Genomic DNA, 51127 nt, shown 5'->3' with positions numbered 1-51127 from the left:
TTATCACCAACATTATCTGCAATAGTAGCAGGATTACGTGGATCATCTTCTGGTATACCAGCTTCTACTTTACCTACTAAATCAGCTCCAACATCTGCAGCTTTAGTGTAAATCCCTCCACCAACTCTTGCGAATAGCGCGATAGACTCTGCTCCTAATGAAAAACCAGCCAAAGTCTCTAATACAATAGTCATATCCATAGTATTAGTCCAAGCTCCATCCATAAATATTTGAAAGAATGCTATAAAAAATATCGTTAAACCTAACACTGCTAATCCTGCAACACCTAATCCCATGACAGTTCCTCCTCCAAATGAAATTTTAAGCGCATTTGGTAAACTTGTTCTTGCAGCTTGTGTAGTCCTAACATTTGTTTTAGTTGCTATTTTCATACCTATATTTCCTGCAGCTGCAGAAAAAACAGCTCCACACACAAAGGCTATTACAATTAAATAACTTGTAGTTGGTACAAAATATGCGACAACAGCAAGTAGCACACTTACTATAACCACAAAAACTGACAACAATCTATATTCTGCGTTTAGAAAAGCTAGAGCACCTTCGTAGATATGGTCAGAAATCTCTTTCATTTTACCATCACCTGCATCTTGTTTCATTACCCAAGATTGTTTAATAACCATGTAAATTAAGCCCAAAATTGCCATAGCAATAGGCATATAAATCATCATTGATTCCATATAAGTTTGTTTGATTAGTTTTTAATTACTGCTAAAGTAACAAAATCAAACAGAAGTTAAAATATTAACATCGCAATTTTTTAACATTAAATTTACATTTATAGTAATATTTAAAAACAAAACAGAAATTATTATTTACTATTACGACAAAACCACAAGTACTTACAAAACAGATAAATCAAATAGTATTGCAAACAAAAAACCCTCTCATTATACAATGAGAGGGTTTTAATTAAAATTTAGATGTACTAATTAGATAGTAAAATCTCCATTTGTTTTATGCTCGCTATTTTCATAACGCTCTACACATTTGTTTAAGATTTCATATGCCTCTTTAGCATCTCCCCATCCACCAACATCAACTTTCTTTTTCTCTAAGTCTTTATACACTTGAAAAAAGTGAGTAATTTCTTTTATTCTATGTGGATTTAAATCCTCGATATCATTACAGCTATTCCAAATAGGATCTGTAACTGGTACACAAATTATTTTTTCATCAGGACCTTTTTCATCTGCCATATGGAAAACACCAATTGGTTTTACTTCCATTACACACATTGGAAAAGTAGGCTCTGTTCCCATTACTAAAACGTCTAACGGATCTCCATCTAAAGCTAAAGTTTCTGGTATAAAACCATAATCTCCTGGATACATCATTGAAGAAAACAACATACGGTCAAAACGAATTTTGTTTAATTCAAAATCGTACTCATACTTGTTTCTACTTCCTTTAGGTATTTCAATTAATACGTCAAATGTCTTTTTTCCAGATGGACTCATATAATATTATTTTAGTTTTCCGTCAAGCGGAATTTAAATTTTGCTTTACTTTTTCGGCTTGCAAAAGTACAAGATTATTTAGGTTTTGACAAATATAAAAAACGAAAAATACCGATTAAGGTTTTAATTGTTAAGTTAATATAAAATCAACCGCTAAACTTTTATAATAATTAAAAATTATCCTAATTATTTGTTTTAGTAATTACTGTACAATTAATATTTATCCTTGCACAATTTACAGTAAACGTGTTGTGTATTTATTTAAAAATAAAAGCCAAAGCTTCCAGTAACTCCAAATTTTCTAGCATCTGGGTTGGTTACTGCGTTTAAGTAATTACCTCTAAAATTAAAATCTATTCTTAGTACTTTAAAGATGTTACCAACTCCAACACTATACTCGTAATACGCTTCTTTAGTTGGCGCTCTATATATTAATCCCGAAGCATTTATATCGCGATTTTCTTGACTAACATCTCCAATAACACCTCTTGCACCAACTATGGCTCTTAAATTATATTTTTTTAAGAATGGTATACGAGAAAACAGACGTCCATTAAAATTATGCTCAACATGTAACGTTGCATATTCATCTGTAACAAACTCGTAAAAATCTAAATTAGAGAAGGTGTTATAAATTGAAAAATAACTTTGATTTCCAGGTACAACACTTAATAAACCTAATGGTACTTCACCATAAGTTTTACCTGCTTCTACGGTTGTGTATAATCGTCCAAAACCACCTAAAGACCATGGTTGTGTATATGAAAATTGTAATTTAGTATAATCAAAATCACTGTCTAAAACCCCTTGATTACCGACTGATACTTGTGCAAATAATCTAGCAAAGTCATCATTTTTAGTTCGTCTTTCTACACCATAACCTGTCATTTCTCTGTTAGGAAAAAAGGACATAGAAAATGCTGTTTCGTATTGTTTAAGATCCGACTTTGTAGTGGTTTGTGTTGCATCTGTAAAGTAATCTAAACTAAAGGTTGGTGATGCTGACTCTAAAGTCCTATAGCTTCCGCTAACACGTGTTACCAAATTTCTAAAAGGCTCTGCTTCGATTGATAATGTACTTAAATTGATGTTTGTTAATTTATCGTTTGTACCTGTTCCAACTACTGAGCTACTGGCTAAACTTCGACCTAAAACATCTGTACTTGTTGTTAGACTTGCTCCAATTTGCTCTACATCACGTCGGTTTCCTCCTGATATAATTAATCGACTACGTTTATCTAGTAACCATTTACCTGATAATCCATATTTAAATTTATTATCCTTAAATCCGTAAGCTGTATATCCTTCGATACGCCACATATCGTTTTGACCAAAGTATGTACGTCCACCTGCTCTTAGTCTTACGCCTTCCACTTCATTATAACCAAAGGTTGAGAAGATTGGTCCATAATCCAAATTAAGCTCTGGAAACTCGACATAACCTGAGGCTAATATGCTTCCAAGATTATAAAGGCGTTTAAACTTTTGGGTGTTTTTTAATGAGTCTAACATGACATAAACACCTTTTTCGTCTTTACTTAAAGATTCCATTCTGTTTTTATCCCAAAAACTATCATCTTGATTATAGATGTCTTGGTCAAAGGTGTAAACTTTTTCTTTATAAAATTTAGGATCTTTTACTTGATCAAACGTATAGTTATCATATAATGTGGTACGCTTACCGTAAATTCCCTTTGATTTTTCTTTTTTATTAAATGCAAAATCACTCATGAAGTAATCTCGTTTTATAAGAAAGACAGAATCGTTAAGGACTTCAAATTCTTGTTCTATATAAATCTCTTTAACCCAGTTTATATTTGCGCTTTTAGAGGCTTGCATGTTAATTTCTTTGATAGCAAATGTGGTGTCTGCTACCCAAAAATCTCCTTTAAAGGTTAACTCGTTTTTACGTCTTGGATAGTAAATAATATTATAACACCATTTATTGTCTATAAAACTACTGTCTGCTAGCACATAATTATAGGTCTGAATTCCGGTTCTAGAAATTGGACTTGTAAAACTTTTATCGAAAAACTTTAAGTAGTTATCATATACATCGTAATCCGAGTATAGGTCATCAACAAAATCTATTATAATTTGATTATTACTAAATCCTGAGTTTTTATTACCTTTTAATACTTCGCGTTTTTCATTAATAATATTATCACCATACACTTGGCTAGAGGACTCATTAATAAACATTGGTAAATACGTTTTACCTGTTACGTTAGAGGTATCTACTTGCTCAAAAACAAACTCCATACCTTTAAATAGCTTACTTTTCATTAATGAGCTATCGATTGTATTTAGGTCAAATTCTACTTTTTCGTATTTATCGTATTGGTATTGTTTGTACTTTTTTAATCCATTGCTACGTTTATTTGCCCATATTTTTCGAAGGATATCAATCGCTGGATTATTTTTTTTGGATTGCTTACCAGATACTATGACTACTTCATCTAAAGCTGCAACTTCTTCTTTTAAAATAACTTTTAAGTCGTAATTTACTTTTTTAGTTAGTTTAATTTCTTGGGTTTCAAAACTTATAAATGATATAGATAGTGTTTCCCAAGTATTACTATCTTCCATATAAAAACGTCCTTCTTCATTAGTAATAACACCAATTGAAGACCCTTTAAAAATAACATTTGCAAATGACACTGGTTGATCATACTCATCAAACACAACACCACTTACTTTTGTTTGTGCAATTGCAAAAAGACTTCCTAATAAAAAAAAGAGGCAAAAAAGTTTACTATTCATATATGGTTATTTAATACAAAAAGCTTCATCAACAATCATGCTAATGAAGCTTTTGATAAATCTAAAATACTATTTTTTATTTATACATTACCTTTTTAACAGCTGTGATAACATCTTTATGGTCTGGTAACCACTCTGCTAACAATACTGGAGAGTAAGGTGCAGGTGTATCTGCTGTATTAATTTTTATAACTGGTGCATCTAAATAGTCAAATGCTTCGCTTTGTACTAAATATGTAATTTCTGTCGCTACGTTACCAAAAGGCCAAGCTTCTTCTAAAACAATTAAACGATTAGTCTTTTTAACAGACTTTAAAATGGCTGCTCTATCCATTGGACGCACTGTACGTAAATCGATAATCTCACAAGATATACCTTCTTCAGCTAATTTATCTGCTGCGATATAAGCTTCTTTAATAATCTTACCAAAAGATACGATTGTTACATCTGTACCTTCTCTTTTTATTTCGGCAACACCTAATGGTATTGTGTATTCTCCTTCTGGCACTTCACCTTTATCACCATACATTTGCTCGCTTTCCATAAAGATCACAGGATCGTTATCACGAATAGCAGATTTTAATAACCCTTTAGCATCATATGGATTTGATGGCACTACAACTTTTAAACCTGGTGTGTTTGCAAACCAGTTTTCAAAAGCTTGAGAGTGTGTTGCTGCTAATTGTCCTGCACTTGCTGTTGGACCTCTAAATACTATTGGACAATTAAATTGACCTCCAGACATTTGTCTAATTTTAGCTGCATTATTAATTATTTGGTCAATACCAACTAACGAAAAGTTAAACGTCATGTATTCTACGATTGGTCTGTTACCTGTCATGGTAGACCCAATAGCGATACCTGCAAAACCAAGTTCTGCAATTGGTGTATCAATAACACGTTTTGCACCAAACTCATCTAACATCCCTTTTGACGCTTTATAAGCACCATTATATTCTGCTACTTCTTCTCCCATTAAAAAAATGCTCTCATCTCTACGCATTTCTTCGCTCATGGCTTCGCAAATAGCTTCTCTAAATTGAATTGTCTTCATCTAATTAATAATTTGAAAAGCAAAAATAACAATAAATGAAAAACTTTAGACTAAAGAATTATTTAAAATTTACTATGCATGCATAGTATTTTTTCAAAATAAAATAATTATCTTCGTAACCGTAAGATTTAAGCGCATTTTTTATGCCTAAATTTGTTCAAAAATAAAATTAAGGTTAGACGTACTATATCGTTATAGTTGATTACATCTAACGTAACAGAACTCATAAAAAACAAAAAAATATGAAAATTTTAGTGTGTATTAGTCATGTACCAGATACGACATCAAAAATTAATTTTACAGATGGAGATTCAAAATTTGACACAACTGGAGTACAATTTGTAATTAATCCAAATGACGAATTTGGTTTAACACGTGCCATGTGGTTTAAAGAAAAACAAGGTGCATCTGTAGATGTTATTAATGTTGGAGGTCCTGAAACAGAACCTACATTACGTAAAGCATTAGCTATTGGTGCAGACTCAGCAATTAGAGTGAATACTGAAGCTAAAGATGGTTACCAAGTCGCTAAAGAAATTGCTAAAGTTGTAAAAGATGGTGGTTATGATTTAGTAATTGCTGGTCGTGAGTCTATTGATTATAATGGAGGTATGGTACCTGGTATGATTGCAGAAATGGTTGATGCTAATTTTGTAACTAATTGTATTAGTTTGGAATTAGATGGTACTAACGCTAAAGCTGTTAGAGAAATTGATGGTGGTAAAGAAAGCGTATCTACTGCACTACCTTTAGTAATTGGTGGTCAAAAAGGATTAGTTGAAGAGAGTGATTTACGTATACCAAATATGAGAGGTATTATGCAAGCACGTCAAAAACCATTAAATGTTTTAGAACCAATAGGTGCATCAGTAGAAACAGCGTCTGTTAAGTTTGAAAAACCAGCTCCAAAAGGTGCTGTAACGTTAGTGTCGCCAGATAATTTAGATGAATTAATTAACTTACTTCATAACGAAGCTAAAGTCATTTAATTAGTAATTAATCTTAAAACAAAAAAAACATGTCAGTTTTAGTATATACAGAATCAGAAAACGGAACCTTTAAAAAAACAGCTTTTGAAGTTGCTTCTTACGCCAAAGCAGTCGCTGACCAATTAGGTACGACAGTTACAGCAGTTGCAGTTAACGCCAATGATGTTTCAGAATTAGGAAAATACGGAGTAGATAAAGTATTAAAAGTATCTGATGATGCTTTAAAAAACTTTAATGCAAAATCATACGCTTCGGCAATTGCACAAGCAGCAAAAAACGAAGGGACTAAGGTCGTAATATTAAGTCAAAGTGCAGATAGCAAATATTTAGCACCAATATTATCTGTAGGTTTAGAAGCAGGTTACGCATCCAATGTAATGGAAGTACCAACCTCAACAGCTCCTTTTACAGTTAAACGTACTGCTTTTACAAATAAAGCATTCAACTTAACAACAATAGATACAGATGTTAAAATTGTTGGAGTCTCTAACAATTCTTACGGATTAGTAGAAAATAATGGTGCAGCTGCTGCTGAAGATTTTTCGCCTAGCTTACCAAATTCAGGTGTAAATGTAGAGTCTGTAGACAAAGCAACAGATAAAGTTACAATTGCTGATGCAGAAATAGTAGTATCTGCAGGTCGTGGAATGAAAGGACCAGAAAACTGGGGAATGATTGAAGAGTTAGCAGATGTTTTAGGTGCAGCAACAGCATGCTCTAAACCAGTATCTGACTTAGGTTGGAGACCTCATAGTGAGCACGTTGGACAAACAGGAAAACCTGTAGCTTCTAACTTATACATTGCTATCGGAATATCTGGAGCTATACAGCATTTAGCAGGTATTAATGCCTCTAAAGTAAAAGTAGTTGTTAACACAGATCCAGAAGCGCCTTTCTTTAAAGCAGCAGATTATGGTGTTGTTGGAGATGCTTTTGAAGTTATACCACAACTTATTGAAAAATTAAAAGCGTTTAAAGCAGCAAACGCATAATTTTTTATAAATTTAAGTTCTATTAACAAAGGACTGTTTAAATTATGTACAAAAACTGCCTAGTGCAGTTTGGTAAAGTCCTAATTTAAGCAGTTCTTTGCTTTTTAAATACTATGAGTTTAGTCCGATTAAATATAAAAGGCATATCGTATAGCCAAACACAAAATGGCGCTTACGCACTAATTTTAAACGAATTAGATGGCGACCGAAAACTACCAATTGTCATTGGTGCTTTTGAGGCGCAATCCATTGCTATAGCTTTAGAAAAAGAAATAAGACCTCCAAGACCATTAACTCACGATTTATTTAAAAACTTTGCTGACCGCTTTGATATTGTAGTCAAACAAGTCATTATACATAAATTGGTAGATGGTGTTTTCTATTCTTCTTTAATTTGCGAACGCGATAATATTGAAGAAATTATAGATGCTAGAACTAGTGACGCTATAGCCTTAGCTTTACGTTTTGATGCTCCTATTTTTACTTATAAAAACATATTAGATAAGGCAGGAATCTATTTAAAAGTAGATCCAACAAAAGAAGAGGATCCAGATAATATCTTAATTGAAGATATTATTAACGAGGAATTAGAGATGGAACCTTCTCAAGACGATTATATTTCCAAAACAGTAGAAGAATTACACAACCTTCTAGACGAAGCTGTAACTAACGAAGATTACGAAAAAGCAGCTAAAATAAGAGACGAAATCTCTAAACGATAATCACTTTACAATGAAACATTTTGCACTTGCTATTGTAGCGACCCTAATAAGTATTACGTCTATTTTTGCCCAAGACATTGAAAAAGATTGGCAACTCGAGGCAAGCAAAACAAAACTAGACTCCACAAGTATTAACCTTTTAGCTAATGACATACTTACTTTAAAAGAAGGCGCATTTACACACAATAATCAAACGGGAGATTATCTATTTCAAAATAATGTATTAGTTTTTTATTACGATACACCAGCAGATGTAACTAAACGACTTAAAGTACAAACATTAACAGACTCTACATTAGTATTCAAAGAAAAACAAAACGTTTATTCTTTTAAAATAAAAGAAAAAACAGCTGCTCAGCTAGCAGTATCAGAAGCCAATAAAATTATACCAAGCGAAGGATTTTCGTTTAATAGTTTATGGCGTGGTGCCTTAGGTATGGTAGCCCTAATTTTTATCTCGTTTTTATTTAGTAGTAACCGTAAAGCAATCGATTGGAAGATTGTTGGAATAGGTTTAGCCTTCCAACTATTAATTGCTATTGGTGTTTTAAAAGTTGAATTTATTAAAACTGCTTTCGAGTTTGTTGGTGGTTTATTTATAAGTGTATTAGATTTTACTAGAGCAGGAAGTAAATTTCTATTTGAAGGCTTAGTGGTAGATATGGATACCTTTGGATTTATTTTTGCTTTTCAAGTTTTACCAACTATTATATTCTTCTCTGCATTAACGTCTTTATTATTTTATTTAGGAATTATCCAACGTGTAGTAAAAGCTATGGCTTGGCTATTATCTAAAGCACTTAAAATATCTGGTGCAGAAAGCTTAAGTGTAGCAGGAAATATCTTTTTAGGTCAAACAGAAGCACCTTTACTTATTAAGGCATACCTAGAAAAAATGACTAAATCAGAAATGCTATTAGTTATGATTGGTGGTATGGCAACAGTTGCAGGAGCAGTACTTGCTGCCTACATAGGCTTTTTAGGAGGAGATGATGAAGCTTTAAGATTATTTTATGCTAAGCACTTATTAGCAGCATCTGTAATGGCAGCTCCTGGAGCGATAGTAATCTCAAAAATACTATTTCCACAAACAGAAGAGGTAAACACTGACGTTGAAGTGTCACAAGATAAAATAGGATCAAACATTTTAGATGCTATAGCAAACGGAACGACTGAAGGATTAAAATTAGCTGTTAATGTTGGTGCCATGCTACTAGTTTTTGTTGCATTTATTGCAATGGTTAACGGAATCCTTGGATGGGTAGGAGATGTTACTTCTTTAAACGAATGGATTGAACATAATACAAGCTATACTGCCTTATCACTAGAGCTTATTTTGGGTTACATATTTGCACCTTTAATGTGGTTAATTGGTGTTGCACAAACAGATATGGCACTTATGGGACAGTTATTAGGTATTAAATTAGCAGCAAGTGAGTTTGTTGGATACATCCAACTAGCAGAACTTAAAGACGTTGCCCAAGCAACACACTTAACTTACGAGAAATCTATAATTATGGCAACGTATATGCTTTGTGGTTTCGCTAACTTTGCATCTATTGGAATTCAAATTGGTGGTATTGGATCATTAGCTCCAGGACAACGTAAAACGTTATCTAAATTTGGAATGAAAGCATTATTGGGTGGTACTATAGCCTCACTAATTTCTGCTACAATTGCTGGTATGATTATCGGATAGACAGTTAATAACTTTTTATATATATTTTAGGGTTGACATTTTAATGTTAACCCTTTTTTATACTTTTAAATTCTTGAAAAATCAATATAAATGAAACAATACCACGACCTAGTACAACATATTTTAGAACACGGAAACGAAAAAGGAGATCGTACAGGAACAGGAACAAAAAGTGTTTTTGGTTATCAAATGCGTTTTGATTTAAGTGAAGGTTTTCCAATGGTAACCACTAAAAAATTACATTTAAAATCCATTATATATGAATTATTATGGTTTTTAAAAGGCGATACAAACATTAAGTATTTAACTGAAAACGGAGTCAAAATCTGGAATGATTGGGCAGATGAGAACGGAGATTTAGGACCTGTTTATGGACACCAATGGAGAAATTGGAATAGTGATGAAATAGACCAAATTAAAGATGTTATACATAGCTTAAAAAACAATCCAGATAGTAGACGTATGTTAGTCTCGGCATGGAATCCTTCAGTATTGCCAGACAACTCAAAAAGTTTTTCAGAAAACGTTGCCAATGGTAAAGCTGCATTACCACCTTGTCATGCTTTTTTTCAGTTTTATGTAGCAGATGGTAAACTTTCGTGTCAATTATACCAACGCAGTGCTGATACTTTTTTAGGTGTTCCTTTTAATATTGCATCATATGCATTATTTACTATGATGATGGCTCAAGTTTGTGGTTATAAAGCAGGTGATTTTATACACACCTTTGGAGATGCACATATTTATAGCAATCATTTTGAACAATTAGAATTACAACTTTCTAGAGACATTAGACCATTGCCAACAATGAAAATCAACCCTGATGTTAAAAATATTTTTGAATTTAAATTTGAAGATTTCACCTTAGAAAATTATAATCCACATCCACACATAAAAGGTGCTGTAGCTGTATAAATTTATCAAATGAAATATATCTATATATGTTTATTTTTATTTTCAAGTTTTGCATTTAGCCAATCTAAACCTGAATATAATCGCGAAAAAGCAATATTTCCTGGTTGCCAGAGTGCAGAGGATTTAGAGTTATGTTTTGAAGATAAGGTTTTACAATTCATAGATTCTTCATTAACAAAAAGTATAAAAACTAAAATAATCCATTATTCAAAAAAAGATACACTAGACATATCTGCCAATTTATTTTTTAACGAAGAAGGAGATTTAATAAAAAAAATGTCTGGATTTCATATTTATATGGACAGTTTAAAAAATGAATTAAATTATCTTGAGGATAGTTTTCCTAAAGTTTTACCTGTATTAGACAAATATGATAATGGAGTTGCAGATTATAAAAACTTACTCTTGGGTTTTAAAATTAATAGAGCAGATAGTACCATTATACCAATAAAAAACTACATACCTAAAGATGTTCCGTTTTCTCTAGTAGAACAAGTTCCTGTATATCCAGGTTGCGCTCCTAGTTTACCCCAAGAAGCAGCAAGAAAATGTATGAGCAATGCTATTAGCAGACATGTGCTACAAAATTTTAATACTAACTTAGCATCTACACTTAATTTGCCTTCTGGAGTTATAAGAATATATGTTGGTTTTAAGATAGACAAAGAAGCCAAAGTTGTAAACATCCTAACCAGAGCGCCACATCCTGCTTTAGAAAAAGAAGCCAGAAGAGTAATAAAACTTTTACCTCAGCTAGAATCACCAGGAATGCAAAAAGGTAAGGCAGTAAACGTTCCTTACGGTTTACCAATAACCTTTAATATTGCAGAAACAGCTGCTCAAAGAAAAGAACGTAAAAGGCTTAAACGTAAAAAAAGAAAGGAATAACTGTTGACCAATTTTAGCATTTTAAAGCCTTATAACTTTATAACACTATTATCTGTGGCTGCATAATCACTCCATACATAAGCGTCTGCCTCGACTTCGTTTTCCCATTGTCCATCAACAACATATTTAAACTCGTAAGCCTGACCAGCTTCTAGATTTACAGTCCCTTTAAATGTTCCGTTTTTTAACTTTTTTAATGGTTCGGCTGCAGTATTCCATTCATTCCAATTACCTGCAACAGTAACTTCCTTTGCTCCTGCTGCTGGAACAGTAAAAGTGACTTTACAAATTGGTTTACTTTTCAAAAATTGTTTCTTAATAGCCATAATATTAATGTTTTAAAGCTTTAAAATTAGATAAGATTTTTTCAGTCATCAACATAAAAATTAATTAATTTTAAACTTTTATGAGATTATTAAAATTAACGCTTAAAATCATCATTTTCATTAAATTAAGTGTACTAAATTGTTAATAATATCAGCACAAAAACAACTGTAAACAACTGACAATCAAACTAAATCGATTTCGTTTAAAATTTACAAAATCAAATATCATAAAATCATTAACTTTACATTATAATAGTTAGCTATGTTTGGATTAAAGAAAAAAGAAAAACCGCAAATAGATAAAGAACAGTTAGAATTAATAAAAAATGCACAACGCAGGATTAAGCAAAAAAAGCGATTATACGTTCATTTTGTAATTTTCTTAATTGGAGCAGTTTTTTTAATAGTTGCTAATACAGTTTTAGGCATTGGCAAAGACACTAAGTTTTTTGACATTAATTGGTTTGTATTTGCCATAATGGCTTGGTTATTTATCTTTTTATATCATGTATTTAATGTGTTTGTAACCTCTAAATTTATGGGGAAAGCATGGGAAGATCAACAGTTAGCCAAACTTGTAAATAAACAAAACGTTAGAATAGAAAAACTTAAACTACAAGTTGAAAAAGAAGATCTAACCATTGCTAAAAGCGAAGTTTTTAATAAACAACAAACTAAAGCTGTAAACAATCTAACCATGATTGTTGCTGCTGGCGAAAATAATGAAATTGGTAAAAACAACGACCTAATATGGCATTTACGCGACGATTTAAAACGTTTTAAAGCCTTAACTTCTGGTCACTATATTATTATGGGTCGCAAAACGTTTGAGAGCTTTCCAAAGCCACTACCAAATCGTACTCATATAGTAATATCTAGGCAATCTAATTATAAAGCACCTGAAGGTGTTATAGTTGTTGGTAGTATAGAAGAAGCAATTAACTTAGCTAAAAATGATTCGCAACCCTTTATAATTGGTGGAGGAGAAATTTATAAACTAGCCATGCCTTATGCATCCAAAATTGAATTAACTCGTGTACATTCTAATTTTGATGCAGACACCTTTTTTCCTGAAATTGACATGACAAAATGGAAAGAAACCGCTAACACCTTTCATAAAAAAGATGAAAATCATGATTTTGAATTTTCATTTTTAACCTATCAAAAAAAGTAATTCAATTTAAATTTCATCAACAATAAACTTTTATTTTACATTTAATTTAAGTTTAACACCAAAAACATACCAACTAGTATCTTTTAGGTATACATTTGCTATATGTTGCAAAATCAAAAATCTGACCTTACTAAACAGGTTATTCTAGACACCTCTTTTAAACTATTTTACGAAAATGGGTTTAAAACAACTAGCGTGGATAAAATAATGAAAGCAACCAAGTTAACTAAAGGTGCATTTTATCATCATTATAAAAACAAAAAAGAACTTGGTCTAGCGGTCATTAGTTTAAAGGTTCAAAAAAGAGTAGTTACAGGAATGATTGACCCTTTACATCAATCCGGAAATGCTATTCAGATTTTAGAAACAACTTTTTTAGACCGATTAAAATCTTTTCCGGTTTACGATAAGCAACATGGGTGTCCAATGAATAATTTTATAAATGAAGTTGGAGATTTAGAAATAGCATATCAATTAGCTTTAAGACGCATAATAGATACTTGGAAAACTGCGCTAATTAAATTAATTGAAAGAGGTCAATCCGAAAATACAATTAATCCTAAACTATCAAGTAATGCTATTGCTGTCTATTTAATAAGTGCATTTGAAGGAATTCGTGGTATAAGAAAACTATATGATAATGATGCTATTCTAGACGAGTACATTACAGGTTTATCACTATACCTTCAGCAAATAAAAGTGTAATTTTTTTTTAAACAAAAACATACCGATTAGAATGTTTTAAATAATTATAATATGAAGAAAGAACTAAACAAAAGAAGAGATTTTATCAAAAAAGCTGCATTAGCTAGTATAATAGCACCGCATTTAGCTTTTAGTACCTCAACTGATAACACAAAACCTAATAATATTATTACAACTCGACCTAAGGTCTTGTTTTTTGATGTTAATGAAACATTATTAGACCTAACAGCAATGAAAGATAATGTTGGCAAAATACTAGGTGGTAGGAAAGATTTATTACCACTATGGTTTACTACCATGTTACAATATTCTTTGGTAAGTACAGTTGGTAACCAATATAATGACTTTGGTATTATAGGTGCAGCAGCATTACAAATGGTAGCAGCAAATAATGATATAACATTAAGTGAAGCGGATGCAAAGGAAGCTATTTTAGGTCCTATTAGATCATTGCCAGCACATACTGAAGTAAAAGCTAGCTTACAAAAGCTAAAAGATGCAGGTTACAAACTAGTATCATTTACCAACTCGTCTAATAAAGGTGTGGAAACACAATTTAAAAACTCAGGTTTATTAGAATATTTTGACGAAAGATTAAGTGTAGAGGATATTGGCAAATTTAAGCCACACACCGACACCTATATCTGGGCAGCAAGAAAAATGAAAATTAAACCTGAAGAATGCCTCTTAGTTGCTGCGCATGGATGGGATATCGCAGGTGCATTATGGGCTAATTGGAGAGGCGCATTTATTAGCAGACCTGGTGCACAATTATATCCGTTAGCAGATAAACCAGAAATAGTAGCATCAAATTTAGCTTTAATTACTGAGCAATTAATAGCTTTAAAATAAACACAACACTTAAAACTAAATACTATGACATTACAAAACAAAGTAATTATTGTAACCGGTTCTTCTAGAGGAATTGGAAAAGAAATAGCTGAATTATTGGCAAAAAATGGAGCAAATATAGTTGTAAATCATTCCAATAGCAAAGCAGACGCAGAGGCTACAGTTAAAAGTATAATAGACAATGGTGGTAATGCTATAGCTATAAAAGCAGACGTTAGTAACAAAAAAGATGTCATTAATTTATTTGATCAAACCTTATCACATTATGGCAAAATTGATGTTTTAATTAATAATGCTGGGGTTATGATTTCTAAAAAAATAAAGGACAACAGTCAAGATGATTTTACAAAGCAATTTGATGTAAACGTTAAGGGTGTATTTAATACCTTACAAGAAGCAGATGCTAAATTGGCAGATAATGGTATTATAATAAATGTATCATCAAGCACTGTCAAATTAATGTTTCCAACATATGCATTATATTCTGCTTCCAAAGCAGCAGTTGAACAAATGACTAGAGTTTTTTCAAAAGAAATTGGGCGTGGTATATCTGTAAACGCAATTGCACCTGGAGCTACTGAAACGGATTTATTTTTAAATGGAAAATCTCAAGAGTTTATTGATAAATTAAGCAGCATGAATGCTTTTAATAGATTAGCAAAACCAATTGACATTGCTAAAGTAGTCCTGTTTTTAGCTAGTGACGATTCTAAATGGATATCAGGACAAGTCATTGGTGCTAATGGTGGATTAATATAGCATCATAAATTAAAATACTTGAATCTTATCTTTTAATTTTTGTTAATTTTGCAACATGGTAAAAGACATTCAACTTCGTGTTTCTTTAAAAGAAGAAGAGATTCCTGATATTTTAATTAAAAAATCCGCAGAATGGTTATCCATGTCTAGAGATGACATAACTGGTATTAAAGTATTAAGAAAATCAATTGATGCTAGAAAACCTAAAATAATTTTAAATTACAAAGTATCAGTTTACATTAAAGAGCCTGTTCCAGAAACTTCAGATTATACGTTTAACTATAAAGATGTATCTAAAGCAAAACCAATTCATATTATTGGATTTGGTCCAGCTGGTATGTGGGCAGCTTTGCGCTGTATAGAATTAGGGTTTAAACCAATTGTTTTAGAGCGTGGTGCCAATGTAAAAGACAGACGTCGTGACCTAAAAGCAATTAATCAAGACCATTTTGTAAATGAAGATTCTAATTATTGTTTTGGAGAAGGTGGAGCAGGAACCTATAGTGATGGTAAATTATATACACGAAGCTTAAAGCGAGGTGATGTACGTCGTATTTTTGAAAACCTTGTATATCATGGTGCAACAGATCAAATTTTGGTTGATGCCCATCCACATATTGGGACCAATAAACTTCCTAAAGTGGTTCAAAACATAAGAGAAAACATAATAAAATTTGGTGGCGAAATTCATTTTAACACTCGTGTTACTGATTTTTCAATAAAGAATAACAAAATTGAAGCTATTCAACTTCAAAATGGAGAAGAGTTAATTACAGACAAAGTAATTTTAGCCACAGGACATTCTGCTCGTGATATTTTTCAATTATTACACGATAAAAATATTGCAATCGAAGCAAAATCTTTTGCAATGGGTGTCAGAGCAGAACATCCACAACATATTATAGACAGCATACAATACCACTGTGAAGGACCAAGACCAGAATTATTACCTGCAGCATCCTATAGTTTGGTGCAACAAGTTAACGGTCGTGGTGTTTACAGTTTTTGCATGTGTCCAGGAGGATTTATAGTACCTGCAGCAACAGCCAACGGAGAAGTTGTTGTTAACGGAATGTCACCTTCTAGACGAAATAATAAATTTGCAAATTCTGGAATAGTTGTAGAAATTAATGCAGAACGTGATCTTAAAAAATACGAACAATTTGGAGCTTTAAAAGCTTTAGAATTTCAAAAGGATTTAGAAAAACTAGCCTTTACTTCAGGAGGACGCAGCCAAGTTGCACCAGCACAACGCATGACCGATTTTGTAGAAGGAAAGCTATCTAATACTTTAAATGAAACGTCTTATCAACCAGGTTTAAAAAGTGCACCACTACATAGTTTATTTCCTAAATTAATTGGAGCGTCTTTAAGAAAAGGCTTTAAAGCTTTTGGTGATAAAATGAAAGGTTATTATACTGAAGAAGCTAATATAATTGGTGTAGAATCACGTACCTCATCTCCTGTTAGTATACCAAGAACTGAAAATTTAGCACATCCAGAAATCACAAATTTATTTCCATGTGGTGAAGGTGGTGGATATGCTGGCGGAATTATTAGTGCTGCTATGGATGGTGAGCGTTGTGCAGAAGCTGCAACAGGAAACCTTTAATTTAATTAGACTTTAATTATAGTCATTAATAGCGATACAACCTTAATTACTAAGGTTAAACCTTAAGTAAATCTTAATATCTGACATGCTACATATACAGATATTATTCTTATTTTCGCTACTTAAATAAGAAAGCAATGAAAGCATATATATTTCCAGGTCAAGGTGCCCAATTTACAGGAATGGGTCTTGATTTATACGAAAACTCACCTGAAGCACAACATTTATTTGAAGATGCTAATGCCATATTAGGTTTTAACATTACAGATGTTATGTTTGAAGGTACTGCAGACCAACTAAAAGAAACCAAGGTTACGCAACCTGCTATATTTTTACACTCTGTAATCTTAGCTAAAACTTTAGGTGATAGTTTTAAACCAGAAATGGTTGCAGGACATAGTCTAGGAGAATTCTCGGCATTAGTAGCTGCTGGAGCTTTAAGCTTTGAGGATGGTTTAAAATTAGTATCGCAACGTGCTCAAGCTATGCAAAAAGCATGCGAGTTACAACCAAGTACTATGGCTGCTGTTTTAGGTCTTGAGGATAAAGTTGTAGAAGATGTTTGCGCGCAAATAGATGGTGTTGTTGTTGCAGCAAACTATAATTGTCCTGGACAATTAGTAATCTCTGGAGAAGTTAGTGCTGTAGAACGTGCTTGCGAAGCGTTAAAAGAAGCTGGTGCAAAACGTGCTTTAATGCTACCTGTTGGTGGCGCATTCCATTCTCCAATGATGGAACCTGCAAGAGAAGAATTAGCTGCTGCTATTGAAAATACAACATTTAGCAAACCAAATTGTCCTATTTACCAAAATGTAACTGCAACAGCAATTACAGATGAAAACGAAATAAAAGCAAATTTAATATCTCAATTAACTGCTCCAGTACGTTGGACACAATCTGTACAACAAATGATTAAAGATGGTGCTACTTTATTTACTGAAGTAGGTCCAGGAAAAGTACTTCAAGGGTTAGTTAAAAAAATAGATAGAGAAGCGCAAACCGAATCTGCAACTTTAGAAACTAAAACGGATGAGTAGTAGAAACATACTAATACTTGGTTTAATTGTTTTTAATATTATTTTAGATCAAGTCTCTAAATTTATTGTTAGAGCTGATGTTATTGCTGGATCTGAAACTGAAATTTTTGGACAATATTTTACACTTCATAATGTAGAAAATAAAGGTGCCTTTTTAGGTATGGGAAGTGACTTTAGTCCTACCCTTAGAATTGCTTTATTGTTAATCCTACCAATTATTGTTTTAGCATTGGTGTTAAGACACATTATTAAAGATAAAACAATTAATACAATGACCTTAGTCGGGTTTTGCTGCATTATTGGTGGTGGAATAGCTAATGTTTATGACCGAGTTGTTTATGGGTCTGTTACCGATTTTTTACATATCGATTTAGGAGGCGTATTTAGAACTGGTATATTTAATCTGGCAGATGTCTCTGTTATGGTTGGTATGGGTTGCTTAATTGTAGGCAGTTTTAAAAATAAAAAAGTATAAAAAAAAGCCTCGATTTGAATCGAGGCTTTTTTATTTATCTTGCTAAATTACAATCTCTGCAATCTTTTACTTCTCCGTAATACGTTTCACGATATTTATGAAGCGTTTTAACTGGTATGCCTAGCACTTGTTTTTTAATATAAGTTACTTTGGCATTTAGTCGTCCCATTTTAGGAGCAAATCTGTTTTCTTGTCTTGTCCGACGTTTTACTGTAATCAATTTCATTATTTTGTCATTTGCATTAGCGTACAAAGTAAAACAGAATAATTACCAACTACGAATTTAAATAACTAAAATATTGTTAATCAGAATATTAATATGAAATCTCTAAAAATAAGACGCAAAAATTAAGAGATTATCAGTCAATATACTATCTAATTTAGGATTTGTTAATCCTTTTTTAAGGTCTTTTGCCAATTCCAAGCGGATAAAATAGCATCCTCTAAATCATATTCTGCCTGCCAACCTAAAATTTTATTTGCTTTAGATGTGTCTGCGTATGCAGTTACTACATCTCCTAGTCGTCTGTCTACTATATTATAATTTAGCTTTATATTAGATACTTTTTCAAAAGTTTTAATCACATCTAGCACTGTACTCCCTTGTCCTGTACCAATATTAAACACTTCAAAATTGGATTGGTTTTCATTATTTAATAATCTTTGTAAAGCAACAACGTGTGCTTTAGCTGTATCAACAACATGTATATAATCTCTAACACAGGTTCCGTCTTTTGTTGGATAGTCATTACCAAACACGGATAACTGATCACGTTTACCTATTGCTGTTTGTGTAATGTATGGTATTAGATTTTGAGGGACACCAATGGGCAACTCTCCTATTTTTGCAGACTTATGCGCTCCAATGGGATTAAAATATCGTAATGCTATACTTTGTAAATTAGGATATACTTGACAAGCATCCTTTATAATTTCTTCTCCAATTTGTTTAGTATTACCGTAAGGTGATTGGGCTTCTTTTATTGGTGCTGTTTCAGATATTGGCATACTATCTGCCTGACCATAAACGGTACATGAGGAACTAAAAATAAAGTTAGACACTTTTAATTTTGTTAACTCTTGTAATACATACACTAAAGTGTTTACGTTGTTCTCATAATACATTAATGGATTAACCACACTCTCTCCTACTGCTTTACTTGCAGCAAAATGAATAACGCCTTGTATGTCTTGATGCGTTTTAAAAAAGGCTTGTACTGCTACCTTACTTTTTAAATCAAGTTTTTCAAAAATTGGTGGTTGTCCTGTAATAGATACAATACCTTCTAACACCTCTAGTGAGGCATTAGAGAGATTATCTATAATTACGACTTGATATCCACTATTTTGAAGCTGAACAACTGTGTGCGACCCTATAAAGCCTAAACCTCCTGTAACTAGTATCTTCATTTGCTTATGCGTGCGTTAGGGATAGAAACGGTATCCTTTTTTTGCTGCCATATATGGCAAAAAAAGATTTTAGTGGATAGCCCGACCCTTGTGGTAACGTCCTAATTGTTTGCTATAAAATCTTTAATAGTTTTTGTTATAAAATCTATTTGATCATCTTCCAACTCGGTATGCATTGGCAATGAAATCACTTCTTTTATTAATTGATTGGTAACTTTAAAATCGGCCTCGTTATACCTTTTATCGCGATATGCTTTTTGCGCGTGCAATGGTATTGGGTAATATACACCACATGGGATTCCGTTATCGTTTAGATGCTTTACCAAAGCGTCTCTGTCTACATTTTTAACTTTTAATGTATATTGATGAAACACGTGACAGTTACAGGTATCACAAATACCTTCGCATCCATTTACGGTTTTTGGTGTAATAATGTTTTTTATGTCTTTAAATGCTGCGTTATATTTTCTAGCTGCATTACGTCGTGCATTATTGTAGCTATCTAATTTAGGTAATTTTGCATCTAAGACTGCTGCTTGTATTGAGTCTAAACGCGAGTTTACACCTACTACGTCGTGGTGATAACGCTCATACATTCCGTGATTTACAATCCCTCTAATGGTGTGTGCTAAATCATCATCGTTAGTAAATATTGCTCCTCCATCTCCATAACACCCTAAATTTTTAGATGGAAAAAAAGAGGTTGATGCAACATGACCAATGGTTCCTGATTTTGCTTTAGTACCATCAGAATAGGTATAGTCTGCACCAATACCTTGTGCATTATCCTCTATTATATATAAATTATGCTGTTTTGCTAAATCCATTAATGCTTCCATATTGGCACACTGACCAAATAAGTGGACAGGTACAATCGCTTTGGTTTTTGGCGTAATGGCTTTTTTAACAGCGTCTATATCTATATTAAAAGTTTCTGGATCTACATCTACTAAAACTGGAGTTAGCTTTAATAAAGCTATTACCTCAACGGTTGCTGCAAAGGTAAAGTCTGCAGTTATAACTTCATCACCTTGCTCTAAACCTAATCCCATCATTGCTATTTGTAACGCATCTGTCCCGTTTGCACAAGGAATGACATGTTTTACACCTAAGTAGTTTTCTAAGTTTTTTTGAAACTCGTGTACTTTAGGTCCATTAACAAAAGTTGTATTGTCAATTATTTCCTGAATTGAAGAATCTACAACATCCTTTATAGCTGCGTATTGACCTTTAAGATCAACCATTTGTATTTTTTTCATGTCTGTATATATGGTAAACTAGCTTAAGAAGCTTAGCTTTACTTTTAATTTATAATTATCGAATTTACAAAAATACCAAACGCTAAGCAATGAATTGTTTATTTTAGCAAAAATAGATACGTGAATTTACTTTATAATATAGCAATACAACTTACTTCTGTTGTTTTAAAACTTTTAAGTTTGTTTAATAATAAACTTAAATTAGGGGTTAATGGTCGTGCGACAACTTTTACTAAACTAAATCAATTATTACGCAAGAAGTCAAAAACATTATGGTTTCATTGTGCGTCTTTAGGCGAATATGAGCAAGGTTTACCCATCTTTACAGAATTAAGAAAAGATTATCCAAATCATAAAATTATACTCTCTTTTTTTTCACCATCAGGTTACGAAATAAGAAAAAACGCTCCCTTTGCGGACATTGTAGTTTACTTACCGTTAGACACAAAACAGAATGCCAAGCGTTTTATTAGTCTTGTTAATCCTGAATTAACCGTATTTGTTAAGTATGAAATATGGCCTAATTATTTAAATGAATTAAAAAATAAAAACCTTAAAGCCATATTAATTTCCGCTGTATTTAGAAAAGATCAATCTTTTTTTAAATGGTATGGCAGTCAAACTAGAGAGGCTTTATTTGCTTTTGAACACATATTTACTCAAAATGAAACCTCTAAGAAACTTTTAGAATCTATAAATTATAAAAATGTAACCATCTCTGGTGACACACGATTTGATCGTGTATCAAACCAATTAAACATAGATAATAATTTAGAGTTTATTAACGCGTTTAAAAACAATAAACTATGTATCGTTATTGGAAGCTCATGGCCAGAAGACGAGTCGTTAATAATTGAATTTATTAATAACTATAGTGGTACACCTGTTAAATTTATAATTGCTCCGCATAATATTAAGCCTAAACAAATAGAGAATATCCAGTCAGGCTTAATTAAGCCTACTGTTTTATTTTCCAAAAAAGAAAAACAGGATTTAAAACAATATGACGTTTTTGTTTTAGACACCATTGGTTTGCTAAGCAAAACATATAGCTATGCAGATATAGCTTATGTAGGTGGTGCAATGGGCAACACTGGATTACATAATATACTAGAACCTGCAGTATTTGGAATCCCTATAATTATTGGAAAAAACTATCAAAAATTTCCAGAAGCGTTTGATATGATTAAAAATAAAGGCGTCCAATCAATTTCTAATTTTGCAGAATTAAGCACTGTATTAAATAGTTTAATAAGCGATACAGATTTAAGATTAACTACCGGTAAACAAAACGAAGATTTTATTAAAAAAAATATAGGAGCTATAATCCAAATCATGCAGTATATACGTAAATAAAGTACTATGTACCAAAACCGTAATTCTTTATTTACTAATTTAAGTATTATGTTTGATAACATATTAAACACAAAAAACAATAACTAATGAAAAAATTACTATTAAGTGCTGTTCTTGTATCAGCAATAACTTTTACATCTTGTAGAGAAGAGGATAAAAATAACGCAGAACAAGCAGGGGACGCTATTGAGAATGCTGCTGAAGAGACTGGTGAAGCTGTTGAAGATGGATTTGAAGCTACAGGAAAAGCAATAGATAACGCTGTAAATGAAACTAAGGAAGCAGGAGAATCTGTTAAAGATGCTGTTAATGAGGTATCTGATGACTTGAAAAAAGATTAATTCTTTTTTTTAAATACTTACTAAATTTAAAAAACCTTATCAATTGATAAGGTTTTTTTGTTTTAAACGGACTTTGTTTCAACTTTTATAAATGAAAAAACCTCTTGAAAATCATAAGATTAACAAGAGGTCTAGTACTCGGGACGGGACTTGAACCCGTACGTCCTAATGGACATTGGATTTTAAGTCCAACGTGTCTACCAATTCCACCACCCGAGCGAAGGAATATTTTAAGGAAAATTCTCAGAGCGAAAGACGGGATTTGAACCCGCGACCCCCACCTTGGCAAGGTGATGCTCTACCCCTGAGCTACTTTCGCAGTCTTTAAATGAACGTGCAATATCGTATTGCGGTTGCAAATTTAGTACTTTTATACAAAGTACAAAGCTTTTTTTAAAAAAAAATTAAAAAAATTTATACTTGCTTCTTTTTCACCAACATACGTTTGATCTCATTTAGCTTCATTAAAGCTTCAACAGGTGTTAAGGTGTCAATATCGATATGTAAGATCTCTTCTTTTATATTTTCAAGCAATGGATCGTCCAAATTAAAGAAGCTTAATTGCATTTCATCTTGCATCGATTTTACTTTATCTGTCAATTCTTCGCTTGAATGACTTTTTTCTAGTTTTTTCAAGATCTGATTAGCGCGTCTTAGCACTTGTTGTGGCATTCCAGCCATTTTTGCTACGTGTATACCAAAACTATGTTCGCTACCACCTTGGACAAGCTTACGCAGAAATAGCACATTGTCTTTTAACTCCTTTACAGAGACATTAAAGTTTTTAATACGCTCAAAGGTCTCTGTCATTTCATTTAACTCATGATAGTGGGTTGCAAATAACGTTTTAGGTTTTGCTGGATGCTCGTGTAAATACTCACTAATAGCCCAAGCAATAGAGATTCCGTCATAGGTACTTGTTCCTCTTCCAATTTCATCTAACAAGACTAAACTACGATCTGAGATATTATTTAAGATAGATGCTGTTTCATTCATCTCTACCATAAAAGTAGATTCTCCCATTGATATGTTATCACTTGCACCTACACGTGTAAATATTTTATCGACAACACCTATTCTAGCCTCTTTTGCAGGCACAAAACTACCTATTTGAGCTAATAATACTATTAATGCTGTTTGACGTAAGATTGCTGATTTACCTGACATGTTTGGTCCAGTAATCATTATTATTTGCTGTGCATCTCTATCTAAAAATACATTATTAGTAATATAGGGCTGATCAATTGGCAGTTGTTTTTCAATAACTGGGTGACGACCATCAATAATATCTAAATCATGCGAGTCATCTAATGCTGGATATACATAATTATTATCTGATGCTAATTGTGCAAAACCACATAAACAATCTATTTTGGCTATTAAATACGCATTTTGCTGTACTGGTTTTATATACTGATTCATCCATTGTACCAAGTCTGCAAATAACTTTTGCTCGATTGCCATGATGCGTTCTTCTGCTCCTAGAATTTTGGATTCGTATTCTTTAAGTTCTTCAGTAATATAACGTTCTGCGTTTACCAACGTTTGTTTACGGATCCACTCTTCCGGAACTTTATCTTTATGTGTGTTTCTTACTTCTATATAATATCCAAAAACATTATTAGATGCTATTTTAAGAGATGTAATCCCTGTACGCTCACTTTCGCGTTGTAACATTTTATCTAAATAATCTTTTCCTGAAGTAGACAATGCTCTAAGCTCATCTAATTCGGATGAAAATCCAGCAGCTATGGAGCTTCCTTTTAGGATATTAACTGGTGCTTCTTCGTTTAAAGTTTCTTTAATTTTTTCACGAAGCACATTACAACTTTGCAAATTATCTCCTATAACTTTAAGGGACTCATTATCGCAATTAGATGACAACTCTTTAATAGGTATTATAGCTTCTAAAGAATTTTTAAGTTGAATTACTTCCCGAGGACTAACCTTTTGTGTTGCTATTTTAGATATTAATCGCTCTAAATCGCCTATTAATTTTATATGATGCTGAATCTTGTCCAATACAACACCATCTGTTTTTAAATAAGATACGACTTCGTGACGTTGCTTGATTTGATCTATTTGCTTTAAAGGCAATGCTAGCCAACGTTTAAGCAATCGTCCTCCCATTGGAGAAATGGTTTTATCAATAATATTTAGTAAGGTAACTGCATTATTGTTTGTAGAGTTGTAAAGTTCTAGGTTTCGGATGGTAAAACGGTCCATCCATACATAGTCATCCTCTGCTATACGAGAAATTGAAGAGATATGTTCTAGTTTATTGTGCTGTGTTTCGGCTAAATAATGAAGTATAGAACCTGAAGCTATAATACCTTCATTTAAATTTTCAACTCCAAATCCTTTTAAGGACTTAGTATCAAAATGTTTTAACAACGTCTCATTTGCATAATCTGATTGATAGACCCAATCTTCAAGATTAAACGTGTGAAAATCTGCTCCGAAATGATCTGTAAATGTATTACGCTTTGGTTTTGCTACTAAAACTTCACTTGGACTAAAATTTTGAAGTAGCTTATCTATATATTCTTGATTTCCTTGTGAGGTTAAAAACTCTCCTGTTGAAATATCCAAAAACGAAATCCCAATGTTAACCTTACCAAAGTAAACTGAACATAAAAAGTTATTTGTTTTGGATTGTAACACCTCATCATTTAATGCAACTCCTGGCGTTACTAATTCTGTAACACCACGCTTAACGATATTTTTGGTTTGCTTAGGGTCCTCTAATTGGTCACAAATAGCTACACGCTCTCCTGATTTTACTAATTTAGGCAAATAGGTATTTATAGAGTGATGCGGAAAACCTGCCAGCTCTGTCTCGCTATCACTTCCTGCGCCTCGTTTAGTTAAAGTAATACCTAAAATACCTGCTGCCTTTATAGCATCTTCGCCAAAGGTTTCGTAAAAATCCCCAACTCTAAATAATAACATTGCATCAGGATACTTAGCCTTGATTGCATTGTATTGCTTCATTAACGGAGTGACTTTTTTGCTTTTTGTTGCCAAAGGATATACGTTTTTATTAAGTTTGCAATGTAACTAAATATTGATTTTTTAAGAAGTCTATTTAAGTTTAGTTATTGATAATTATTCACAATTATTTTGATGAGAAAACTAAAAAACAGCGAATTAGACCGATTGAGTGTAAACGACTTTAAATCTGCAGAAAAAACACCAATAATTATTGTTTTAGACAACATTAGAAGTTTAAATAATATTGGTAGTGTGTTTAGAACTAGTGATGCTTTTTTAGTTGAAAAAATATACTTATGCGGAATCACTGCAACACCACCACATAAAGACATACACAAAACAGCTCTAGGCAGTACAGATACTGTAGCTTGGGAACATATTGAAAACACTTTAGATTTAGTTGAAAAACTTAAATCTGAAAATGTCACTATTTGTGCTATTGAGCAAGCTGAAAATGCCACTATGTTAGATGACTTTAAAGTCGAAACTAATAAAAAATATGCTTTGGTTTTTGGAAACGAAGTCAAAGGTGTTGCTCAAGATGTAGTCAACGCAAGCGATGTTGTTATTGAAATCCCTCAGTTTGGGACCAAACACTCGCTTAATATTAGTGTAAGTTGTGGTGTTGTGACTTGGGATATTTACTCTAAACTAAAAGCCTTATAAGTTTAAATTTCAATTATTCAACTAGTATATCGTTTAAAAACTTTATTTCGCTAATTAAATCACCATTATCGGAAAACCCTTGTATGGAAAGCAAATAATTTGTTTCTGGACCATTGATTATTTTAAAAACCGATTGCCCTTTGCTATCGGTAACAACTATTGGCTTCCAATCCACCTCTTGCTCTAAATTATCTGAAGTATTAATATATTTGGGAGTATAATACGTTTTTGCTTTATCAAATCCTGATTCAAAAAAATGTTTTCTGAATAATTCCGTTATATTATTTTTATAATTTGCTGTAGTAAACACATGAAAAATGGTGATTTTTGATTCTCTTCTAAAAGCTATATCACTAATATCTTCCATCCTCATTTGCAATGCACTAGGCAAGCTATAAGTATCCATCCCTTTACCATCCACTTTTAAAAATGCCTCCAAACCTCTGGCTACAAGATAAGTTTCCACACCTCTCCAACTAACCAAACTAGCACCTTCCGCTGCTTTTAAATATTCAAATAAAGTTAGATTTTTATTATAATATTGTTCCGGAATCTCCATTGGGTCATAAAACATTATACTGTCTTCGTATTCTCTATATTTTTTCATAAAAGCCCTACTATCTAACCTCATCTTATGCGCTTTACTAGATTTAAGCTTTATTGTATCCAAGTAAGTTGAGTTAGTATATACATAATCCAAAACATTATTTTCGTGCTTTATTTTATAAAAATCATCTACCATTAAAAGCGCTCCATTATTTTTATTGTAATAAAAACTATTTAAACTATTTGTTAGCTTTGGAATGCTATCAAAATACATGTTAAGAGGCTTGACTAATTGTTGACCATTGCGAATAAAACCTATTTTTATTGAATCCCCTTTGTACGCTATTAAATTTTTAAATTGAAAATTAAGTTTATTATTTAAATACGTTTTAGCCACAATTTGATTATCATCCGAAAGTAACACTAAATTATTTGACTTTAACGGACTTACTGTACCTGTTAGACTAAAACCAGATTCAAAATCATAACTATATTTAGGATTGTTATAATCCACAAACGCTTTAGTCGTATACTGCGACCAACCTTGGGTTAATAACAACAAATCAACCTTTCTAGTATTATCTTTAGTGTTTTGATTAAAATATGTTGCTGGATTTTCCACGTAGCCTTTAACATAAGGTGATAACAAATAAGCACTTTGTATTGTCGTATATGGTTTATAATCTGTATCTGCTTTAAGTACTGAAATACTTAAGTTACTTTTTACATTTAAATCGTTTAATTTAAGTTGATATATAATAGAATCTTGAAGAACATTTAATTTTTTAATTTCAATTGCTGAATATTTTTCAGGTTTATCAATAAAAAACTGTCGTTCCAAAATTGGATTATTATTTTCAAAAACAGTAACGGTATTTACGCCATTAAATAAAGACTTTTTATTCAACTCTAAAACTACAGGTAGACTGTCTTGAATTGTTAACTGAACAAAATCAAATATTTTATTTTTTTGATGAAATAATAACGTGTACTTAGGATGATTGGTTTTTACAGTTGCGCGATTAGATTGAAGTTTTACACTAACAATATGTTTATTTGACGTATTAACCATTATTGAAACTCCTTTTTTATTTGCTTCAGGAATCATAACTTTTATAATAGTGTCTTTTATAAAAAACTCGGCTACATAAGATTCTGAAGGTTTATAATTAAACCTTACACGACCCATCCCTAAATGATCCTCATTAAATGTGGTAATTTCTTTTTTATTTGAATCTAAAATGCGTCCACTAAATGTACTGCTTTTACCATTTACCAATGCCTTTAACCCTAATGTATTGTTCACATCCTCTAAAAGGTAACCGCCTTCCGGAAACACCTGAACGTCGTATACTGTATGCTTTAATGTGTTTGTTTTAGGTTTTGGGATATTTCCTTTTATAAAAACCTTAGAAACAAACGTATTAGTCTCTCCAAAGTTTTTCATGTAATTGGTATTGGCTTGGATAAAGTAAAAACCTTCTGGTAAATCTTGATAAAACTGAAATTGTCCAACACCAACACCATTTGTGATTAAGACATTTTTAGTGTCTATAAGCACACCATTATCAGTAAACAAACTTACGTATAACACTGACGTTTGTGCAGAAGGCTTATTATAAGCGTCCGAAACATAGGCTTTAAACCAAATAACATCTTCAGCAGAATAGCTTGTTTTATTAGTATGCACATACACTTTTTCAAAAAGCAATTGGTCTTTTTGCAAGGCTGTAATAACAGAATCGAAAGTATTACTTTGCGCGAATGCAAGTTGCGTAATAAAAACAAATACGAACCTTAGATTATATTTCATTCTAATTGATTGATTGATTGATTGATTGCCAATCAAATTACACAAAATCAACGAAATAAATACTAAAGCGTAGAAAATAAAAATGCAACTAAAAAGAAGAAGCGTTACTTTAACCAAGTGAGGATTAAATAATAGGAACCCAGATTTGCTCTTCAACTTCAGGATTTGAAGGATGATAATCTTCTGGGAGTTTTTCAAAATGCGGTCTATCGTCTAAGCTGTAACCAGACTCAGGCAACCAAGTCGTGTGTATATATTGCCATACCTTAAAAAAACCATCTGGTTTACCCTTATAATTAAACACAGCATACAGTCCTTTTTTTATTATTAACGTAGCCATATTTTGAGGCACAGTATCAAAATTAGATACCTCTACTCCAACCCATTTTTCAAAAGTTGTATTTGGAGTCATTTTAGCATAATCAAAATCGTGATAAACCTGAATAGATAATTTTTGAGTACCACAACGATTTTTGATTTGATCAAGTCTTGGCATAAACTGACGTGCTAAATCACCAGTTCCTTGTGCATTAGTAATAAAGGTCAAGTTATCTTTTAAACCAATTACCAAAATTGCATTGGATGTTATAATTTTAGGCGTCATCATTACATATTTGTTTTAATAACCATAAATAATCTGACCTATGTTTAACAAAATCTTTATCTGAGATGTCAATAATTTTGACATTAAATTCGGTTTGACTTTTCAAAAACTCCAAATAACCTGCATTAATTTTTTCTAGATAATCATCTTCAATTTCGCTTTCATACTTACGACCACGTTTTTTTATATTAGCCTGAAGACGCTCTGTATTTTGATATAAATAGACATACAAATCTGGTTTTGCAATGTCTTTGTACATCAAGTAAAACAGTTTACGATACAGCTTAAACTCGTCTGGTTGCAGTGTGATTTTAGAAAAAATCAAAGATTTAAAAACATCATAATCGCTAACAATAAAATCTTTAAACAAATCTAATTGCCCTAAGTCGTCTGTTATTTGCTGGTAACGATCTGCAAGAAAAGACATTTCTAAAGTAAAGGCGTAACGTTGCGGTTCTTTATAAAATTTTGGCAAAAAAGGGTTATCTGCAAAACGCTCTAACACTAACTTAGCATTAAAATCTGAAGCTATTTGTGTAGACAAACTGGTTTTACCTGCTCCAATATTACCTTCAATAGCAATATAATTATGTTTAGAAAAGTCAAATTGTTTATTTGGGTTTTTCAACCAAATTTTAATTTGTTCTAATTCATTAGTATCCTCACAAATAGCTAACAAATCGTCAACAGATTGTTTTAGTTCTGGATGGATAAAACTGCCTGCAATTAGCTGTAAAGGCTCCAATACAAAACGACGTTTATGAGCTTCGGGATGCGGAATTATTAAATTTTTATCTTCAATAATTTCATCTTCAAAAAATATAATATCTAAATCTATTATCCTTGACTCATACCCTTCTGTTTGCTTTGGAGTACGTCCTAATTTTTTTTCAATTTGCATCAATACACTCAACACCTTTTTAGGTTTAAGCGTTGTTTTTACAGCAATACATGTATTTAAAAAATCATCACCTTCAAACCCAAAGGCTTTACTTTGATACACTTTTGCTATACTTACAATAGTCCCAACTTCTGCAAACACAGCGTCTACAGCGTTTTGTAAGTTTTTAAACTTATCGCCTTTATTACTTCCTAATGCTATGTATACTGTTTTAATCTCCTGCATAATTTCTTCAGCAAAATAACTAAAAGAAATTCACTTAGTGCTTATCTTTATCAAATCTGTTAATAAGTTTTTATGACCTTAAAAGACAAATTGCTTGCTCAAAAAATCTATCTACTTCTAGGTGCGCTTTTTATAACCTCGTTAGTGGTATCTAATCTTATTTTTCAAAAATTTTTTTATTGGTATCCTTTTGACATTGAAATTTTTGGTTCAAAATTATTTGAAGTTTCCGTTGGCATTTTACCTTATCCAATCACCTTTTTAATCACAGATTTAATAAGTGAGATTTACGGTAAAAAACGTGCTAATCAAGTAGTTATTGGCGGAATATTTGCTTCGTTTTTTTCATTATTAATAGTCTTTACCGCTAATGCTGTTTCTGCAACAAGCTGGTCACCTGTTAATGACAGCCTATTTACTACTGTATTTGGCAATACTATGATTGCTGTTTTTGCTAGCATGATGGCTTATTTATTAGCACAATTAGTAGACATCCAGATTTATCATTTTTGGAAACGCATCACTAAAGGCAAGCATTTGTGGCTACGTAATAACTTTTCGACTTTTTTATCGCAGTTTGTTGACACCTTTTCTGTACTGTTTTTATTATGCGCTTTTGGTGAGATTAGTTGGGACCGATTTGCAGGTTTACTAATTAGCGGTTTTATATTTAAAGTTATAATTGCAGTGTTTGACACGCCCTTTTTATACTTAGGTGTTTACTTATTTAAAAAACGCTTTAAACTTAAGCAAAACGAAGAATTACAACTACTTTAACAAATGCTAAACTTTTATTAAATACTTTTGTTTAAACAACTATTTACTTAATCTATACGTAGATAGAAAAAAGATTAAACAACATCATTTAATGAAAAAGAAGCTAAAAATCGCAGGTATATCATTACTAATTCTTGTAGCCTTATTAATTGCAAGTCCTTTTATTTTCCAGAGTCAAATAAAGGATATGGTTAGAAATTATATTAATGAAAGCGTAAATGCCAAAGTCACTTTTGATGATGTAGACTTAAGTTTTATACGAAGCTTTCCGCAGGCTAACGTTACTTTAGACAATTTAACAATAACCAATGTGGCTCCTTTTGAAAACGATACTTTAGCTAAAGTCCAAATCTTATCGTTAGACATGTCTATTAAAGAGCTTTTTAAAAATGCTACCGAAGAGCCTATAATTATCAACTCAATAGCAATTGATAATGCATTTGTAAATTTAAAGACTAATAAAGATGGTGCTGTAAATTGGGATATTACAAAAACATCTGACACACCAACAACAGATAACAATTCAAGTAGTGATGGGTTTGTTTTTGATATAGAAAACTACAGTATATCCAACAGTGCGTTTAATTATTTAGATGAAACTAACAACACTATATTTAAAATTACCAATTTAAATCATTCCGGAAACGGAACCTTCTCTGGTGATGTATCTGAATTAGACACTAAAACAGAAGCCAACGTAACCTTTAGTATGGATGGCACGGAATTTTTAAGCAACAACAGTTTAAAACTAGATGCCTTAATAGATTTAGATTTAACAAATAGCAAATATACTTTTAAAGAAAACAAAGCTTTAATTAATGATTTACCATTAGAGTTTAAAGGCTATGTACAATTAATAGAAGCTGGTCAGGATATTGATATTTCATTTGAAAATCCAGGATCTACGTTTAAAGATTTTTTAGCTGTTATACCAAAAACTTATGCTAAAAACTTAGACAATGTTGATACTAGTGGTAACTTTAAAATAAATGGAATAATTAAAGGTCAGTCTACTGAGACTACCATTCCGACTTTAGATATTAATATACTATCAGACAATGCCTCTTTTAAATTTGCCGAACTACCAAAACGTGTAGAAAACATTAATATAAACGTAGAAATTAAAAATGATAACGGAATCGTAGATGATACTTATGTTAACATTAATACATTAAATTTTAAAATAGACCAAGATCAATTTAAGAGTTCGGCCACTATTAAAAATTTAACCAAAAACATGCTAGTTAATGCTAATTTAGATGGTGTTTTAAACTTAGCTAACTTAACAAAAGCGTATCCAATTGAGTTAGAAAATGAATTAAAAGGAATTTTAAAAGCAAAACTAAATACTAGTTTTGATATGAATGCTATTGAAACTAATGCCTATGAACGCATTAAAAACAACGGAAGCGTTAGTCTATCGGATTTTGTGTTTTCGTCTGCAGATATTGTAAATCCAATTAACATCTCTAAAGCTTCCATAAATTTTAATCCAGGTACTATTACTTTAGATAATTTTATAGCTACAACAGGTCAATCAGACCTAAATGCAACTGGAAGTATTAATAATTTACTTGGCTTTTTATTAAGTGATAAAAAACTAGAAGGAAACTTTAATGTTAAGTCTAATGTTTTTAAAATTAGCGATTTTATGGTTGAAGGAGGCAGTGAAGCTCCTATCAATCAAAGTACAGAACCTGCTACTGCTTTAAAAATTCCAGCATTTTTAGATTGTACAATTATTGCAGATGCAAAAACTGTGTATTATGATAACTTAATATTAAAAGATGTTAAAGGAAGTCTTAAAATCGCAGATGAGACTGCACAATTAAACAATGTAACCTCTAGTATATTTAATGGTAATTTAAGCCTAGAAGGACTAATAGACACCAAAACAGCAAAACCTACTTTTAATATGAATGTTGGTGCAAAAAACTTTGACATCGCACAATCATTTAATGACTTAAATTTATTACAAGCATTAGCTCCAATAACTAAAGCTTTACAAGGAAAACTAAATAGCTCAATTAATCTATCTGGTACATTAGGCGAAGACTTCACACCACTTTTAAACTCGATATCAGGAAACGCTTTAGCAGAGCTGTTAACAACCAAAATAGAACCTAAAAACAAACAATTGTTTTCGTTATTAGAAAGTAAATTAAACTTTTTAGATTTCAGCAAATTAGATTTAAAAGATTTAAAAACAAAACTCTCCTTTAATGATGGTCAGGTTAGCGTTAATCCTTTTGATATAAAATATAAAGATATTAAAATGACTGTTGGTGGATCACACACGTTTAGTAACACGATGAATTATCAAGTTGTATTAGATGTACCAGCAAAATATCTAGGTACAGAAGTCAATAATTTAATAAACAGAATAAACGATGCAGCTGTAAATGATATTAAAATACCTGTAACTGCAACCATTTCTGGAAACACTTTAAAACCACAAGTAACTACAGACTTAACCAGTGGTGTAAAAAACCTAACCTCACAATTAATTGAAATAGAAAAACAAAAACTTATTAATAAAGGTAAAGACAAACTTACTGATGTTGTTGGTAACATATTAGGCGGAAACAAACCTAAAGACAGCACTAATACACAAAGTAATGGTGGTGTTAAGGATGTTTTAGGAAACATACTAAATGGAAATAATACGCCAAAAGACACAACCAAAACTACAAATGACAAGCCTAAAGACCAAGTAAAAGATGCTATAAAAGGCTTGTTTGGCAAAAAGGATAAGTAATAGTATTTTAAAACTTTAACATTTAATAGTCGTTTTTATATGTTTTTTTAATGAATTTTAGTCGTTTGGGCTATTTCCTAAAAAGAAATTGTTAATAATTAGGAAATGTCAAAAATAATGTTAGATTGTAGGTATAACTTTAAAACAATTTGGACTGAATGAGGCAATTAAAAATTACCAAGCAAGTTACCAACCGCGAATCTAAATCACTAGACAAATACTTACAAGACATTAGCAAACTTCCCATGATTACAGCAGAGGAAGAGGTCGAGTTAGCTCAAAAAATTAGAGAAGGCTGTCAAAAATCTTTAGATTTACTTACCACTGCTAACTTACGTTTTGTAGTTTCTGTTGCAAAACAATATCAAAACCAAGGATTAACACTACCAGATTTAATTAATGAAGGTAATGCTGGACTTGTAAAAGCTGCCAAGCGTTTTGATGAAACTAGAGGATTTAAATTTATATCTTATGCTGTTTGGTGGATCAGACAAGCAATTCTTTCTGCTTTAGCAGAACAATCTAGAATTGTAAGATTACCATTAAATAAAATTGGATCTATAAATAAAATTAGAAAAGTAACCTCTCATCTAGAGCAAGTTAATCAAAGACCTCCTAGCGCTTCAGAAATCGCAAAAGAGCTTGACCTAACTATAAGTGATGTAAAGCAATCCATGAAGATTTCTAGTAGACACGTCTCTATGGATGCACCTTTAAAAGAAGGTGAAGATTATAGCTTATATGACTTAGTTAGCTCTAACGACTCTCCAAATCCAGATACACAGTTAATGCGTGAGTCATTAAATACTGAGATTGACAGAGCTTTAGAAACTTTAACACCTAGAGAAAGTGATGTTATTAGACTTAACTTTGGTTTAAGTGATCAACCAGCAATGACGCTAGACGAAATAGGTCGTACTTTTGATTTAACACGTGAGCGTGTAAGACAAATTAGAGAAAAAGGAATCAGACGTTTACGTCAAACTTCTAAGAGTAAGATATTAAAAACCTATTTAGGATAAACTAAATAGACTTTTTTAGATATTAAATAGTAAAAAAATGCAATATTAATTTGAATTATATTTTAATTTAATAGATATTTGCACCAGATTTAAAATTTAGATATGTTAAGAATTGAAATAAAAGAAGGCGAAAATATAGAACGTGCTCTAAAACGTTACAAACGTAAGCACAGAAACGTAAAAGTTATGCAAAACTTAAGAGAGAAGCAATACTTTACTAAGCCATCTGTAAAAAACAGAAGACAAATACAAAAAGCTAGTTATATTCAAGGTCTTAGAGACGCAGAGAATATATAATTAACTACTTTATTTATATAAAAAAACCACGCATTTTTAAATGTCGTGGTTTTTTTGTTGGGTAAAATTAATAATTCCTTTTTATAAGTATTCGTTATCAACGTACTTAAACCCAATATATTATTATGTAAATTATATTAAATCTTAAAATACAACCTTAAAATCACTTTAAAACCCTTACTAGCGCTAATCTGAGATCGGACTCATACCTGTAAGCATCTAAGCTAATTGTTATAATTATTTGTAGTCGCGGATATAAATCCGCGTAAACAAGTAAAACGACCTTGATTATTCCTATTATGGTTAGGTCTCGACAGATTAGATATTTTAACATCCAGGACAACTTATACTTTGTTCATCATTTAGAGGCTTTTTTGGAATGTCATTTAATTTCCAACCATTCTTTTTAGTCCAATATTTTTTTCTTTTTTCAATATTTTTAATTCTTCGTTCTGATTCATGTTTCCAAAATGAATTAGGATGATTTTTAATTAATTTTTCATATTCATTAATTATGGAATCAGGATTATTTTTTCTTTCATCAAGAACGATGTTTTCGTATTGCTTAAATGGATTTATATATAATTTTTTAAGAGAATCTAACTCTGCGTTTAGCTTCTTATTTGAATTTAGAAGTTCATTTAATTCTTTACTTAAAAAATCATCTTCCTTATTCTCCTTTTTACAACTTAAAAAAAGAAACATAATAATAATTGATGTACGTGTTAATGTATTAAAGCTTTTCATTAATCTGAGCAATTTGAATTAAAATAATAAAATGTGTCTAGGGTGCTTAGGATACTTAATCTATATTCTTGGCTTTTGTTAGCCCAAGCAACAGTTGAGTTAGAGTATAATCCAGTTGTCGGATTAAAAGTTCCACTTCCCATTAAACCTGTCCATGCTAAAGCTTCATATATTTCATCTGTTTGAGAACTATCAAACTCCTGTAAAGCTTGTTTAATAATATCTCTGTAATGTTGAGCCATAGCTTCATGTTGAGCGCTTGAAGGATTTTGACCTGCTGGGACATCCCATTTCCACCTTAAATAATAGTCATAAATACCTTCAAAATTATTTCTTAGGCTGATAATAAAATCTCTCCATTCTTCATCTGTATACTCCGAGTAATTAAGGTTTGGTTGATTAGCTGCACTTAATAATTTTCTAAAGATTTCTGCATGAATTATTTCATGAATGAAAGTTCTTGCAATAGATAAATTTGGTCTATTTAAATTATTTTCATTAAACGTAATTGTGATTAAATAGTTTTGGGGAGCACTTGTTTCTGCATTTGTATTACTAGGCAGAGTAGTACTTGAAGTTAATTTTAAATGAGCAACAGACATATCTCCATCAAAATTATTTAAATAATTTGCAAATGTTGGAGCATTACCCATTCCAGTATAAACTGAATAAAGACAATTGTTAGCTTTTAAATCACTGTCTAGAATTAATTCTTCTTCAAAATCAACCTCACCACCATTATATAAAGTATCAAATGCTAATTGTCCAAAATCTAAATCTCCACTATTGTTTAAATACGTTTCTAAATTTGCTTTAATAGTTGATTGTCCAGATTTATTTAACCAACAAATCTCTTGGTCAATTAATGACAAGCTAGCAAATGAAACAGGAACTGTTAAATCGCATGATTCAAGTGCATCACTATCGGGTAAACAATCAACCCTACAAGTTATAGGCGTTGTTGAAGCGCTACCTGTTAAACCACCATGATTATTTGTATTCACGTCAGGTCCAGAACCTGTAGTGTTACCTCCTTGACCATCACACGATACCAACGTAGGCATAAATACATAGCCACCACTTGTTGCCATGCTTGATGTATTCCAAGCCTTACAACCGTCTGGATTTGTGTATTCATTATAAGCACCATCTGAAACAGAATGAAGTCCTCCAGCTGTACAATTACTACCTGGCTGATACACCATGTTGTCTTCGTAACAGTTTCCATTATAGAAATACTTACCAAAAATGTCGTCTGTTAAACCATCATCATTAATTTCGATAAAAGTTACCTTATTTTCAAAATCTACAGACTCTCTAAAATTTATTGCTGCTATTTCTTCCTCCGTAAATTCGTACTGAACAATGTATACTTTAAAACTATCATCCTCTTGCTCAACTAAAAGTAGGTTTTCTAATAAACCATAATCTTGTTGTCTATACATAGGAAAAGTGTAAGTACTATTAGCGCCATTATCTATATGTATTGCATAGTCCGTATTTACAGTGAATTGATTTTCTGCAGTATAAATATACCGACTGCTGGATGAACTATTATTTTTAGTTTTAATGTCTGTTTGAAATTTATCTATTTTATTAATTAAGCGTTTGTCATTTTTAATTTCTGTTTCACTTAATGTAAACATTTTTATTTCCAGATTTGTTTTATTATTTTCAGTGTTTTGTATAAAGACCTCTTCCTTTTCGCAATTAGTAAAGACACAAAAGAGACTTAAAAAAAGTAAAATTGACAAATGGTTTTTTGATTTTTTCATATTGATTTATAATAGGTTACTCAAATCAAAAAAAAAAAAAACTTCTAAACTAATTTATTTTTCAAAAAACGATGCATTTCATCTAAAAAGCCATTTTTTTCAAAATGTTGCTGTGGTTAAAACCTCACTTGGGACTTTTTTGGGTCAAAAGCTTAAAAATTCAACTTCAAAATCACCATCTAACAAATCTTTCATAATAATAGGATTTCCGTTAGAATAAAACTTTAAAGAAGGTTTACTAGATAAGTTATTTAATAAACCGTGTTGTTCTAGAACCGTTTTAGTTTGTCTAGCAACTGCTGCACCAGAATCTATAATTTTTACGTGACTAGGTAGTAATTTTAAAAGTTGAGGGACTAAATAAGGATAATGTGTACACCCTAAAACTAGATAATCAATATTTGCTTGTATCATAGGTTTAAGATACGTTTTAAGCAAATCTGTCATTTGACTAGATACGATATTACCGCTTTCTATTAATTGTACAATACCTTCGCCTTCTTGCTCAATAATTGTAATACCATCACTATACAACAAAGAGGTGTTATGAAACAACTCACTACTTAAAGTTCCTCTAGTTGCCAAAATACCTATGGATTTAGTTTTTGTATTTAAAGCTGCTGGTTTTATAGCAGGTTCTATACCAATAATTGGTGTCTTATATTTTTGTCTAAGGTGTTTAATAGCATTAGTCGTTGCTGTATTACAAGCCACTACAATTAGCTTACTGTTTTGATTAAGCAGATACTCTGTATTTTTCTCAGAAAGCGCTATAATAGCCTCTTTTCCTTTTGGACCATAAGGCGCATTTTTACTATCTGCAAGATAAATTGTATTCTCATTAGGAAGTAATCCATGAATAGCTTTCCAGATGGATGTTCCACCTACTCCAGAATCAAAAATACCAATAGGTTGTTTACTCATAATTATAAATAAAAAAAGCTGTCTAAAGTTAGACAGCTTTTTTTAATTTGAAAGGGATTTTAATTAAAATCCTAATTCTTTTTGAACGTCTTTTAAAAGGTCTTTACCTGCAGCCATAATTACTCCAGATCCTTGAGAAGAATCTAATACGTAATTAAAACCTTGTGCTTTACCAACTTTTAAAATAGCTGCTTTAGCTTTTTCTGTAATTGGCTTTAATAAATCTAATTCCTTTTTTTCTATTTGTTGTTGAGAGTCTGCTTGAAACTGACGGATACTTTGTTGCATTTGTGCTAACTCTTCACCACGTTGTTGGTTTACTTCGTTAGTTTTTGTAGGTGCTTCAGCTTCATATTGCTTAGCTTTAGTTTGGTATTCTTGTACCATTTCTTGGATGTCTGCTTGATATGTTTTACCCATTTTTTCCATTTCAGCTTTAGCTGAAGTCATTTCTGGCATAGACTCTACAAGGACTCCTGTATCAATATGAGCTACTTTGGTTTGAGCATTTGTAAAACTTGTTGCACCAATAAATAATGCTGCTGCAAATAAAAGTGTTTTAATTTGTTTCATTTTTTAAAAAGTATTTGTGTGTTATAATTATTAATAGTTGTCTTAGTTATCCTCGTTGTCTTCGCTCTGGTTTTCGTCTTTAGCTTTATTACGGTCTTCTAAGATTTTCTTCTTTTTAGCTTCTAGCTCTAATTTTCTTGCTGCTCTATCTGCTAGTTTTTGTTGTCTTCTTTCTTCTAAAATCTCTTCTCTTGTTTTAGGAGTTTGATCTTGCTTAGCGCTTTCGTCTTCATTTACATTTTCAGGAGCGTCATTGGTATCACTTTCGGTATTACCATTTCTTTCATTAAGCTTATCCTGTCTTGCTTTTGCACGATCTTCTAATATTTTAGCTCTTCTGTCTGCTGCTGCTTGCTTTTTAGCTTCTCTAGCCTCTAATATTTCTTTTTTTCTTGCTTCTGTCGCAGCTTCTCTTGCTGCTTTTTTATCATCTAATATTTTTTGACGTTCTTCTTGGGCATCATTTATTTCTACTATAACATCTTCGTCTTTAGCTTCTTTTCTTTCTGCCTTATTTTTTGCTTGTGTACGCTTTGATACTCTAGAAATAGTTCTGATAATTTGCTCACTCATATCAAATCGCTCAGCAGAATATAACATGACTACGTCTGCTGATTTATCAAAAACAAAATCATACTTTTTAGCTTTAGCAATATCTTGCACTGCTTGAAAAATTTGATCTTGAACAGGCTGCATTAATTGTCTTTTCTGGATAATTAAATCTCCATTTGGACCAAAACGTTTTTGTTGATAATCTAAAATCTCTTTTTCTTCAAATAATAGATCTTCTTCACGCTCGTCGATCAGCTCTTTAGTTAGTAAGGCTTTTTCGTTATTAAGCGCTTCACGCTTTTGTTTAACATCATTAAGCTTACCTTCTATTTCTGTTTTCCATTTTTGGACTTTGCTTTCTAATTGACTTGTAGCTTCGGTATATTCTGGAATGTTTTCTAAAATATATTCTGTATCAATGTAACCAATCCTAACGCCACGCTGTGCACTAGCAGAAAAACCTGCAGCTAGCATTACCAATACAATAAGAACTTTTATTTTCATTTTGGAATTTGTTTTATTATTTCTTGATTATAAACTCAAAATAACTTGATTCATTGTTAAGTGAATAGTTTTTTTGAGTAAGTATTTTCAAAATAACGAATTTTAATTTTAAAAATTTTAATTCTTTTATCAAATCCTTGTAAGGTTATTAGAAAATATCGTGCCAAAAATATAAAAAACAAAAAAACTATGATTGTTATTTACTGATTTAATTAGGATTATAAGCTATTAATTAAAATTGTTGACCAATTATAAAGTGTGTTTCCCATCCATGTTTAACGGATCCACCAGGTAAAGGATCAAATCCATGACCTAAGTCTATACCTAATAATCCAAACGCTGGCATAAAGATTCGGACTCCAAATCCTGCAGATCTTTTAAGTGTAAACGGATTGTAGTCTTTAAAATTATCATAAGATGAACCTGCTTCTAAAAACCCTAAGGCATATATTTTAGCAGATTGCTTTAATGTAATTGGGTATCTTAATTCTAATGAGAACTTGTTATAAATTGTACCACCATCTTGAGATGATAATGCTTGGTTAGGATATCCACGTAATGCGACTGCTTCCCTTCCATCTAAACTATAACTACCTAGTCCATCTCCTCCAACAAAGAAACGCTCAAAAGGAATTACACCTCTATCTTGATTATAAGCTCCTAAAAATCCAAATTCAACACTTGGTCTAAGTACTAATTTATCAACTAATCTAGTATACCAATCTCCTTTAAATTTAATTTTATAAAACTCTAACCATTTAAAACGTTCTTGGTCAATTTCGCTAATTCTAGCTGCAGCTTCATTTCTAAGAATAACGTTTGCATTTCCATCATTAACAATTGCTTGGTTCTCTGCTCTTTCTACACTTAAAGCAGTATAATCTACACTACTAAACATAGAGTAAGGTATAGATAGTTTTGCTGTTGCAGTAAAACTTGATCCTCCCATTGGGAAAATAGGATCATTAAATGTATTATTTCTGCTTAGTCCTAATGTATAAGATAAGTTATTAGAGTAACCGTCTCCAAACGTAAATAATCCAGTATTATAGTTTTTTAAATTGTAATGTTGAAAACTTACAGCTTGTGATAATGTGAAAAAATCATCTGGTGTTGATAAACGTTTTGCTAATCCAAAAGTTATACCTGTAATATTAAAACGTTTGTCTTTATCTGCATTTCCAGTAGTTGCATCATATAAAAATTGCTTTGTATGCGATAATGATGTTGAAAACTGTACAGGTTTTTTACCTCCTAACCAAGGCTCAGAGAATGAAAAACTATAGGTTTGAAAAAATCTACTAGCTTGTAGTCTTAATGCTAATTTTTGACCGTCTCCCATTGGGATTGGTTTATAAGCATCTTTTTTGAAAAGGTCTTTAATAGAAAAGTTATTAAAAGATAATCCTAAAGTCCCTATAAAACCTCCTCCACCGTAACCTCCTTGAAGTTCGATTTGACTAGAACCTGATTCTACTAGAGAATATTCCATATCAATCGATCCTTCTTCTGGGTTTGGATTTTTAAAGTTAGGCGTTAACTGTTCTGCATCAAAAAATCCTAATTGACTTAGCTCTCTAATAGTACGTACTACGTTTTCTTTACTATATAATTCACCTGGTCTTGTTCTAATCTCTCTATAAATAACGTGATCGTTAGTCTTTTTGTTACCAACTACAGATACCTTATCAAAATATACAGGTTTACCCTCTGATATTCTAATTTCCATATCAATTACATTACCATCTGCATTAACCTCTACTGGATTAATTGTTGAAAACAAATACCCATTGTTTTGGTATAAGTTCGTTAAATCATCACCATCAGGCTTTGTGTTATCTGCAATTCGTTTTTGAAGTTGTACACCATTATATGTATCTCCTTTTTCAATACGTAGCTTTCTTTTTAAAACCTCATCAGAGTATACTGTATTACCAATAAATGTTACCTCTCCAAAAGTGTACTTTTCTCCTTCTTCTAATTTAATATTTAATGATACTGTTTTATTATCATTAATAATTAACGAGTCAGAAATTATCCTAGCATCTCTGTATCCAACCTCTTTATATCTATCGATTAAGCTAGATAAGTCTTCTTTATAGTCTGCTTCAATAAATTTAGAACGTTTTAAAATTCTAATAGGATTAATTTTTTTGGTGTTTTTCATAGCTTTTCTAAGCTTCTTATCGCTTAAAACACTATTACCTTCAAAATCAATACTTTTTACTTTAACTTTTTGACCTCTATCAATAGCAACCACCATGTTTACAAGAGACTTGGCTATTGAGTCGTTTTTAATTTCGGTAGTTTTTACTTGCACATTGGCATTTAAAAAACCGTCTTTTTTATATTTATTCTCTAAATAATTTTTTGTGGTAGTTACTAAGTTTTCAGTGACTTTAGTACCTTTTTGAAGCTTATTTTCTTTAAGAATAGTTTCGTGTTTACCTTTTTTAACACCAGTAATTTTAACTTCATTAAGTTCTGGAAGGTCTGTTAATCTAATTTCGACAAAAGCACTATCGCCTTCTACTTTAAGCAAGTAAACTTCGATATCATTAAATAGGTTAGATTTCCATAGTTTTTTGATAGCGTCACTAATTTCTTCTCCAGGAATCATTACCTCACTACCTTTTCTTAATCCGGAATAGGTTATAATGGTTTGTTCACTAAAACTAGTGTTCCCTTTTACGGTAATTTCGGCTAGAATTAATTTTTTACCGTCTTCGTAGCTTAAATCTTGTGCTTTAACAGATAAAGCACTAATAAGCGTCAGTGCTAACAAGGTGTAATTTAAAATTGTTTTCAATGGTAATTGTTTAGCTAATTTGTTCACTGGTTTTCCCAAATCGTCGTTCTCTTTTTTGATATTCTATAATAGCTTCACATAAGTGTTGCTTTGTAAAGTCTGGCCAAAGTACTGGTGTAAAGTACAATTCTGCATAAGCTATTTGCCATAACAAAAAGTTACTAATGCGTTGCTCTCCACTTGTTCTAATAAGTAAATCTACATCTGGTAACGTCTGCGTGTAAAGATGTGCATTAAATACCGATTCGTCAATATTTTCTGTAGAAATTATATTATTTTTAACTTTAGTACTTATTTCTTTAACAGCATTTAGCAGCTCTTCTCTAGAGCCATAGCTTAATGCTAAAGTTAAATCCATGTGTGTATTGTCCTTAGTTAAATCCATAACTTCGTGCAACTCCTTATATACTTTTTTTGGTAAAGATTTTAAATTACCAATAGCTTTTAGTTTAATATTATTATCTAAAAGTGTTTTAATTTCTTTTTTTAATGAAGACACTAAAAGCTTCATTAATGTATCAACTTCTAACTTTGGACGATTCCAATTCTCTGTAGAGAAGGCGTACAATGTTAAATGTTTTATACCTAATTCTGCACAAGACTCTACTGTTTGACGTACAGATTTTGTTCCATTTTCATGACCAAAAGCACGCAACATACCTTTTTGTTTTGCCCAACGACCATTACCATCCATAATTATGGCAATGTGCTTTGGTAACTGTTTTTTATTTATTTGGTCTTGTATATTCACTTTAAAATCCGCAGTAACATGGGTTTTTTCCAAAGGTGTAAGTTAACGTTACGCCTGTAAAAGTATACCAATCATTATTATTTAAATTTCCAAAACTTCTGCTTGACAGTTCTCCTGCGTCTGGAACGCTTCCATCTAACTCGTCTGAGAAGGTGTAACGTGCTCCAACTTCAAAAGCTAAGACAAACTCTGGTGTCACAGCTGCTTTAAAACCAATTACCATTGGTATTCCCCAAGCATAGCTTTGTGTGTCCTCAGACTGTGTTTCTCCTAAATTATTGTAATAAAAGTTATCGTGTTGTGCTACACTAAACCCTGTATATAAGTATGGTGTTGCTACAAAGTTACCTTGATGTAAATCAAAATCAAAAAAAGTAAATTCTAAACCAGCAGATAATTCTATAATTTGATTATTAAATTCAAATCCTCTAATTTGTCTACTTGGATCGTCAGAGTCGTTATCTATTCCCTCTAATTCTGTAAAGGTTAAAGAGATCCTATATGAGTGTCTGGGACTTCTGTTCCATTTATAAATAGCACCAATTGCTAATTGGCTAGGTGCAATATAGTCTGTAGCACCAACATCTCCAATAAAATTAGAACCACCCAAATACAACCCAAACTCGTTGATTTGTGCACTACTTAATTGTATGCATAAAAATGTTAAAACTACTACTGTTAACTGCTTCATAAATCTTCAAAGTTTGCAAATATAATAAATAAGATTAGCCTATAACAATTTGATTGAAATAGTTACACTTTTAAACAGATTTAACAACAAATTATTGTTTAGTTTCTATTATCCTCACCCCAAAGTAGCTTTTTACGGAGTGTATCTGGAAAAGTTTCGTTATTTAAAACTATCATTTTAATAGTAAATGGTGCTTTTTTGATTGTGATAGTTGTTTTATTGGACAATGTTGCTATTCTAGAATCTAAGGATACTAAATGTTTTTTTTCGCGTCCATTAACTTTTAAAGTTATAACTGTAGTGTCGTCTATAACTAATGGTCTTGCACTTAAATTATGAGGTGCAATTGGTGTTAACACTAAACTTGCAGCATCAGGTGTTATTACTGGACCACCACAACTTAATGAGTAGCCTGTAGATCCTGTTGGTGTAGAAATTATTAAACCATCACTCCAATATGAGGTTAGATATTCTCCATTTAATTCGGTTTCAACCGTAATCATAGAGGTGGTATTTTTTCTGCTTACAGCAATTTCATTTAAAGCAAAATTGCAAGAATTAATTTCGGAGTTCTCCTCAGAGCTTTCAATAGTTAACAAACTACGCTCCGAAATAGCATATTTTTTATTCAAAATAGCGTGTATAGCGTCTTCAATCTGGTCATATTGTATGGTAGCCAAAAACCCTAATCGACCAGTATTAACACCAACTATTGGTATATTTAAGTCTCTAACTAAGGTTATTGCTCTTAATATGGTACCATCTCCACCAATGCTTACTAAAAAGTCATAGCTAGAGTCTAGTGCAGTAAAAGTTTGATAAACGGTATTTAATTTTGACGATACACCTTTATAAAAGGCATCCTCAATATTAACTTCAATATTGTTATTATTTAAAACATCTAACAATACCTCTAGAGATGCTAGTGGCTTTTTTTTCTGAAATTGGCTAAATATGGCAACTTTCATTATTACATGTTTAGGTATTTATTAAGATAATCAGAGCGCTCTTTTAAACCATCCAAGTAACTATCTTCCTCGTGACCAGATACTATATTATAACTGTAACGTCTAAAAGTTTGCATGATCTCACTTAATCCTACATTACCAATTTTTAGAGTTATTTGAGCAATATCATTTTCTATTTTAGAAATAAAGGCACCATATAATTTACCGTCATTACTTTCTACAATCTGACTAATTTCGCTAAACGAATAATCTGGCAATCCTTTTTCTATGATTAAAACCGCTCCATTTTCTGAGAAAAAAGGGGTTTCATTAAATAATCCAATAATATCATTAAGCTCATAATACCCTAAATATTTATTACTGTTATTTAAAACAGGCATTATATTGGCAGAGTTTTGTGCAAAAGCTTCCAAAACATCCAACCAATTAGTATCCTCTCTAACAAAAAAACCTTCGGTAGCATAAGCACAATCCGAAATAACCTCAACTTTTTGAAAGCAGTGTGCATCATTCTCTGATATGCATCCTAAATACACATCTTCGTCATTTTTAATCGGAATATGAGAATAAGTTAACTGATTAAATAGCAATTGTAAATCACTAACTAATCCCGAATTAAGTAATGGCTTTATATCGTTTATTATGTAATCTGAAAGGTTCATTTTATTAAAACTTTAGTTTTGCAAATTAATTAAAAATTAGCACAAAAAGCCTCTTATACTTTGTATTTTTGTGTTTTAAACTATAGAATAGTATGACAAAATTAAGCGTAAATATCAACAAGATTGCTACTTTAAGAAATTCTCGTGGTGGCGACACACCAAATGTGGTTCAGTTTGCTAAAGATGTACAACGTTTTGGTGCCGAAGGCGTCACTATACATCCAAGACCAGACGAACGTCATATAAGATACCAAGATGCTTACGATTTAAAACCTGTAGTTTATACCGAGTATAATATTGAAGGTAATCCAATCCCAAAATTTATGGATATGGTTTTAGAGTTACAACCAACACAAGTAACCTTAGTACCTGATAGTATTGACACATTAACAAGTAATGCAGGTTGGGACACCATTAAAAACAAAGCTTTTTTAGTTGAAGTTATTACTGAATTTAAGAAAAAAGGCATCAGAACATCCATTTTTGTAGATCCTGATTTAGCACAAATAGAAGGTGCCAAAGCAACAGGAACAGATAGAATTGAATTATATACCGAAGCTTTTGCACATCAATATAGTTTAGGTAATAAAAAAGCCATACTACCTTATACAAAGTGTGCCGAATTAGCCAATAAATTAGGACTTGGTGTTAATGCAGGACATGATTTATCCCTAGATAACATACAATACTTTAAACAAAATATGCCTGGATTACTAGAGGTATCCATAGGTCATGCTTTAGTTTCTGAAAGTTTATATTTAGGAATAGAAAACGTGGTTAACATGTATAAAAATAAACTAAAATAAATCCGTATGCTCTTACACTCAAATATTATTGGAGAAGGAAAACCATTTGTAATACTACATGGCTTTTTAGGCATGAGTGATAATTGGAAAACTTTAGGTAATCAATTTGCTGAGCATTTTCAAGTCCATCTTGTGGACCAACGTAATCATGGTAGAAGTTTTCACGACGACAATTTTTATTATGAAGCTTTAGCTGAAGATTTAAAACATTATTTTGACGCTAACAATATAAAAGATGCCATATTATTAGGACATTCCATGGGCGGAAAAACAGCTATGCTTTTTGCAACACAATATCCAGAACTTGTAAGCAAACTTATAATAGCAGACATATCACCACGTTTTTACCCAATACATCATGATGCTATACTAGAAGGTTTGAATAGCCTAGACTTAAATGTTATAAAAAGCAGAGGTCAAGCCGACAAACAACTAGCAAACTATGTGTCAGATTCTGGTACAAGACAGTTTTTATTAAAAAATCTATATTGGATTGAAAAAGGAAAATTAGCACTAAGGATGAACTTAGATGTTTTAACCGAAAACGTATCCGAAGTTGGAGAAGCATTACCTACACACTCTAAATTTGAAGGAGACACACTATTTTTAAGAGGTGATAAAAGCGAATATATAGGCAATCAAGACCAAGCAATTATTAAAAACCACTTTCCAGAAGCCAATATTATTACCATCAGTAATGCTGGACATTGGCTACATGCAGAAAACCCAGAAGATTTTTATAATGCTGTAACAAATTTTGTAAATTAAGGTCTAATAACTAAAACATAAATTATGAATTTAATTATAAAATTACTACTTAACGCTATAGCAGTATTTGTTCTAGCACATATATTAAACGGAGTTGTGGTAGACAGCTATCTAACTGCAGTAATTGTAGCCATAGTATTATCTGTTTTAAACCTATTAATCAAACCTATACTTGTAATACTAACCTTTCCTATAACCATCTTAACCTTAGGATTATTTTTATTTGTTATCAATGGTTTAATAATACTATTAGCAGACAAATTTATTGATGGCTTTGCTGTATCAAGTATTTGGACAGCCATATTATTTAGTATTCTACTATCAATTTTACAATCCCTATTACAATCCTTTTTTAAATCAGATACTAAAACTAAGTAAAACTTAAAAATAGTCTGTAACACAACATGTTAAAAACTTTGCAATACTATAAAAAAGTAGTACTTTTGCACACCTTTTTAATTAAAAAAAACTAGTGTTAAATGCCCTTTTAGGGCTTTATATCATTTATAAATGAATATTACAAGAGAAAACATTGATGCATTAAATGCTGTAGTAAAAGTAGAAATCGTTAAAGAAGATTATAACGATAAGGTTGAAAAAATCTTAGTAGACTACAGAAAAACAGCTAACATCCCAGGATTTAGAAAAGGTCAAGTACCAATGGGAATGGTAAAAAAACAATACGGTAAAGCAGTATTAGTTGATGAAGTAAACAAATTACTTCAAGATGCATTAAACAAATATTTAACTGAAGAAAAATTAGATGTATTAGGGCAACCATTACCTAAGCAACAAGAAGAAATAAACTGGGAATCTGATTCTTTTTCATTTGAATTTGAATTAGGTCTAGCTCCAGAATTTAGTGTTGATTTAAAAAGCAAAACAGCCATTACACATTACAACATCGTTGCAGATGACAAAATGATTGATGAGCAAGTTGAACGTATCCAAAAACAATACGGTAAAATCACACCTGAAACGGAAGTTACAAAGGATAGCGAAATCACTGGTACTTTTAAAAACGAAGAAAAAGAAATAGATAACACAGTTACTATTACTTTAGATAAGTTTAAAGGAAAAGCAACAGAAAAGAAATTTGTTGGTGCTAAAGTTGGTGATGTAATTACATTAAAAACTAAAGGATTATACGAAGACGATCATGAATTAATGAACGCTTTAAAAATCCAACACGATGATGCTCACGGATTAGATATAGAAGTTACTTTTACTATAACAGAAATAAACAGTCGTGAATTAGCAGATTTAGATCAAGATTTATTTGATAAACTTTTTGGAAAAGACGCAGTTAAATCAGCATCAGAACTTAAAGCTAAAATCAAAGAAGATGCAGAAAAGCAATTTGTACAACAATCTGATCAAAAGTTATTAAACGACGTAACAGAATACTTAGTTGACAACACTAAATTTGATTTACCAGCAGCATTCCTAACAAAATGGATGCAATCTGCAGGTGAAAAAGAAATGGATGAAGCAACAGCTAAGGAAGAATACGAAAAGTCAGAAAAAAGTTTACGTTACCAACTTATCGAAGGTAAATTAATGTCGGACAACGACCTTAAAGTAGACTTTGAAGACGTTAAAACAAATGCCAAAAACATGATTAAAATGCAAATGGCACAGTTTGGACAATTAAATCCTTCTGAAAAAGAATTAGATGACATCGCAGCACGTGTATTAGGAAACCAAGATGAAGTAAGACGTATTTCTGAGCAAGTAGTTAGTCAAAAATTACTGGACCTTTACAAAGAAAAAGCAAACATCAAGACTAAAGAAATGTCTTATGATGCTTTTGTTAAAGAAGTGTATGGTGATAAATAATAAATCTTCCCAAATATTTTTATCAATTTGATAAGAATGTATTAGGAACGGTTTAACAAAATAATCATTATCTTTAGGCGTTGTTTAGCAAGACTAAACAGCGCCTAATTTTTTCAATTAAAATAACATTTAAGCAGACTATGGATTACGGAAAAGAATTCGAAAAATTCGCTATAAAAGATCAAGGTATAAGTAGTACGTATTACAACAAAATTATAAGTAGTATGTATCCTACTAACTTAACGCCAAACATTATTGAAGAGCGTCAAATGAACATTGCTATATTTGATGTGTTTTCGCGTTTAATGATGGATAGAATTATATTTTTAGGAACAGGTATCAATGATCAAGTTGCTAATATAATTCAAGCGCAATTATTATTTTTAGAAAGTACAGATGCTAATAAAGACATCCAAATATACATTAACTCTCCAGGAGGAAGTGTTTATGCAGGATTAGGTATCTACGACACCATGCAATTTATTAAACCAGATGTTGCTACAATTTGTACAGGTATGGCAGCCTCAATGGGAGCAGTATTATTATGTGCAGGAGAAAAAGGTAAACGTAGTGGTTTAACGCACTCTCGCGTAATGATCCACCAACCTTTAGGTGGTGCACAAGGTCAAGCTAGTGATATAGAAATTACTGCGCGTGAAATTTTAATCCTAAAAGAAGAGCTTTACAAGATTATTAGTAAGCATTCTGGACAAGATTATGATAAAGTGTATGAAGACAGTGATAGAGATTACTGGATGAAAGCTGATAAAGCTAAGGAATACGGAATGATTGACGAGATTTTAGCTCGTAACTAAATATTTAAATTAAAGGGTCATGTTAATTATAAGTTTTAAATCAAATTATAACTTATAATTAACCTTTGGCTTTTAAACAAAAAAAATGGCAAAGGAAGAATTAGAATGTTCGTTTTGTGGTAGGAAAAAGCCAGAAACCAATTTATTAATTGCTGGTTTAGATGCACACATCTGTGATAGATGTATTGAGCAAGCACATGGTATTGTTGTTGAAGAATCTAAAGAAGAAGACACTAAAGATCTTTCAGCAGAATTAATGCTGAAGAAACCGCAAAAAATAAACAGCTTTTTAGATCAGTATATTATTGGTCAAGAATACACCAAAAAAGTAATGTCTGTAGCAGTTTACAACCACTACAAACGTTTATTACAACCGCCAACTAATGATGATATTGAAATTCAAAAATCAAACATTATAATGGTTGGGCAAACAGGTACAGGTAAAACATTAATGGCTAAAACCATTGCAAAAATGTTAAACGTACCTTTAGCCATTGTAGATGCTACTGTGTTAACAGAAGCAGGTTATGTTGG

Annotated in this window: 48 protein-coding genes and 2 tRNA genes; 26 read left to right on the top strand and 24 right to left on the bottom strand. The window is 31.6% G+C overall.

The genetic code is table 11. The annotated features are described in order from the left end of the window. The 4 genes from B2989_RS00915 to B2989_RS00900 all read right to left on the bottom strand — a co-directional run. On the bottom strand, window positions 1-698 hold a 698-nt coding region (locus B2989_RS00915; RefSeq protein WP_292942737.1), incomplete at its 3' end, for a sodium/proton-translocating pyrophosphatase. A gap of 252 nt (window positions 699-950) precedes the next feature. Beyond that, the gene (locus B2989_RS00910) at window positions 951-1478 is read right to left on the bottom strand and encodes an inorganic diphosphatase (protein ID WP_145003354.1); all 528 of its coding nucleotides are present in this window, start codon (window positions 1476-1478) and stop codon (window positions 951-953) included. Between the two features lie 261 nt (window positions 1479-1739). Beyond that, window positions 1740-4241, bottom strand: coding sequence for a DUF5686 family protein (locus B2989_RS00905; RefSeq protein WP_292942733.1), 2502 nt, complete (start codon window positions 4239-4241; stop codon window positions 1740-1742). Between the two features lie 76 nt (window positions 4242-4317). After that, window positions 4318-5295 carry a pyruvate dehydrogenase complex E1 component subunit beta gene (locus B2989_RS00900; RefSeq protein WP_145003360.1) on the bottom strand — a complete coding sequence of 326 codons (978 nt, stop codon included), beginning with the start codon at window positions 5293-5295 and terminating at the stop codon, window positions 4318-4320. 242 nt (window positions 5296-5537) lie between these two features. Between B2989_RS00900 and B2989_RS00895 the strand changes: the two genes are divergently transcribed. The 6 genes from B2989_RS00895 to B2989_RS00870 all read left to right on the top strand — a co-directional run bounded on the left by B2989_RS00895 (window position 5538) and on the right by B2989_RS00870 (window position 11500). Next, complete coding sequence (locus B2989_RS00895) at window positions 5538-6284, top strand: electron transfer flavoprotein subunit beta/FixA family protein (RefSeq protein ID WP_145003363.1); 747 nt, start codon at window positions 5538-5540, stop codon at window positions 6282-6284. 29 nt (window positions 6285-6313) lie between these two features. Continuing rightward, window positions 6314-7276 (top strand): electron transfer flavoprotein subunit alpha/FixB family protein, encoded by a 963-nt coding sequence (locus B2989_RS00890; protein ID WP_292942727.1) that lies wholly within the window; start codon window positions 6314-6316, stop codon window positions 7274-7276. 113 nt (window positions 7277-7389) lie between these two features. Continuing rightward, complete coding sequence (locus B2989_RS00885; RefSeq protein ID WP_145003368.1) at window positions 7390-7998, top strand: bifunctional nuclease family protein; 609 nt, start codon at window positions 7390-7392, stop codon at window positions 7996-7998. Window positions 7999-8008: 10 nt separating this feature from the next. Continuing rightward, the gene (locus B2989_RS00880; protein WP_292942722.1) at window positions 8009-9697 is read left to right on the top strand and encodes a NupC/NupG family nucleoside CNT transporter; all 1689 of its coding nucleotides are present in this window, start codon (window positions 8009-8011) and stop codon (window positions 9695-9697) included. Window positions 9698-9787: 90 nt separating this feature from the next. Then, window positions 9788-10612 (top strand): thymidylate synthase, encoded by an 825-nt coding sequence (locus B2989_RS00875; protein WP_292942719.1) that lies wholly within the window; start codon window positions 9788-9790, stop codon window positions 10610-10612. Between the two features lie 9 nt (window positions 10613-10621). Beyond that, complete coding sequence (locus B2989_RS00870; protein WP_292942716.1) at window positions 10622-11500, top strand: hypothetical protein; 879 nt, start codon at window positions 10622-10624, stop codon at window positions 11498-11500. A 29-nt stretch (window positions 11501-11529) separates the two neighbouring features. On the opposite strand, the gene B2989_RS00865 is transcribed toward B2989_RS00870, so the two are convergent. After that, entirely contained in the window at window positions 11530-11826 is a 297-nt protein-coding gene (locus B2989_RS00865; RefSeq protein ID WP_292942713.1) for an isoamylase early set domain-containing protein, read from the bottom strand. 262 nt (window positions 11827-12088) lie between these two features. Here B2989_RS00865 and B2989_RS00860 point away from each other — a divergent pair, with 262 nt between their 5' ends. From B2989_RS00860 to lspA, 7 genes are all read left to right on the top strand, one after another. Further along, complete coding sequence (locus B2989_RS00860) at window positions 12089-13000, top strand: dihydrofolate reductase (protein WP_292942711.1); 912 nt, start codon at window positions 12089-12091, stop codon at window positions 12998-13000. Window positions 13001-13102: 102 nt separating this feature from the next. Next, window positions 13103-13705, top strand: a complete 603-nt coding sequence (locus B2989_RS00855; protein ID WP_292942709.1) for a TetR/AcrR family transcriptional regulator — start codon at window positions 13103-13105, stop codon at window positions 13703-13705. A gap of 51 nt (window positions 13706-13756) precedes the next feature. Next, window positions 13757-14557: a haloacid dehalogenase type II gene (locus tag B2989_RS00850; RefSeq protein ID WP_292942707.1), complete on the top strand. Its 801-nt coding sequence runs from the start codon at window positions 13757-13759 to the stop codon at window positions 14555-14557. A gap of 24 nt (window positions 14558-14581) precedes the next feature. Beyond that, the gene (locus B2989_RS00845; RefSeq protein WP_292942704.1) at window positions 14582-15316 is read left to right on the top strand and encodes an SDR family oxidoreductase; all 735 of its coding nucleotides are present in this window, start codon (window positions 14582-14584) and stop codon (window positions 15314-15316) included. Window positions 15317-15371: 55 nt separating this feature from the next. Further along, window positions 15372-16928 (top strand): NAD(P)/FAD-dependent oxidoreductase, encoded by a 1557-nt coding sequence (locus tag B2989_RS00840; protein ID WP_292942701.1) that lies wholly within the window; start codon window positions 15372-15374, stop codon window positions 16926-16928. Between the two features lie 137 nt (window positions 16929-17065). Then, entirely contained in the window at window positions 17066-17965 is a 900-nt protein-coding gene (gene fabD, locus B2989_RS00835; protein WP_292942698.1) for an ACP S-malonyltransferase, read from the top strand. Further along, window positions 17958-18440: a signal peptidase II gene (gene lspA / locus B2989_RS00830; RefSeq protein WP_292942695.1), complete on the top strand. Its 483-nt coding sequence runs from the start codon at window positions 17958-17960 to the stop codon at window positions 18438-18440. Before fabD ends, lspA begins: the two co-directional genes overlap by 8 nt. 34 nt (window positions 18441-18474) lie before the next feature. Here the strand turns inward: lspA and B2989_RS00825 are convergent, their stop codons facing one another. The 3 genes from B2989_RS00825 to B2989_RS00815 form a co-directional block, all read right to left on the bottom strand. Continuing rightward, a complete protein-coding gene (locus B2989_RS00825) occupies window positions 18475-18666 on the bottom strand; it encodes a hypothetical protein (RefSeq protein WP_292942692.1) in 192 nt (63 codons plus the stop codon). A 164-nt stretch (window positions 18667-18830) separates the two neighbouring features. Next, on the bottom strand, window positions 18831-19850 hold the full coding sequence (galE, locus tag B2989_RS00820) for a UDP-glucose 4-epimerase GalE (RefSeq protein ID WP_292942689.1): 1020 nt from the start codon (window positions 19848-19850) through the stop codon (window positions 18831-18833). 101 nt (window positions 19851-19951) lie between these two features. Beyond that, the gene (locus B2989_RS00815; RefSeq protein WP_292942686.1) at window positions 19952-21109 is read right to left on the bottom strand and encodes a DegT/DnrJ/EryC1/StrS family aminotransferase; all 1158 of its coding nucleotides are present in this window, start codon (window positions 21107-21109) and stop codon (window positions 19952-19954) included. A gap of 120 nt (window positions 21110-21229) precedes the next feature. Here B2989_RS00815 and B2989_RS00810 point away from each other — a divergent pair, with 120 nt between their 5' ends. Both B2989_RS00810 and B2989_RS00805 read left to right on the top strand, forming a co-directional pair. Further along, window positions 21230-22465, top strand: coding sequence for a 3-deoxy-D-manno-octulosonic acid transferase (locus tag B2989_RS00810; RefSeq protein ID WP_292942683.1), 1236 nt, complete (start codon window positions 21230-21232; stop codon window positions 22463-22465). Window positions 22466-22551: 86 nt separating this feature from the next. After that, entirely contained in the window at window positions 22552-22806 is a 255-nt protein-coding gene (locus B2989_RS00805) for a hypothetical protein (RefSeq protein WP_292942680.1), read from the top strand. 135 nt (window positions 22807-22941) lie between these two features. Here B2989_RS00805 and B2989_RS00800 read toward each other — a convergent pair. The 3 genes from B2989_RS00800 to mutS all read right to left on the bottom strand — a co-directional run bounded on the left by B2989_RS00800 (window position 22942) and on the right by mutS (window position 25833). Continuing rightward, window positions 22942-23025, bottom strand: a tRNA-Leu gene (locus B2989_RS00800). Window positions 23026-23053: 28 nt separating this feature from the next. After that, window positions 23054-23125: transfer RNA gene (locus tag B2989_RS00795), tRNA-Gly, on the bottom strand. A gap of 95 nt (window positions 23126-23220) precedes the next feature. Then, on the bottom strand, window positions 23221-25833 hold the full coding sequence (mutS, locus tag B2989_RS00790; RefSeq protein ID WP_292942677.1) for a DNA mismatch repair protein MutS: 2613 nt from the start codon (window positions 25831-25833) through the stop codon (window positions 23221-23223). A 99-nt stretch (window positions 25834-25932) separates the two neighbouring features. On the opposite strand from mutS, the gene B2989_RS00785 reads away from it, so the two are divergent. Next, window positions 25933-26466: an RNA methyltransferase gene (locus B2989_RS00785; RefSeq protein ID WP_292942674.1), complete on the top strand. Its 534-nt coding sequence runs from the start codon at window positions 25933-25935 to the stop codon at window positions 26464-26466. 13 nt (window positions 26467-26479) lie between these two features. On the opposite strand, the gene B2989_RS00780 is transcribed toward B2989_RS00785, so the two are convergent. From B2989_RS00780 to folK, 3 genes are all read right to left on the bottom strand, one after another. Continuing rightward, on the bottom strand, window positions 26480-28825 hold the full coding sequence (locus B2989_RS00780) for a hypothetical protein (RefSeq protein ID WP_292942671.1): 2346 nt from the start codon (window positions 28823-28825) through the stop codon (window positions 26480-26482). Between the two features lie 124 nt (window positions 28826-28949). Then, window positions 28950-29432, bottom strand: a complete 483-nt coding sequence (locus tag B2989_RS00775) for a GyrI-like domain-containing protein (RefSeq protein ID WP_292942668.1) — start codon at window positions 29430-29432, stop codon at window positions 28950-28952. After that, entirely contained in the window at window positions 29419-30555 is a 1137-nt protein-coding gene (gene folK / locus B2989_RS00770; RefSeq protein ID WP_292942665.1) for a 2-amino-4-hydroxy-6-hydroxymethyldihydropteridine diphosphokinase, read from the bottom strand. Before folK ends, B2989_RS00775 begins: the two co-directional genes overlap by 14 nt. Before the next feature lie 72 nt (window positions 30556-30627). On the opposite strand from folK, the gene B2989_RS00765 reads away from it, so the two are divergent. From B2989_RS00765 to rpsU, 4 genes are all read left to right on the top strand, one after another. Then, entirely contained in the window at window positions 30628-31332 is a 705-nt protein-coding gene (locus B2989_RS00765; protein WP_292942662.1) for a queuosine precursor transporter, read from the top strand. Window positions 31333-31423: 91 nt separating this feature from the next. Continuing rightward, a complete protein-coding gene (locus tag B2989_RS00760) occupies window positions 31424-34090 on the top strand; it encodes an AsmA-like C-terminal region-containing protein (RefSeq protein ID WP_292942659.1) in 2667 nt (888 codons plus the stop codon). Between the two features lie 158 nt (window positions 34091-34248). Continuing rightward, window positions 34249-35112 carry a sigma-70 family RNA polymerase sigma factor gene (locus B2989_RS00755; RefSeq protein ID WP_145003481.1) on the top strand — a complete coding sequence of 288 codons (864 nt, stop codon included), beginning with the start codon at window positions 34249-34251 and terminating at the stop codon, window positions 35110-35112. 102 nt (window positions 35113-35214) lie between these two features. Then, complete coding sequence (gene rpsU, locus B2989_RS00750) at window positions 35215-35409, top strand: 30S ribosomal protein S21 (RefSeq protein WP_028283445.1); 195 nt, start codon at window positions 35215-35217, stop codon at window positions 35407-35409. A gap of 327 nt (window positions 35410-35736) precedes the next feature. Here rpsU and B2989_RS00745 read toward each other — a convergent pair whose 3' ends face one another. From B2989_RS00745 to B2989_RS00700, 10 genes are all read right to left on the bottom strand, one after another. Continuing rightward, window positions 35737-36156, bottom strand: coding sequence for a hypothetical protein (locus B2989_RS00745; RefSeq protein ID WP_292942648.1), 420 nt, complete (start codon window positions 36154-36156; stop codon window positions 35737-35739). Next, window positions 36156-37802 carry a hypothetical protein gene (locus B2989_RS00740; RefSeq protein ID WP_292942645.1) on the bottom strand — a complete coding sequence of 549 codons (1647 nt, stop codon included), beginning with the start codon at window positions 37800-37802 and terminating at the stop codon, window positions 36156-36158. Before B2989_RS00740 ends, B2989_RS00745 begins: the two co-directional genes overlap by 1 nt. A 273-nt stretch (window positions 37803-38075) precedes the next feature. Continuing rightward, window positions 38076-38855, bottom strand: coding sequence for a glutamate racemase (gene murI / locus B2989_RS00735; protein ID WP_292942642.1), 780 nt, complete (start codon window positions 38853-38855; stop codon window positions 38076-38078). A gap of 63 nt (window positions 38856-38918) precedes the next feature. Then, window positions 38919-39428 (bottom strand): OmpH family outer membrane protein, encoded by a 510-nt coding sequence (locus B2989_RS00730; protein ID WP_292942639.1) that lies wholly within the window; start codon window positions 39426-39428, stop codon window positions 38919-38921. 42 nt (window positions 39429-39470) lie between these two features. Then, window positions 39471-40484 carry an OmpH family outer membrane protein gene (locus tag B2989_RS00725; protein WP_292942636.1) on the bottom strand — a complete coding sequence of 338 codons (1014 nt, stop codon included), beginning with the start codon at window positions 40482-40484 and terminating at the stop codon, window positions 39471-39473. A 232-nt stretch (window positions 40485-40716) separates the two neighbouring features. Then, on the bottom strand, window positions 40717-43293 hold the full coding sequence (locus B2989_RS00720; protein ID WP_261375356.1) for a BamA/OMP85 family outer membrane protein: 2577 nt from the start codon (window positions 43291-43293) through the stop codon (window positions 40717-40719). A 10-nt stretch (window positions 43294-43303) separates the two neighbouring features. Further along, window positions 43304-43987, bottom strand: a complete 684-nt coding sequence (locus tag B2989_RS00715; protein WP_414692205.1) for an isoprenyl transferase — start codon at window positions 43985-43987, stop codon at window positions 43304-43306. Between the two features lie 58 nt (window positions 43988-44045). Next, a complete protein-coding gene (locus B2989_RS00710) occupies window positions 44046-44735 on the bottom strand; it encodes a DUF6089 family protein (RefSeq protein WP_292942625.1) in 690 nt (229 codons plus the stop codon). 98 nt (window positions 44736-44833) lie between these two features. After that, window positions 44834-45703: an NAD kinase gene (locus B2989_RS00705; RefSeq protein WP_292942622.1), complete on the bottom strand. Its 870-nt coding sequence runs from the start codon at window positions 45701-45703 to the stop codon at window positions 44834-44836. A gap of 2 nt (window positions 45704-45705) precedes the next feature. Continuing rightward, window positions 45706-46365 (bottom strand): CBS domain-containing protein, encoded by a 660-nt coding sequence (locus tag B2989_RS00700; protein ID WP_292942619.1) that lies wholly within the window; start codon window positions 46363-46365, stop codon window positions 45706-45708. Window positions 46366-46457: 92 nt separating this feature from the next. Between B2989_RS00700 and B2989_RS00695 the strand changes: the two genes are divergently transcribed. The 6 genes from B2989_RS00695 to B2989_RS00670 form a co-directional block, all read left to right on the top strand. Beyond that, the gene (locus tag B2989_RS00695; protein WP_292942615.1) at window positions 46458-47171 is read left to right on the top strand and encodes a pyridoxine 5'-phosphate synthase; all 714 of its coding nucleotides are present in this window, start codon (window positions 46458-46460) and stop codon (window positions 47169-47171) included. 6 nt (window positions 47172-47177) lie between these two features. Then, a complete protein-coding gene (locus B2989_RS00690) occupies window positions 47178-47939 on the top strand; it encodes an alpha/beta fold hydrolase (protein ID WP_292942612.1) in 762 nt (253 codons plus the stop codon). Between the two features lie 24 nt (window positions 47940-47963). After that, the gene (locus B2989_RS00685; RefSeq protein ID WP_292942609.1) at window positions 47964-48317 is read left to right on the top strand and encodes a phage holin family protein; all 354 of its coding nucleotides are present in this window, start codon (window positions 47964-47966) and stop codon (window positions 48315-48317) included. A 132-nt stretch (window positions 48318-48449) separates the two neighbouring features. After that, the gene (gene tig / locus B2989_RS00680; RefSeq protein WP_292942606.1) at window positions 48450-49778 is read left to right on the top strand and encodes a trigger factor; all 1329 of its coding nucleotides are present in this window, start codon (window positions 48450-48452) and stop codon (window positions 49776-49778) included. Window positions 49779-49918: 140 nt separating this feature from the next. After that, window positions 49919-50593 (top strand): ATP-dependent Clp endopeptidase proteolytic subunit ClpP, encoded by a 675-nt coding sequence (gene clpP, locus B2989_RS00675; protein WP_145003521.1) that lies wholly within the window; start codon window positions 49919-49921, stop codon window positions 50591-50593. Between the two features lie 85 nt (window positions 50594-50678). Further along, a partial coding sequence (locus tag B2989_RS00670; RefSeq protein ID WP_292942601.1) for a ClpX C4-type zinc finger protein occupies window positions 50679-51127 on the top strand: 449 nt, incomplete at its 3' end.

Source organism: Olleya sp. UBA1516, assembly GCF_002323495.1.
In the GTDB taxonomy this organism is placed as follows: Bacteria; Bacteroidota; Bacteroidia; order Flavobacteriales; family Flavobacteriaceae; genus Olleya.
This window is presented reverse-complemented; position numbering and strand designations above follow the sequence as displayed.

Coding starts and splice junctions, on each gene's coding strand:
- B2989_RS00910 (WP_145003354.1), bottom strand. CDS start 1,478: ATGAGTCCATCTGGAAAAAAGACATTTGACGTATTAATTGAAATACCT.
- B2989_RS00905 (WP_292942733.1), bottom strand. CDS start 4,241: ATGAATAGTAAACTTTTTTGCCTCTTTTTTTTATTAGGAAGTCTTTTT.
- B2989_RS00900 (WP_145003360.1), bottom strand. CDS start 5,295: ATGAAGACAATTCAATTTAGAGAAGCTATTTGCGAAGCCATGAGCGAA.
- B2989_RS00895 (WP_145003363.1), top strand. CDS start 5,538: ATGAAAATTTTAGTGTGTATTAGTCATGTACCAGATACGACATCAAAA.
- B2989_RS00890 (WP_292942727.1), top strand. CDS start 6,314: ATGTCAGTTTTAGTATATACAGAATCAGAAAACGGAACCTTTAAAAAA.
- B2989_RS00885 (WP_145003368.1), top strand. CDS start 7,390: ATGAGTTTAGTCCGATTAAATATAAAAGGCATATCGTATAGCCAAACA.
- B2989_RS00880 (WP_292942722.1), top strand. CDS start 8,009: ATGAAACATTTTGCACTTGCTATTGTAGCGACCCTAATAAGTATTACG.
- B2989_RS00875 (WP_292942719.1), top strand. CDS start 9,788: ATGAAACAATACCACGACCTAGTACAACATATTTTAGAACACGGAAAC.
- B2989_RS00870 (WP_292942716.1), top strand. CDS start 10,622: ATGAAATATATCTATATATGTTTATTTTTATTTTCAAGTTTTGCATTT.
- B2989_RS00865 (WP_292942713.1), bottom strand. CDS start 11,826: ATGGCTATTAAGAAACAATTTTTGAAAAGTAAACCAATTTGTAAAGTC.
- B2989_RS00860 (WP_292942711.1), top strand. CDS start 12,089: ATGTTTGGATTAAAGAAAAAAGAAAAACCGCAAATAGATAAAGAACAG.
- B2989_RS00855 (WP_292942709.1), top strand. CDS start 13,103: ATGTTGCAAAATCAAAAATCTGACCTTACTAAACAGGTTATTCTAGAC.
- B2989_RS00850 (WP_292942707.1), top strand. CDS start 13,757: ATGAAGAAAGAACTAAACAAAAGAAGAGATTTTATCAAAAAAGCTGCA.
- B2989_RS00845 (WP_292942704.1), top strand. CDS start 14,582: ATGACATTACAAAACAAAGTAATTATTGTAACCGGTTCTTCTAGAGGA.
- B2989_RS00840 (WP_292942701.1), top strand. CDS start 15,372: ATGGTAAAAGACATTCAACTTCGTGTTTCTTTAAAAGAAGAAGAGATT.
- fabD (WP_292942698.1), top strand. CDS start 17,066: ATGAAAGCATATATATTTCCAGGTCAAGGTGCCCAATTTACAGGAATG.
- lspA (WP_292942695.1), top strand. CDS start 17,958: ATGAGTAGTAGAAACATACTAATACTTGGTTTAATTGTTTTTAATATT.
- B2989_RS00825 (WP_292942692.1), bottom strand. CDS start 18,666: ATGAAATTGATTACAGTAAAACGTCGGACAAGACAAGAAAACAGATTT.
- galE (WP_292942689.1), bottom strand. CDS start 19,850: ATGAAGATACTAGTTACAGGAGGTTTAGGCTTTATAGGGTCGCACACA.
- B2989_RS00815 (WP_292942686.1), bottom strand. CDS start 21,109: ATGAAAAAAATACAAATGGTTGATCTTAAAGGTCAATACGCAGCTATA.
- B2989_RS00805 (WP_292942680.1), top strand. CDS start 22,552: ATGAAAAAATTACTATTAAGTGCTGTTCTTGTATCAGCAATAACTTTT.
- B2989_RS00785 (WP_292942674.1), top strand. CDS start 25,933: ATGAGAAAACTAAAAAACAGCGAATTAGACCGATTGAGTGTAAACGAC.
- B2989_RS00780 (WP_292942671.1), bottom strand. CDS start 28,825: ATGAAATATAATCTAAGGTTCGTATTTGTTTTTATTACGCAACTTGCA.
- B2989_RS00775 (WP_292942668.1), bottom strand. CDS start 29,432: ATGATGACGCCTAAAATTATAACATCCAATGCAATTTTGGTAATTGGT.
- folK (WP_292942665.1), bottom strand. CDS start 30,555: ATGCAGGAGATTAAAACAGTATACATAGCATTAGGAAGTAATAAAGGC.
- B2989_RS00765 (WP_292942662.1), top strand. CDS start 30,628: ATGACCTTAAAAGACAAATTGCTTGCTCAAAAAATCTATCTACTTCTA.
- B2989_RS00760 (WP_292942659.1), top strand. CDS start 31,424: ATGAAAAAGAAGCTAAAAATCGCAGGTATATCATTACTAATTCTTGTA.
- B2989_RS00755 (WP_145003481.1), top strand. CDS start 34,249: ATGAGGCAATTAAAAATTACCAAGCAAGTTACCAACCGCGAATCTAAA.
- rpsU (WP_028283445.1), top strand. CDS start 35,215: ATGTTAAGAATTGAAATAAAAGAAGGCGAAAATATAGAACGTGCTCTA.
- B2989_RS00745 (WP_292942648.1), bottom strand. CDS start 36,156: ATGAAAAGCTTTAATACATTAACACGTACATCAATTATTATTATGTTT.
- B2989_RS00740 (WP_292942645.1), bottom strand. CDS start 37,802: ATGTTTACATTAAGTGAAACAGAAATTAAAAATGACAAACGCTTAATT.
- murI (WP_292942642.1), bottom strand. CDS start 38,855: ATGAGTAAACAACCTATTGGTATTTTTGATTCTGGAGTAGGTGGAACA.
- B2989_RS00730 (WP_292942639.1), bottom strand. CDS start 39,428: ATGAAACAAATTAAAACACTTTTATTTGCAGCAGCATTATTTATTGGT.
- B2989_RS00725 (WP_292942636.1), bottom strand. CDS start 40,484: ATGAAAATAAAAGTTCTTATTGTATTGGTAATGCTAGCTGCAGGTTTT.
- B2989_RS00715 (WP_414692205.1), bottom strand. CDS start 43,987: ATGGATGGTAATGGTCGTTGGGCAAAACAAAAAGGTATGTTGCGTGCT.
- B2989_RS00710 (WP_292942625.1), bottom strand. CDS start 44,735: ATGAAGCAGTTAACAGTAGTAGTTTTAACATTTTTATGCATACAATTA.
- B2989_RS00705 (WP_292942622.1), bottom strand. CDS start 45,703: ATGAAAGTTGCCATATTTAGCCAATTTCAGAAAAAAAAGCCACTAGCA.
- B2989_RS00700 (WP_292942619.1), bottom strand. CDS start 46,365: ATGAACCTTTCAGATTACATAATAAACGATATAAAGCCATTACTTAAT.
- B2989_RS00695 (WP_292942615.1), top strand. CDS start 46,458: ATGACAAAATTAAGCGTAAATATCAACAAGATTGCTACTTTAAGAAAT.
- B2989_RS00690 (WP_292942612.1), top strand. CDS start 47,178: ATGCTCTTACACTCAAATATTATTGGAGAAGGAAAACCATTTGTAATA.
- B2989_RS00685 (WP_292942609.1), top strand. CDS start 47,964: ATGAATTTAATTATAAAATTACTACTTAACGCTATAGCAGTATTTGTT.
- tig (WP_292942606.1), top strand. CDS start 48,450: ATGAATATTACAAGAGAAAACATTGATGCATTAAATGCTGTAGTAAAA.
- clpP (WP_145003521.1), top strand. CDS start 49,919: ATGGATTACGGAAAAGAATTCGAAAAATTCGCTATAAAAGATCAAGGT.